The organism is Bradyrhizobium sp. LMG 9283 (genome assembly GCF_045571415.1).
Lineage (GTDB): Bacteria > Pseudomonadota > Alphaproteobacteria > Rhizobiales > Xanthobacteraceae > Bradyrhizobium.
Genome location: NZ_CP120691.1, coordinates 7,206,049 through 7,263,719, shown reverse-complemented (window position 1 = coordinate 7,263,719; position 57,671 = coordinate 7,206,049). Strand labels below are relative to the sequence as shown.

Sequence of the window (57,671 nt, the reverse complement as noted above, 5' to 3'; positions counted from 1 at the left end):
CCCGTGATGATCTCGATGCGCTGCAGCGTGTCGGCGCCGTCTTCAAGGATAGACGTATGCCTATCCTTATCGCTATCCTTACGACTATCCTTGGACATTGTGACCTCGCGACAAACCATTCCGCGAGATATTCTTAGCCAACCAGATCAGCCCTCAGTGCGTGGTCCCTGGATGACGCTCACGTTGCAAACGCTTGTCGCGAGGACTCGCCGCCGCCACCTCGGCATCTTGCCAGCCGGTCGGGCCGGACTCCGATCCAACATTCATCCATGACGGCCCAATGATTCGGTGTCATGGACAGAATCACGCTAGATTCCGACTGGGCAAGCCCGCTCGAAGATGTGGGTAGTTGAAAGGGATAGCGGACGGGTACTCGACGACGCTTGTTCGCTCGTCCGACTGGCGCGGCGACATCATCTGCCGCAAGCCGAGGTTCCATCGACAGGCTATCTCTTAGACGCTCTTGTTTGAATGCTGACACGGCCAACGATGTTCCTCGCCAAAGTAGGTAGGGTCTTGATCGATTGTTAATGGTGTACCATCACCTAGTAAGTCATGGGATCGGCTATGACATCACGATGGGACAGTTGCAGCAAATGACAGGTGTAGCCAATCCGTTACAGATTTCTCGCTTTCTTCAAGTATATGATGCCGACGCTGCCAAAAAAGGTATCGAGCTTTCCATAGGATTCGATTTTCAAGCCTATGTCTCGATTACGCGCGTCACTCCAACAAAGGAGCCAACCTCTTCAAGTTTCCAGCCAGATCGATCGCCGATCAAATCAGGCGATGGATTTTGGATGATAGGCGTCGACAAGAACGAGGAAGTCGCGGTTGTACAGGCCGTTCGACTGTTTGATCTTTCGTGCAGCAACTTTGCAGAACATCTTGAATCCCTTAAGGTGTATTATGCTGACCCGACCAGACACGCACATCTTCACGGCGCTTATACCTGCACAGCGCCAAGCGCAAGGGAGATAACAGGGAGGGTCGCCTACCACGGGGATGCTTGGGTGCGCAGAGACTATAGAGGACAAGGCATGCCAAAGATCATGGCAGGAGTGGCGTTTGGTGTTTCTCTTGCCATGTGGGCTCCTGACTTCGTGTGTGCGCTTGTAGCGCGCTGGCTAGTAGATAAGGGCGTCGTTACGCAATATGGATATACGCATGATGAGGCCGGCGGGTTGCGGTTTGTAGAACAAAGCGTTCCGAGCGAGTATTCGCTTATTTGGATAACCGGCGAGGAGTTGAGGAGCCGTGTTGAGCGTCGCGAGAGAAGCGAACTGACTTCGGGCGGTACTCAACCTTTGTGCGGAGCCGTGCAGGAATTCGGCGCTCATGGGCGGGCTTTTGCCCCGCCTGCATGTTTGTGTCCCCGATAAGCGCGGCCTCGTCGAGCAGTTCATTACGATCGGGCGCGACTTCCACAAAACCACGGTCTTCAAAACAGAATGTGTTCGCCCCTCGTGAGCACGATTCTGCCTATGACAGGGCGATGTTTTGAGGTGGGCGGGCGACCATCGATCGCTTGCTAACTGACGAAAAGATCGCAGCGGGCGGAGGGCAACAGTGACGGCTCCGACGTGGGGATTCGACGATGCTACAGCCAAGCTGCTGGACCGTACGGGAGTCTTGAAGTACTACTTCGTGCGGCACGATCGGGAATCTCAAAGCGAAGCCTCTGGCGGGTTACGTTCTGTTCGGTTTAGGTTCGCTAATGAACCATTCCTCGAATCCAAATGCACAAAGAGTGTGGGCGGACGAAGAGTGCGGCACGTGGGTGAGCATTGTGGCTACAAGGGACATTGGCATGGATGAGGAGATAACGCATCGCTATGTCAATGTGTCCGCTTACCCTCATGGTGGGGAATTTATCGACTAATGTGAGAACTGATCTTCCTGCGAAAAAGCGGCCGGTTTAGACTGCTTTTTCGAGGAAGATCAGTTAGCGTACATCGAAGATGCTCAAGCGGGGTGGCGCGATATGTCCCGAATGCACGTGGGTCCTGCGCCAGAATGCCTGCGTGGAGGGCGCCGCGGGGTATTGAGCAGGCCGTCTTCGCCAGCTCGTCAGCGGCGACTGGATCGATCTCCATGAGAATTTGCTCCTGACCAGGACGAGCGGATGGGAAAAAGTTGGTTTGGTTAGCCTGTGTCCGCGGCCACAAGCCTGCCGCGACAATCGCTCGGTTCTCTATCATTGTGTCCCAAAATTGCGCGAAGCGTTGGCGCTCGCGCGCGGTGATGGAGTTGCGCCGGCTTGCTTAAAACCCTAGACCGCGCCCAGTTCCGTTTCTGGACGGTTCGGGATTGTCGGTGCTCACCCTTGCCGGGCGGCGCGATGTACTGGAAATCCTCGAGAACAGCCATGGCCACACTTCCACCATCGTTACCAGCCAGCTCCCGTGGCCACATGGCACGAAGGTATTGGAGATCCCATCTGGCCGACGCCATTGGCGACGCATCCAGGAGACGGAGCCATGACTGCGGATTCCGATCGATGTCGCCCAGGATTCCGAGATGATCTCGCCCACCATTCCGATTTGAAGTCGCCCACCCGTTCCGAGATGATGTCGCCCACCATTCCGGGATGATGTCGCCCGGGTGACGAGACCTCTTCTGGCTCCCATAGGGTCAACCTTTCGGCTTTGCGAAGGGGGACCCTGGATGCCGACGGAGAGGCTTGCGATGCGCCGTGTGCGCGATGTGATCAGGATGAAGGCGGCTGGGCTGCCGAGCCGCGAGATTGCGCGGCGGATGGGCGCGGCGCCCTCGACAGTGCGGCTGACCATCCGGCGGTTCGAGGCCGCAGGCCTGAGCTGGCCGTTGCCCGACGAACTCACGGACGCGGCCCTGGAGGCCCGCCTGTTCGCCAAGACCGGCAACGGTAACCGGCAGGGTCATCGCCGCATCGCCGAGCCCGACTGGGCGGCGGTGCACCGCGAGCTCAAGCGCAAGCACGTGACGCTGTCGATCCTGTGGGAGGAGTACATTGGCGCCGAGCCCGGCGGATACCGGTACTCGCGCTTCTGCGAGCTTTACCGCGCCTGGGAGGGACGCCTGTCGGTGACGATGCGCCAGGCGCACGCGGCCGGCGACAAGCTGTTCGTCGACTACGCGGGCGACGGCGTGCCGGTGGTGGTCGACCGCCTCACCGGCGAGCGGAGGACGGCGCAGATCTTCGTCGCCGTGCTCGGCGCCTCGAGCTTCACCTACGCGCAGGCGACGTGGACGCAGGGGCTCGCCGACTGGATCAGCGCCCATGTTGGCGCCTTCGCGGCGATTGGCGGCGTCCCGGCGCTCTTGGTGCCTGACAACACCAAAGTCGCAGTCATCAAGGCGAGCCTCTACGACCCGCAGATCAATCGCACCTATGCGGAGATGGCCGCGCATTACGGCACGGCCGTCTTGCCGGCGCGACCTCGCAAGCCGCGCGACAAGGCCAAGGTCGAGCAGGCCGTCCTCATCATCGAGCGCTGGCTGCTCGGCCGCCTGCGTCACCGCGTCTTCTACAGCCTTGCCGAGGTCAATGCAGCGATCGGCGAGTTGCTCACCAGGCTCAACGAGGAGCGGCCGATCCGGCGGCTCGGCGTGACGCGCCGCCGGCTGCTCGAGGAGATCGACCGGCCGGCGCTCAAGCCGTTGCTGGCGAGCCCCTACGTGCTCGCCGAGTGGCGGATCCGCCGCGTCAGCCTCGACTACCACGTCGAGGTGGAGAAGCATTATTACAGCGTTCCGCATCGCTTCGCGCGTGCTGAGGTCGAGGTGCGGTTCACCGCCCGCACCGTCGAGATCTTCCACAAGGGCGAGCGGATTGCCGCGCATCAGCGCATGAGTGGCAATCACAAGCACACCACCGTACCGGAGCACATGGCCTCCAGCCATCGGCGCTACGCCGGCTGGACTATCGGGCGTATCCGTCAGGACGCCGCCGCGATCGGGCCGGCAACCAGCGCATTGTGCGACCTCATTCTCGACGAGCGCTCGCACCCCGAACAAGGCTTCCGCGCCTGCCTCGGCATCCTCAGGCTCGCCGCATCCTACGGGCGCGAGCGCCTGGACGCGGCAGCTGCGCGGGCGATCGACATCGGCGCGCGCACCTATGGCTCGGTCAAATCGATCCTCGCCAACAACCTCGATCGGCGTCCTGCTCCCCAGCGTTCCGCGGACGACTTGCCGATCCTGCATTCCAACATCCGCGGACCGCGCTACTACAATTAGGAGATGATCCCTTGCTCACCCATCCGACCTTCGACCGGCTCAACGCGCTCGGCCTCCACGGCATGGCCAAGGCCTTCGCCGACATCGAAGCCGCCGGCGAGGCTGGCAGCCTCGGTCACGCCGAATGGCTTGCTCTGCTGCTCGAACGTGAAGCCTCGCTGCGGCACGACAAACGGCTCGCCACTCGCCTGCGCTACGCCAAGCTGCGCCAGCAGGCGTGCGTCGAGGACATTGACTACCGCACCCCGCGCGGCCTCGACCGCCCACTGTTTGCCAAGCTTGTCGAGGGACGCTGGATCGACGACCATGCCAACCTGCTGATCTGCGGCCCGGCCGGCGTCGGCAAGAGCTGGCTCGCCTCGGCGCTCGGCCACAAGGCCTGCCGTGATAATCGCTCCGTGCTCTATCAACGTGTTCCGCGGCTGTTCGATGACCTCGCTCTCGCGCGCGGCGACGGCCGCCATCCACGCCTATTGCGCGGCCTTGGCCGTGTCGATCTGCTGATCCTCAATGATTGGGGGCTCGAGCCGCTCGATGCCGGCGCCCGTCATGACCTCCTGGAGATCCTGGAGGATCGCTACGGCCGCCGCTCGACCCTCGTCACCAGCCAACTCCCGGTCGACCAGTGGCACGCGCTCATCGGCGATACCACCTACGCCGACGCCGTCCTCGATCGCCTCGTCCACAACGCCCATCGGCTCGATCTCTCCGGCGAAAGCTTGCGCCGAACCCGGCAATCCGCCCGAAAGTCCTGAGCCCGTGACGCTGTGGACATGCCGCTTCGCTTGGACAACGCCAAGGCGTTGCCCACATGCCCACAGCAACGGCAGCAGAACAAAAAGCAGATTCAAGCGGCGATTCCAGATTGACCACGAGGCTTGACCGATGCCAGAGAACCAACCGGCCAGAACGCCTCGCCCCGGGCGAGATCAAATCGGAGAGGTGGGCGACATCGTCTCGGAATCCCCGGGCGACTTCAAATCGGTACACCCGGGCGACTTCGGCGGAATCCGCAGGCATGACCAATCATCGGATCCCAAGTAATGTTCGCCGATCGATTCAGGCGCTTCAGTAGGATGCGTACTAGGGCTTGTCTACAGCCGGGATTCCCAGATTGGTAGAAAATCGATTCAAGGCTGAAATGGAGATCCTATGGTAGCGGATCACGTCGGAGCTGTCGGGTAAAGCGGGTGACCCTGGCAGCAGTGGACGTGACCACCGGACTCTTTGTCGAAGCCGTTCCTTAGAGTTCGGCGCACTGGCTCATCATGGCGCGATATGCCGGAAGCGTTCGGCAACAGATTCACCTTCCATAGGCGCTCTGGACACTGACGGAGTCTGGTGCGGCTTTTCAACGCGCACTGCGAGCATCCTGATTTCTGAATAGTCCTTATCGATGGCACGCTCGTCCGCGTCCACCAGCATGGCACCGGCGCAAAAAAGGGGGACTCAAAAGCAGCCCATAGGCCGCTCGCGTGGTGGCCTGACTAACAAATTCAATGGCCTGCTCGTCGCTCTGGGCAATCTAGGCTCACCTCCAGCGCTGCTCCTCAGTATCGTACGTGCCGGCAAGCGGATCGCGCACGGCCGTCAGCTCACGTTTGAGCACTTTATTGTTGGAGGTGGCTCTAGGGAGCACCGGAGTAAAGGCGATGTACCGGGGCACCTTGAACGCAGCAAGGCCGGCACGAGCATGTTCGAGGATGCGCTCCACGGGGAGGTCGCCTGGTATGAGACCTTCTTTCAGTTCCACGTAGATCTTGACCTCCTCGCCGCGCTCGGCATCGGGAACGGGCACGGCTGCCACATCCGCGATCTCGGGAATCTCGCGGATGACGGTCTCCACCTCACGTGCAGCGATGTTGTCGGCCGAGCGTCGGATCATATCCTTTGTACGTCCTATCAGCCAATGAAAGCCCAACTCGTCGCGCCGCAGCAGGTCCCCCGTCTTGAACCATTCGCCTTCGAATGAGGCAGCGTTCTCTTCCGGCCGATTCCAATAGCCCTTAAAGATTCCACGACCACTCACCCACAGCTCGCCAACTTCGCCGACCGGGGTGGGCGTCCCATCGTTATTCATCAGTCGCAGTTTCCGAAAGGGTGCGCAAATCCCCACCGAACCGGAGTCGGCCATCTCGTCAAAGTCGTTGGGCATTTGTGTGCCCAAGTAGATTTCAGTCATCCCATAAGCATCCTGGGTGCGCACTTGAAACCGCTTCCGGAGATTGCGTACGTTGTCAGGACTCCAGCCCCAATTCATGGTCTGCTTCAGGCATGTTGCGCCGTCCTCATTGGCCGCCTCGGCCTTTCGCGCTACCAGCTCGGGAAACACGCACCACTCGATGCGGTGCTGCCTTACCCAACCAATGAAACGCGTCGAGCTGAATGACGAAGCCAGGTAGAGCGTGCCGCCCTGTCGATACGACCTCAGAAAATATTGTTTAGCATCGCCGCCGGCGAACGATTGTGTAGAAAGATACCTCTGGTACGGCTGCCCGTCCCCGCATGCCCCCTGGTACGAGCTCACGCCCCAGTAGTCGTGCGTCAACATGCAGCCCTTCGGAAAGCCCGTTGTTCCCGAGGTATATTCAATGTTCAACAGGTCGTCGGGCCGGATATCCTCCTCCACCACAGAGTCGTCGGCGCCCTTGAGCAATTCATCGAGCGTAGTTGCGATCCCGTCCGAAGACTGTCCAACGAGAATTACTCGCTCTTTGGCGAGGTCTTGCGGCAAACGCTCCATCGCGGAGAACACTGACCATGCGGACTCGTCGACGACGGCGAAGTTGGCCTGTGTATCGCTGAGAACGTATTCGATCTCTCTTGGCGTGTAACGCATGTCGACCGGGACCATCACCGCACCGAGCTTGGCAATCGCGAACCATAGGATCGGGAATTCGATGCGATTGGATAGCAACACGCCGATGCGATCGCGCTTGCGTAAGCCGAATGAACGCAGCGCACGTGCACATTTGTTGGACGCTCGGTCCAACTCGGAGTACGTCGCGCGTTCGCCGCGCTCAAAGACATCGATTGCACTCGCTGAGCCGTGCGTTTGCGCCCGCATTGAAACCAGCTGTCCAACGGTGATGGTCTCATATGCGGATTCCAGCGCCTCGATTTTGCGCGACGCGTTTGCGACGCGCTCTTGCAGCTGGGTCTGCGCCAATATTGTAACGGGCATCATTGGAAGCCTCGGGGTCAGGGTAGAGAAAAACAAGTTCGTGAACGCAACCTTTCCCATTTGACGGGTCAGTGAGGTTGCCGATCAGCAGAGTAAGCATCCTGCGCGGCGGAGTTTCCAGATGGCGTGCAGTACGCCTGCCATTAGTGTACCTGTCGATCGTATGAGTTTCGATCGTATGAGCTTCGATCGTGATGAGTTGCGCCCTGCTCTACACGGCGGGCTAAGATCGAGGTACTACCTCCTCTGGTGGGGAATATCTGTAGTGTCGCTGCCAACTAGGAGGGTGCATTTTGCTATCGTCCGCCGAGCTGAATGAATCGAAAGGGATTCCCATATGTGGAACGACCCCGAGGTCAAGGGTCGCCGTCGCCTGAATGACCTTTGGGTTCGGTCCCCCCATATGTCCGGCCTGTAATTGTGCGAACAGAAGCCGTCGGCCTTGATGACGTTCGCGATAGTAGAGGCCAGTCAAATCAACGCGCTTGATGCGCTTGGGAGTCCGCGGCCTCACGCCCTATCGAGATGCCGTCCCGTTGGTCATCACGGTTAAACTGCGCCGTGCCCATGACCAACCGCGGAAGCCGGCTGGCCAATTCGTCGGGTGGGTCGTCGTGAGCTCATGCTGTGACCGACATAGCAGGCAGACCCGATTGTAGACGCCGCCCTTTGCGAGAAGGGCCTATGCGATCCGCGCCATCTTGCTGGCGAGGGCGATGGCCACAACCTTCGTCGGTCTCCGCTCGAGCAGCCGCCTCAGCCACATCGACATGGGGCGCGCCGTCGCGCATGCGTGATCACCGCGGTCGCGCCAGCAACCAGGAGCGAGCGCAACGAGGGGTTGCCCATCTTGGAAATCCTGCCGATCCGCTCCTTGCCGGCGCTCGAGTGGTGCGGCATTGATTCATCTCGCCTTCAACCAGGAGGCGCAGATGAATGTACGCTAGTATGTCGTGATAGCAAGTTCATTCGTTGTACTGGTTGCTCGCGTAGGTCGCGCAGGCCGATGAGTTCATCAGTTGCAGGAATGCGTCAGTATAAACGGCCTGCATTTTGCGCCCTTATGCAGTCGAAAATCTGCGTACGCACAAAAGGTCACTACCGCCTGACGAGCGCAGGTGGAGATTGGCTGGCGGGTGCGGCAGGTCATGAGTCCCAATGAGGCGCGCGAAAAGCTCGCGCTCGATTCATGCCTGAGAGATCAATGTTCATGTCTGAGAAGCATATTCGTCCGGTGAAGGCCGCCTTGCCGAGTGAGGCCTGTTGAGAACGGTCCTTATGGAACGTGATAGGCGCAGCAACAAAGTCGAACGGCTCGAAGTAGTGGGCGCAGGCCGGCGGCGGCGCTGGTCCGAGGATGAGCCAGCGGTTGTGTCCTTCTACTCGCCGGCCCGTGGCGGCGACTATCCGGAGCAGCGTCTGGCGGGCTATGCTGGACTGATGCAGGCCGACGCTTACGCCGGTTACGTTGCGTCGTAGATTATATTGCGCAGCCATGTAGTGGATGAGGATGATAAAATGTGGGTGTTGTTGACGCCACATAATCTTGAATGGCCTGCTTGACGCCTTCCGTCGGGAGGCTCGCTCCGCCATGTCCGAGGGCCTGCTGCGTACCCAAGCCGCCGATCATCGGCACTGCGATGCTCCGTTAGCTCCTGAGCGAGCCCGCTACCTCCAGCATTGCGCGGATCACGGAGCTACGCGCGCGACGCTGCGGATGAAGAGCACTGAGCTCCGGTGGGCAGCTCGCTTGCTTCTGCCAAATGCCTCGCAAGGCCTCGGCGCGGAGCAGTTGCTGGAGATGGTGCGGCAGCGCACGTCGATTAATAAGGGAAGTACGACCGGACGGAGACTGACCGACATTGCCCGGCCATGGCTCCGATATCTCGGATGGTGGCGCGAGCCGGTAATCGAGGTACGTTCCAGAGTGAGCTCGATCGTACGTCGCGTGGATGCGCGACGAGAGGGGCTTCAGCCCATCGACGATCCAGCAGTGGCAAGACCGGGCCCGAGCGTTCCTACAGTGGTGCTCGGCAACTAATCGATAGCTGTCCAACCTGAGACCAAGCGACCTCGACCACTACCTCATCAGTGCAGGAACTCCGCGTGGTCTCGCACCTCAGTATCCAGCAGCGCGGGAGCGTTGCGGATATTTCTCGAGGCGTGTGACCCGCGCCTGGCCGTGGCGATCCGCGGCCCTCGGATCAATCAGCAGGAGTCGCTGCCGTTCGCGTCGGCGTGGTCCGATGTGCAGAGGATGTGGGCGAACATTTTGCCAAACCGACCACGCGACGTGCGCGATCGCGCCATCCTGATATTGCTGGCGCTGTATGGAATGCGTTCCAACGAGGTTGCATCTTTGCGACTTGATCAGGTGGACTGGAGGCACCGCGTCGTCTGCCTATTTCGCCTGAAGCGTCGAGAACTGAAGCATACCCACTGATCCGGTCGGTGAAGCGCTCGCCTACATCGATACTGTCCGCCCCAATACACGGCACCAGGAGATCTTCATCGGCCTGCAGTCGCCCCGGCGATCACTGACCCCGGCGCAATTTAAGGCGTCGTCAGTCACAGATGGCTGGGCTCGGCGTTCAGATCGACCACCGCGGCCCCGCATGCCTTGGCGTCACGCCTGCGCCGCGCGTCTGATTGCCCTGTCCTTCAAGGAGATCGGCGAACACCTGGGTTACTGCAGCACATCCGCCACCAGCATATACGCGAAGGTCACCTCTCAGCCCATCCTGAAGTCGGTGACTTCGACTTGGGGGATCTGCGATGAAGCTGATCGTCGCCTATGTTTCCCCGCAATGGTCGCTCGGCATGCGCTTCGACTCGGCGGACCGGTTATTGCGGCAGTGTGCCCGCGCGACGGGAGATGTCTGCGTGGACGAGATCCAAGCGTAGCGCGTGGCGGAGTTCCTGCGGGGGCAGGCCCGCCAGTGCGACGTGGGTTATCAAGCGCAGGGTGTTAGTCTAGCCGCGGCTTTATCGGTTCGCGATCGCAAGGGGTGATGTCAATGCCTCCCCACGAGCGTGCCGAAGCTGCCACCGTAACGAACGCCGTATGTCTACTCGACCGACAAGCCGCGTCGACTAGTCGATGTCGCATCCGCTCTGCTCGTTGGCCACAGCCGCCTGCAGGCACCGATGTACCGGACCTTGATCGTTGTGCTGTATGGAAGCGGCCTGCGCATCGGTGAAGCTCTCGGGCTAATGCTGCGGGACGTCGACATCGTCGAGCGCGTCATCACGTGACGCAAGACCAAATTCTTAAAGACGCGGCTCGCCCCGATCGGACCCGAGCCCGCGCAGGAGTTGCCTGCCCAAATGGAGCCGTCGCCGGAAGCTGCCGATGCCGGCGGGCGAGCACTCGGCCCTGTTCACAACGCGCACGGGGAAGGCATAGCCTTACCAACATGTCGTCACGTTGTTTCAGCGCGTCCGCCGCGCCGCCTACTTCGGCTGTCCTGCCTGCGAGGCGCGGCCGCCACAGCCTGCACGATCTACCGCACAGCAGCAGTTCATTGCAGTGTAGCGTTGTACCGCACCGGCAAGGATGTTCAGCGCGTTTTGCCACAGTTCGCGACCTATCTGGGGATGCCAATATCAAATCGACCCAGCGCTAGCTTCGGATGACCCCCGATCTGCTCCAGGAGGCCAGCCAGCGCTTCGCGCGCTACTCAGGCGCGGTCAATTTGCCGGCGCGCTTTGAGGAATGCGTTCGCCGGTCGACCTTGCGTGTCGTACAGAGCTACGATTAATCTTGCAAGAAGACGACCCAAGCTCTGATCGGCTACTCGAGAAGACCGAGATCGATGCGCTCCTCAGGCAGCCCGATCGCGTGATGTACTGGGCGCCCGCGATCATGCGTTGCTGCTCTATCTATGCAACGGTGGATCCCGCGCTGCCGGACGGTTGAGCATCGGCGATCTGCGGCTCGACGACTCACCAGCGGGGCGCATCCTCGGTAAGGGCAACAAACTACGGATGTGTCCGTTGTGGCCTCTCTCTGCAGCATCGCTGATGCGCCTTGTGGCGGGCCGCGACCCGAATGACGCTATCTTCATTAGCCGCCAGAGCCAGCCGATACGGGGTTTGGCATACACCGCGTCGTAGCACACCACGCTGCGTTGGCCAGCAGATCCGTCCCGTCCTTTGGCAAGCGTGTGAGCCTACATACCATCCGCACACGACTGCGGTCCACCTGCTGCGTGCCGGCGGCGATATCAACATCGTTCGTGCGTGGGGACATGACGCATGTCTGCGCAGAGGTAGACATGGAGATGAAGGCCACGGCGCTGGCCAGCGGTCGAGCAGCTGCAGAAGGCGCTGACCAGCGCGCTGCGCGCGTATCGCAGATAGCGCTCCGAGCCGAGGGGGCGCTTACAGTGGTGAAGTCGATCGCAGACGTATGCGGGCGTGAAGCTGGTGCAGGTGGCCGGTTCCGAGCAGGCACGGCAGGCGATAGTTTAGCATACTGCGCCGCTTGCCGGCTCGAACGCCGCATCCGACGCCTTCCTGCGGCGGCTTGGCATCGCCAGCGTGAATTCAATGCCTGCCTTCATGGAGAAGCTGAAGCTTCTGCGCCCCTCGTAGTGCGGCTTCGAGGCGAGCGCCTCCGTCGACAGGCTGCTCGGGCGGCGACGCGGCGATCACGGCTAACAGCGCGGAAGGGCTCTTGGTCCATTTTCGTTGCCTGACCGACCAGCACCGCACGCGCGTCCAATCGAGGCTCGGGCCGCGTGTCGCGGTGGCCAATAACTACATCTGGAACAACGAGCCGGCGATGACCGAAGCCTTCACTGCCATGATGTCCGGTGGCTTCGATTTCAATATGCCGGTGATCGAATTTCCGCGTCCCGACCGTTGCTCAAATGCTGCCTCATATTGGACGATCTTGCGCGTCTTCGAAGCTGCGCTGAAGATCAATAAGCCGCAAGGCGTGACGATGTCTTAGCTACGAGAGAGCATGCATGAAGATTTCGCGCCCGAGTACGGTGCAAACCTCAAAGATGGCAATCCGGTCGGCTGCGCGACGCAGGATTTTCCGCGTCAGGGCAGGGACTTATATATCGAACGCATGGTGAGCGGTGCCGGCCGAACTGTCGTCGGACTTCACACGCGATCCGCTATCCGGTGTGGAGACGCTGGGTATTGGGTAATGGTGAGCTGCTGCGCGACAGTGTCACTCTCCTCCTGCCCGCAACGACATCGAAGCTGAACTGTGGGGCCTGAAGCTCTTTCCCCTCTCGATGGATATCGCGGCAGGCGACGTCGAGGCGGCGAACGGCGCCATCGCCGTATATCCGAATTCCGGCGCGAGCACGTCGGTGAGGCCGAGGAGCTGGAGTCAATCCGCTGATCGTGTGCGAACGGGCAAGGTCACGTAGATCGCCGATGCGCCGCTGGTACTTGGAAACAACAAAAGAGCAAACACCGTTGCGCCCGACGAAGACGGCATCTTTGAAGTCAGGCTGGACCGGCCGAAGGCCAATGCGATCGACGCCCCCATCTCGCGGGTGATGGGGCATGCTTTCAGGATGTTCGGCGATGACCCCGAGCTGCGCGTTAAATGGAGCACTGGACCTGGGACCGCGTTGATCCGGCCGGAAAAATCAAGCTGTCGGCGGATGGAGCCGCTTGTCAATCGCTGCGGGCGCGCGTTGTTCGTCCCACTATTACGTAGTTTTGAATGCCGGCCCCGACCTAACCGAGCGTACCTGGCGCAGCCAGCCATCTTTATCGCTCCAAAGCTCAACACGCGCCCACTCAGTTTGCAAACGACATAAATCCCCACTTTGTGGCAAGACGGCGCGGGATTCCTGCTTTCGAGGCGCACATTTAGTGAAATCCAGCGCTTGGAGCCGGATAATTTTTTCGTGAAAGTTAAAGCTAAACTTCTGCCGCCTCCAAGGTCGCAGAGTAAAACGTGGGAGGAGAAACAATGTGCCATTTGGTTGATGGTAGGCGCCTCATGGAGGCCTGTCCCGGCGGCGCAATTGTCGATCAGGAAGCTGCGATCCGACAAGAAAGAACATCAAGATCCGAAGGCCCGCAACGCCGGCTGTAGAGGATGAAGTGGAAGGACTGGCGAAAGGGCTACCCCGGACGCGAACAATGCCTTTGTGAAGTGTACCGACGTCACGAAGATGCGACGGCGAAGCGCTGGCCGCTTAAGAATCTCAATGTGGGCGTGTGGCGGAGTGAGTTCTGGCCATGCTCCATTATCTTGTTGATGACAGTAAAAAATAGGGGGGTCTGCTATGAGACGAAACAACCTGCTCGACAATCTTCGCTGCAATCTCTCCTCTGTCGATAACCACCTAATCGATGGCTACGTCGATGGTCGCGTGAGTCGACGCGATTTCGTGCGGCAAGGCAGTCTGCTTGGCTTGTCGCTGCCATTTCTTGGTCGGGTTGCATTGGCAGCTGGCTTTGGCGCTGCTCCTGCTGTAGCGCGGGCGAACATTATGCCGGGTGCCACCATTCGAGTTGCATGCCTATCGCCCGGAGCAAACCTCGATCCCGTTGTTGGGGGTGGCCCCGGTGCACTGCTAATGTACCAGCAGGTCGGCGAATTCCTCTGCATCGATGCGCAGGACCTTCTGCAGCCCTGCCTCGCTACAAGCTGGAAGCCCAACCAAGACGGCACTATCTGGACCTTCTCTTTGCGCAAGGGTGTCAGGTTCCATTCTGGCGTCGAGATGAAAGCTGACGATGTCGTTGCCACCATGGACCGGCTGGCTGATCCGAAAAACTCCTCAGACGCTCTCTCGGTCTTTAAGGGAGTCCTGCAAAAAGGCGGCACCAGAAGGGTAGACGACTACACCGTCGCGTTTCATCTCGATGGTCCGAACGGCAATTTTCCGTACTTGGTATCGTCCGGCAACTACAATGCAATTGTCCTGCCGGCGAGCTATTCCCGGGACTTCGAGAAGACCTGGGACGGAACCGGTCCTTTCAAGCTCGAGAAGTTCACCCAGAATGTCGGCGCGTCTTTCGTGCGCAATGACGACTATTGGGGACCAAAGGCACTGCCTGTGAAGACAGAGTTCATCTTCTTCGCGGACATCCAACCACAAATCTTGGCGCTGCAGGCTGGACAGGTCGACATCATAAATTCGCTTCCCGCGCTCGCCGGAGTGGCCTTGCTGAACGACCCAACTGTAGATGTCATCAGCATTAAATCGTCCGCCAATCTGCCGGTTCACATGAAGTGCGATGACGGCCCCTTCAAGGATCCGCGAGTTCGTCAGGCTGTAGCGCTGTGCCTCGATCGCGAGAAACTCGTTCAGGGCCTTATGAAGGGGCGCGCCACGGTTGGCAACGACAGTCCCTTCGCGCCGGTCTATCCCTCGACCGATCCGACAGTGCCGCAGCGCAAACAGGACATTCGCGCGGCAAGGGAGCTCATTAAGGCTGCGGGGTTGGAAAAGGGCCTTCAGGTCACACTGACCGCGCCACAACATCTGGAAATTCCTGCCTATGCGCAGCTAATTCAGAGTTGGGTGAAGGAAATTGGCATCGATCTAAAGCTTAACATGATGAGCCGAAGTTCGTTTTACGGCAATGCAGTCCCCGGCCAATCGCCTTGGCTCGACTCGGTTATAGGCTTTAGCGACTTCGGCCACCGCGGCGCGCCCAATGTTTTTTTGACGGCAATATTGATGAGCAATGGTCCTTGGAACGCTTCCCACTTTAAGAGTGCGGAATATGACACGCTAGCCAAAAGTTATATCTCTGCACTTGATCTCGAGGCACAGCGGGCGGTTGCAGGCAAGATCCAGCGGCTACTGCTTCAAGAAACGCCGGTGCTCTACGGCTATTTCTACGATAAACTTACCGCGGTGAAGAAGGGAATTGCCGGCGTTCAACCAACGGGCATGTTGCAGCTCTTCCTGCAAAATGCGGGTAAGTCGTGACGTGGGCTAGAGAAGGTGGTGCGAGCCAACCCCGGGTCAACCACTGCTCTCCTCGAATTGAGCAACCGATGGCCCGTTTCCTTTTCCGACGCATCGCATTGTCTTTGGTGACGCTCTTCATCCTGAGCCTGCTTGTTTTCTTTCTTGGGCAGGTCCTACCAGGCAATGTCGGTCTAATGATCCTAGGTCCTTTCGCGGATCGGCAGGCGATAGATGAACTGAATCACCTGCTTGGCGCTGATAGACCGCTTCTCGTGCAATATGGAACGTGGATCTGGCATTTTATCCAGGGCGACATGGGCCAATCCTACATTTATCGTGCCCCCGTCGTTGATTTCGTAATTCCCGCGCTCGGCCACTCGCTGAAGCTAGCGGCGGTGGCCTTTTTTATCGTCGTGGTGCTTGGGATCGTCGGTGGGGTGGTGGCTGCGTTGAATAAGAACCGCACAGTTGACCGCATTGTCAGCATTGGCGGTCTGTCAGCAGCCGCCATGCCGGAATTCGTGAGTGGGATAGTTGGGATCCTGATCTTTGGCGTATGGCTGCGGTGGCTGCCAATATCTGCAGCATGGCCCGATGGCGCCGGACCTCTAACGCAGCTTTACTACCTGATTTTGCCCGCGATGCCGCTAGTGTTCGTTCTATTCGGCTACATCGCCCGGATGGCACGTGCGGGCATGATCGAGGCGCTCGACTCTGACTATACCCGCACGGCCGTCTTGAAGGGACTCCGATGGCGCCAGGTCATTTGGCGGCACGTGCTCAGGAACGCGTTACTACCGACGATTACCGTCGTAGCCAGCCAGGCGGGCTACCTAATTGGCGGCCTTTTGGTAGTGGAGACATTATTCCGTTACCAAGGACTCGGATCGCTGATCTACAACGCGGCGAGCCGCAAGGATTTCCCGATGCTGCAAGCTTGCGTGCTAATCGTCGGAATGACCTACGCCGTGGCGACATTGGCTGCTGACTTGCTCTACTCCCGACTGAACCCGCGAATTCGGATGGGCAGCAGCCAATGATCAATGTCGGCATTTCTGCAGCCCGAAATCGGCGTCGCGGGTTTTTCCGAACGCTGTTGCGATCCGGCTCGTTTCTCATAGGAGTGTTGATTGTCCTTTTCTGGGTTTTCTGCAGCCTGTTCGGTCTCCAAATCGTGCCCTACGATCCGCTCGCCGAGGACGTCTTGAACGCACTGGGCCCGCCTTCGCCAGTACACTGGTTCGGGACTGACCAACTCGGGCGGGATATTTTTTCACGCGTCATCGTCGGTTCGCGCGACATTCTCACAGTCGCGCCTCTGGCGACGATCCTGGCGACTGTGGTGGGCACGGTGCTCGGGCTTTTAACCGGATATTTCAGAGGCATCGTAGATGAAATCGTCTCACGCTTAATTGAGGCGAAGATGGCGGTTCCGAGCGTCATCGTCGCGCTTCTGGCGATTGTCGCGCTCGGTACCTCCGAGATGACTGTTATCATCGTCATAGGTTTCTCTTTCGGTCCGGTGATCGCACGCACCATCCGCTCTGCGGTCCTATCGGAGCGGGAGCTGGACTATGTCGCTGCCGCCAAGCTCCGACGGGAAAATTCAGCTCACATCATGTTTATCGAAATCCTGCCTAACATACTGCCGCCCCTGCTTGTCGAATTCACAGTGCGCGTCGGTTATGCCATCTTCGCCGTTGCTACCCTGAGTTTTCTCGGCTTCGGCTTGCAGCCTCCCTCGCCAGATTGGGGCCTGTCGATCTCAACGAATTATTCGATGATCAGCGGCGGCTATTGGTGGACGGTCCTGTTCGATGCGACCGCCATCGCCAGCCTGGTGATTGGTGTAAATATGTTGGCCGAGGGGCTACAAGGGGTCCTCGATGAGTGAGCCAACACTGCGCCTAGACCGGCTCTCTGTCACTTATCGCGCCGGCGGGCGAGATCGCGCTGTTTTACGCGACGTAAGCTTCGAGATAGCACGTGGTGAGTCATACGGGCTGGTCGGCGAATCTGGCTGCGGCAAGTCCACTGTGGCGCTGACAGCGGTGCGCTATCTGCCGCGTAACGGCAACATCAGCGGCGGATCCGTTATCCTCGACGGGGCGGATGTGATTCGACTCGGGCCCGAAGCGCTAAGGCGACTCCGGGCAAAACAGCTCTCGATGGTCTATCAAGACCCCGGCAAAGCGCTAAACCCTTCAATATCGGTTGGCCGGCAGTTGGTGGAGGTATTCGAGATCGTGGGCGTCCGTCCGGCCGAGCGCGAAGATCGTGCCCTCGAGATGCTGAAAAAAGTGCGCATCGCTGATCCCGGCTCTGTGATGCAACGCTATCCGCATCAGCTTTCAGGCGGGATGCAGCAGCGGGTGGCGATCGCCATGGCGCTGGCGAATGATCCGAAGATGCTGATCCTAGACGAGCCCACCACCGGCCTTGACGCGACCGTGGAGGCCGAGGTCCTCGATCTCATCACTGATCTTGGGCGCGAGCTTGGCACCTCTATTCTATTCATCAGCCACAACCTCGCGGCGGTGGCGAAGATGTGCGACCGCGTTGGCGTCCTTTATGCGGGGATGCTGGTGGAGGAAGGGCAGACGCGGGAGATCTTGGGTTCGCCGCGCCATCCCTACACTGTGGCGCTTCTGCGATGCCTACCACAGGGCGGGCAGCGGAAGGCTCACATACGGCTCAATACTATTCCCGGTTTCCTGCCTACGCCTGGCGCGCTGATGCCCGGCTGCCCCTTCGCCGAGCGCTGCGCGCTCGCTGACGACCGCTGTCGAACAGAAACTCCCGAGCTGCGGGATGCTGGCGGTCGGCTCGTGCGTTGTCATTACCCTGATCGGGCGACAGACCTTCCTCGCAGCCTCCCGAGCGATGTGGCGCGACAGAAGCCTGCATCTGAGGCCGCGCCGGTGCTACGGGTCAGCAATCTCTCGAAAACTTACAGCCAGGGCGGTCATGCGATCCGTGTTGTGACCGAGGTTTCGTTCAGCTTGTTACCTGGGGAAACACTAGGCTTGGTCGGCGAGTCCGGCTCCGGCAAGACTACGCTAGCTCGAATGCTCCTTGGCTTGGTCGAGCCCGATCTTGGCGGAATCATCGAACTTGATGGCAAGTCCCTTGCCGCCAGCCTCGGACAGCGCCGGGATGAAGAGGTGAAGGCGGTACAGATTATCTTCCAGAACCCCGATTCTGCGCTAAACCGCTCTCATTCCGTCGCCCGCATCATCGGTCGCGCGTTGCGAAGGCTCGGCGGTTTTCGAAGCGCCGATTTGTCTAACCGTCTCGACGCTCTCGTGAAGGCAGTCCGTCTGGCGCCTCGCCATCTAGCCCTTCGCCCACGTCAGCTTTCCGGGGGGCTCAAGCAGCGCGTGGCGATAGCGCGCAGCTTCGCCGGCGACCCTCGCGTCGTAGTCTGCGACGAACCCACCTCGTCACTCGATGTCTCGGTTCAAGCTGCGATTCTGAATCTGCTTGCCGAGCTTCAGTTAGAGCGGGATGTCAGTTACGTATTCATCTCTCACGATCTCGGGGTCGTACGCTATCTTTCCGATCGAATTGCCGTTCTCTACCTAGGGCGGATCATGGAGATGGGACCATCGGAGCGCGTATTCGAAGGACCCAACCACCCCTACACCGAGGCGCTTCTTTCCGCGACCCTCAAGCTCGATGATACCCGAGATGCCCGCATTCGGCTCTCCGGGGAAATTCCATCCGCAGCCAATCCGCCTTTCGGGTGCGTCTTTCAAAACCGATGCCCACGCAAGCTTGGCGCAATCTGCGAGACATTGGAGCCACCACTGACCGAAGCGGAGCCCGGCCATGTCATCCGGTGCCACATCCGAGCGGTAGACCTTGAGCGTCTCCAGCGGCAATACAAAGCCAGCGTCCAGATTGTTGAGTCCCCACCGAACTAAGTCGGCCTGTACCAGATCGCCAACCTGGACTATAAAAATGAGATTGAGCGAATATGTTGATTATGATGCCACTGGTCTGGCCGGCCTAGTTGCCAGTGGCCAAATGACACCCTCTGAGTTGACGCGGCTCGCCCGCGAGGCTCACGACGCGGTCAATCCTCGCATTAACGCCGTCATCGAATTCTATGAAGATGCTGAGACTGTTGCGAGCGCGGACGGAGGACTCTTCCATGGGGTGCCATTCTTCCGCAAGGATGCTGGATACGCCGAAGCCGGCCGGCTCCAGGAATTCGGGAGTCGGCTATTCAAGGGGCATCGTCCCGATACGGAAAGTTATTTTTTTCGCCGGGCTCGAGACGCAGGTCTCCGACCGCTAGGAAGAACGACGACCCCTGAGATCTTTAACGGCTGCGGAATGAGCGAGTCCATTCTTAACGGCATCACCGGCAATCCGTGGAATCTGGAACGCTCCGCAGGCGGCTCGTCTTCTGGATCTGCCGCGGCGGTGGCCGCGGGTATAACGCCCATAGCTCATGGGAGTGATGGTGGCGGATCAATTCGTGCTCCTGCCGCTTGGTGTGGCCTTGTCGGATTGAACCCCTCGCGCGGGCGTATTTCGGGAGGGCCGAACTACCAGGATAAATCATTTGGCCTCACTCGTGAGTTCGTTCTATGTCGAACTGTGCGCGACATGGCGGCTGCACTGGATGTCTTCGCCGGTCCCCATCCTGGTGATCCATTTATTATCGTCCAGCCACACCGAACATACGTGGAGGAGCTATCGCAGCTGACCGGCAATCTCAGAGTAGGGGTTGCTCTCACCAATTGGGGAAGGGCCAAGGTCGATCCGGAAATCCGAGAGGCGGTTGAGACCACGGCTGCGCTTCTCGAGGAAATGGGGCATGCAGTGACGGAAATTCCATCGCCATACGAGTTTGCCGATTACTTTAAAGGATTTCGTGGCCGATCTAAGCTCAGCGCCGATTCCCTTGAAAAAGCGGCGCGGACCATGGGCCGGCCGGTCGATTCGAGCACCTTAGAGCCGATGAGCCTCAAAATTCATGAATGGGCTAAGGAGGCTGAGTCGACTTCGGTGGGGGACGCGATCGAAGCAATGCGGAATATGCGGTTCCGCGTCGGCGAGGCGATCGATCCCTTTGACATTCTCCTGACTCCGACGATGCCAACCCTGGCGCTGCAACATGACTGCATTTATCGCCCTACCAACCAGAGGCTCTCGGTAGAACAACACATAGAAGGGTTTGACGCGCTTTATCCATATCTGCTCCCCTTCAATGCCACTGGACATCCGTCGGTGTCGCTGCCACTGGCACAAAGTGCCAGCGGGCTACCGATCGGCCTTCACATCGTCGGCCGGTTTGGCGATGAGGCCACGTTGGTCCGTATAGCACGTGATCTGGAGGAAGCTAGACCTTGGAACCAGCGGCGACCAACGATGTGGCCAGGCGACAAATGACTAGGTTGAGTTGCACCTCGAGAGGGCTGAGTGTGTTGAGCGCGTGCACCCACCAATCTCCTGATTGTGTCACGAACGCGTCCGCATCGAACTGGGCGAATATCGTCTGTCGAATTATGAAGCTGCGCTACGCGGATCCGATGCGGATGCTGCCAAGCGAATGGCGATCTGGAAGAGCGAAAGACTCGCGCTTGTTAGTCCTCATTCCCTAAAGGCGACGCGTCCGCGCCTCGCCGTCCAAATCGAACGCCGGTCTTGCTCTTGCCGGGCTAGCTTGCTGCTAGGGAGGTAGCAATTGAATTCCCAACCGCTTCCGCTGCGCAAGATGCTCATTTCTGGCCAGTGGGTGTCTGCGAAATGCGGTGAGTCGATCGCAGTCGAGGATCCTGCACGTAGACACATCATCGCTAAAGTCCCAAGGGGACGTGTCGAGGACGTGGACACGGCAGTTGAGGCTGCATTTGCCGCATTCGACTCCTGGAAGCTCGTCCCCGCCCGCGAGCGTGGTCGTGCTCTCGACAGGATCGCCGACGATCTTGAATCTCGTTGTGAAGAAATTGCTCGCCTCATTGCGGAAGAAACGGGAAATGCACTTCGGACGCAAGCCCGGCCCGAGGTGAAGATATCGATCGAGATGTTTCGCTATTTCGGAGGCCTTGCCTCCGAGCTCAAAGGCGAGACGTTACCGCTTGCGCACGATCTTCTGAGCTACACGGTTCGAGAACCACTCGGCGTCGTCGCGGCCGTCATTCCGTGGAATGCGCCCTTCCTGCTCGCCTCGGTGAAGATCGCCCCGGCTCTGAGCGCCGGCAACACCATGGTAATGAAGACGGCAGAAGACGCGCCATTGGCAATCCTCACATTGGCCGAGATCTGTGCCAAGCACACGTCCGCGGGCGTTCTCAACGTTCTGACCGGGACCAGTATCGAATGCGGAGCTCCCCTGCTCAATCATCCAAAAGTATCCAAGCTAACATTCACCGGCTCGACAGCCGTGGGAAGGCTGGTGATGGAGGCTGCCGCCAAGCGAATCCTGCCCGTATCGATGGAGCTCCGCGGCAAGAGCCCATCCATCGTGTTTCCGGATGCAGTCGATGATTGGGTGATCGACGGCATCGTCGCCGCAATGCGCTTCACGCGACAAAGCCAATCGTGCACCGCGGGGTCCCGGCTCTTCGTGCACGAGCGCATTTACGATTCCGTTCTCGAACGGCTTTGTGCGGCTGCTTCCAAGCTGAAGTCGGTGACCCGCTGTCCGAAAGCTTCGACATCGGAGCAATTATCAACGGCCGCCAATTTGAAAAGTCTGCGGCTACATTCACAATGGAATCGAGCAGCCTGGCTCGACGCTTCTGACCGGAGGTCTGCGGGATCATCGCGACGACTCCGGTTACTTCCTCAGCCCCACCGTCTTCGGCCAAGCAGACAATAACTGGCGCCTGGCAAGGGAAGAGATTTTCGGCCCAGTCTTGGTCGCAATTCCCTGGCGCGACGAGGCAGACGTAATCCGGATGGCCAATGAGACGCACTACGGCCTCGCAGCATATATTTGGACCCACGATATCGGAAAAGCGCTACGAGCCGCCCGTGACATTGAAGCGGGTTGGCTTCAGGTGAACCAGGGCGGAGGACAGATGCCGGGGCACTCATACGGTGGATACAAGCAGAGCGGCCTCGGACGCGAATTTTCGCTCGGCGGGATGCTGGACAGCTTCACTCAACTCAAGAACGTGACGATAAACATGACCAGATGATCTGCTCCGCTATCGAATTTGGGCCGACCAACCGAACTCGGTGGAAATGGATTGATGATTGCACAGTAAGGTCTCGGCCCCGAATGGCGCAATGTCCGCCCCGCCATGCTCGGAGTTGAGAGGGAGGGATTGTGGAGTCTCGTTGGATGGTGAGCATAGGCAGGCTATTCTTTGTCGGAGTCCACCGCCAGGTCGAACTGTAGCGCAAGTTTCGGGCGGCGAAGGCATGTTTATCGCAACCGCGATATGCCGCTAGGCTAGAAACTGAAGGCTAAGTCCGCTTCCAAGCTGGAAATCGCGGCATTTTTTGTGGGCTATGGAAAGCCATTTCTATCGGCTCCGAATGGGCAAGCATGCCGAAGAGTTGGTTCGACGCAGCGAGGAGAACGAGCGGCAGACCCTCTGGTTGCAACTGAACTTGATCAAACTCGGGACGGTCCGAGCGTTGGCCTAGCGCAGCTGGCCGGCCAGTCCTCGACCCAAGAACTGCGCTAGAGACCCTGCCGCCGCATCACATGCAGACGCGGCGTGCTTGCCACAAATCTTGGCGTCATGTCTGCGGATTTCAGGAGCGTCGCACTGAGCTCTGGAGCTCTAGAACGTCGTCACCGCCAGCTGGGCACGAGCCGTTAAGCCCGATATCAAGCGAGAGTGTCATCAGGTAACCGGGGCAGAGCTTTTGACCTGTGCAATGGTCAGGCGCGACGCACGAAATAGGCTCCTCCGGCCGCATCGTTAAATGCATGTGCCGTACTGTACTCCAAGTATTCCGCTCGTACTCACGCCACGTTGTCGTCGCTCTGACATGCTCCACCTAATAGTTGGCATGGCAGACCGCGGCAGCGCGAAAAGGCATCGGATCACGTGTTCATGACCTCCTCTACGTTTGCGGCTGGCCGCTACGTTACCGTCGTCAGTGATCCCGCCGCCGAAGAATATTTAGCTTTAATAGGAAAACGCTTTCCGACGGTTCGCTTCTTGTGCGCCAAGGACGCGGCGTCGCTCAGCTGCCACATTGCGGAAGCAGATATTCTCTTCGCCGCCGGTTTTCCTATCGAGATCTTAGACAAGGCACGTCGGCTACGCTGGTTTCAATGCAGTATCGCGGGCGTTGACTCGCTATTGCCAATACGCGACCGCGTCGGCAATCTCATCGTGACCAACGCTCGGGTTATGCACGGCGAAATCATCGCCGATTTCGTTATGGCCGGCACGACCATGATGCATTGGGATGTTGCGCGTATTATGCGGGAGCAGGGGTGCAAGGAATGGCATCCGCGACAGGTCGCGCCGCTTGCTGAGCGCGACGCTTGGGGTGATCGGCCTCGGTTCTATTGGTAGCGCGATCGCCCGCCGCGCTAAGAACAGCGGGATGACGGTGGTCGGCTCTAAACGCAATGTAGCCGAGCCCGTCGCCGCCATCGACCGGCTCCTTCCATCGAATCGTCTGGACGAACTCCTAGAGGTCTCTGATTTCGTCGTTCTTGCAGTACTCCACGTCCCGGAGACAAATGGGCTAATCGGATGAGAGCAGCTTCGGCAGATGCGCCGAACCGCTTTCCTGGTCAATATCGCGCGGGGGCCGGTGGTTGTGGAAAGCGACCTGGTTCAGGCGCTCCGGGCAGGCACCATCTCCGGAGCTCTTCTCGATCTGTTCGAGCGCGAACCGCTGCCGACCGATAGTCCACTCTGGACGATGCCTAACGTTATCGTGCCCCCACGTTGCGGGTATTTGAGCTATTACACCAGCCGCGCGCTCGAACTCTTCGGCGACAACTTGCAGTGATTTCGGGAGAAGAAGCCGCTGCGAAATCTAGTCGACCTCAACCGCGGCTACTGACGGACCGTGAGAGAAGTGAACAGCGCGCTCCGGGGCCGGAGGTCTAGAGGACGAGCAGCCACAGCTCGTCGCTTTACTCGAACATCAGCAAAGGAACACGGCTATGCGTAGCACCGACAAAGTGCGCGAGACGTTCTCGGGATTGCCGCATTGGATTGCAACGAGTTTTTCCTGCGGATGAAAGTCTCTCAAGGATGGAAGGCTGCGCAAAATGGGGTTAGTCCAACGGTATTGTCGAGCGCCTATCTAATACACTAACCGTCGAAGCAGGCCATGTGCCGTTCTGACGTACTCTAGTCTTAAGTGGTCCTAGTTTCATAAATGAAATGAATGGGCGCGAAAGCATATGGATCATGTGGTTATGACTTCTGCCGCGTTTCCGGCTGAGGGTACCGTCACCGTCCTGTTCAGCGATCCTGATGCGGAAAAGCATTTGGCGACAATACGCAAGCGCTTCCCCAACGTGCGCTTCTTGGGTGCTGAGAATGCAGCCTCACTTAACAGCTACGCCGCGGAAGCTGACGTTCTTTTCGCCCCCAACTTTCCGGTGGAGATCTTCGACAAGGCACGTCGATTACGCTGGTTCCAGTGCAGTAGCGCGGGCGTCGATTCGCTCTTGCCGATCCGCGACCGAATCGGTGATCTCATCGTTACCAATGCGCGGGGCATGCATGCCGAAATCATCGCCGACTTCGTTATGGCGGGCGTGACAATGCTGCACTGGGATTTCCCGCGGTTTATGCGAGAGCAGTCGCGCAAAGAATGGTGTCCGCGAGGCGTGGCACCGCTTGCTGAGCGGACGCTAGGCGTGATTGGTTTGGGCTCAATTGGCACGGCAATCGCCCGACGCGGTAAGGGCATCGGCATGAGAGTGATAGGCTCAAAGCGCGATGTAACGGAGGTAGTCAGGGGTGTCGACAAGCTGTTTCCACCAAATGGCCTGGCCGAGCTTCTAGAGGCCTCCGACTTTCTCGTCCTAGCTGTGCCTCACGTTCCGGAGACCGCTGGGCTAATTGGTCGCGAGCAGCTTCGGCTGATGCGCCGCAGCAGCTTCTTAGTCAATATCGCTCGAGGGGCGGTCGTTGTGGAAAGAGAGCTTATCGATGCGCTCCGGGCGGGGACCATCGCCGGGGCTCTTCTGGATGTGTTTGAGCGGGAACCACTGGCTCCTGCCAGCCCCCTCTGGGCATTGCCTAATGTTATGATGACGCCGCACGTTGCAGGCAACCTAACCGATTACACCGTCCGGTCGCTCGAGATTTTCAGCGACAATCTGGAGCGTTTTCTCGAGAAGAAGCCTATGCGCAACTTAGTGGACCTCAAGCGAGGCTACTGAATCTAACACGGTTAGGCCCGCTACCCGGGAGATGGTCAACACCGTCCTTGGCTCCGTAGCAAGGCGGGTAATTGACCATTCCGCGCTGGCCCGCACCGAGGCAAAGTCCCACCATGATCGCAGTCGAACCAGGGGCCCGGCGTGCGTGGGTAACGCTCAAACGCCGGCTCGATCGCGTCAGCCCGGATTAGGCGATCTGACGGTCGAGGTGCATACCCGCGACGGCGGCTTCGTATCCCGTTGCGTACGGTAGGATGGCCGGGCACTAAATGTTCTTATGTTCAGCCCGGCGTGAGAGGTTCGTGCGTATCCTTCAGCTGCGATACACCCGCAATCCCGTTCAGCTTGACCTTGCCCCACGGGCTTAATCCAGTTTGAAGTTCGCTCTGGCCCACATAAGGACCAGAGCATGAAGCGCAGTCGCTTTACGGAAGAGCAGATCATCGGGATTTTGAAGGCACGATGAAGCATCAAGAAGCCCTGGTTCTCGGCGCTCTTGATTGGAACGAACCGCATATTGGGACGACTGACCGCTTCGCAGATCGCGGCCGCGTCAGCGGCGTCATTCTTGGCTCCCCTTCGTACGTAGGGTTTAACATAGGCTGGCGGGATCAATCTCACATCATGTCCACACTGCCGAATCTCCCGCGCCCAGTGGTGAGCAGTCGCACAGGCCTCAATGCCGACCAGGCAAGGTGCGAGCGAGGAGAAGAACGACACGATCTCGCCTCGCCGGAGGCGTTGGCGACCGGCCGCTTGGCCTTGGCCATCAACTGCATGGATGTGAAATACGTGCTTCGAAATGTCCAACCCAATTGTCGCGACTTCCATTGGTGAATTGCTCCTGTTACCGGGTTCGTCCATCGCCAGTATATCGCCGGCGCCGAGGAAGCGGGGCCGTCTTCCCCATCAATGGCCGGATGCGGGATGAATTGTTGAACCAGACGTTGTTCACCTCGCTGGCCCAGGCCCGCGTCGCGCTCGGATGCTGGCGCGCGGATTACAACGACACACGACCACACTCACGGCTCGGATGGAGGACGCCGTCCGAGTTCGCCATCACCTGCAACCCGCGACGGGATCTGGCGCTGCGCTATGCTGAGGGCTCCGCGCCAGCTCCCGTCGCCCACCGCCCAAATGGGCAAATCCAACGACCGGGGCGAACTCAGGAATGGATTCAAGCTGCACGAGCAATGACATCGCGCAGATTGCGTGCTGGGATCTCGTGCCGGTACGACGACCGGCGGCAGATGGCGTCAGCCCCCGGCGTCATCAATCGCAGCGACAAGCCAGTTGGAACCGCTAGATCGCCAACCGGCTGCAGACCGAGTCTGGGCGGCGGCTGGATCGATAGCGGATCATCTTCCAATCCCCGCCGAAGATAGAACAACGGTCGCGCGCCTCGCGTGTTGCTAAAAGGCGCACGACCAGCATGTGCTGCTTCAGATCGGATACCAATGGGCAGTGCACAAATTCTTCGCGTCCTCCCGATCAGTCGCACAATTTCGGCTGAGCGTGTCGCCAAATAGGAAATTTCGACATACAGGCAGGGTATTGTTTAGCCGTCCAGCCCGTGTCTTTCGCCCGAGAAGCCTCGAAGTTTCCTACGATGAGCCTGAACAATTCAACACCGAGCCAGTTGGCAGATCGCTTGGCTGATGGGCTGCGCGGCCTGGAGGCCCTGGAGTCGCCGTACGAAACCATCACCCTCGGGCAGCTCGTCGCAATGCAGGCGCAAAGGCACGGCTCCGCGATTGCGATCGACATTTTCGAGCGCGGCGAGCGCGCTACCTACTTAGAAATGGACCGCTGGTCGAACACCTATGCGCATGCGCTGCGTGCGTTTGGAGTACGCAAGGGCGACCGCATCGGCGTAGTTCTACCAAATCGCATCGAGTTTCAGATCCTGTGTTTCGCGATTGCAAAGCTGGGTGCAGTGCTGGTTCCGATCAATACGCGCTACACGGCGAGGGGGATCGAGTACGTCCTGAGTGATACTCAGGCAAAATTTGCTGTCGTCGACCACTCTGCATGGCCCTCGGAAATGAAGCCTTGGCCACAAAATCTCACTGAGGATCGGGTGATCGTTGTCGGGCACCCTACTAGGGGGACTGCTCTTGATGAGCTATTGAAGGGTGTCGACGACTCGCCCGTCGATGCGGATATTCAGCCAGACGACCTGCTCGTGATCGCGCACGCCGGCGGAACTACGGGATTTCCAAAGGGCTGCATGTTGACGCACGACTGGTTCGGTGTCAGCTCGTACGCATTTGCCTGCTCCGACTATGAGCCTTGTAAGAGATACCTGTGCTGGGCGCCATTTTTTTATGCTTACGGGCAAATGCAGGTTCTGAGAGCGTACCGACAGGGAGGCACGCTGTACCAGGCTCAGCAGCTCAGTTCGACGCGGTTCATCGATTGGATCAATAAGTTCCGAATCGAGTCGTGTCTGTTGCCGGAGCTTGTTGCACGTCAGGCCAAAGCGGACGCATTGAAAAGTCTGAGGCAGGTCGTGTATTCACTTGGGTGGAGTGCCGAGGCGATATCCCAGTTCCGCGAGCGTTTCGGCGTGCGTGGCCAGAACAACTACGGCATGGCAGAAATCGGAATGGGTACACAATTCGTCGGAGATATTCCGCAGATGGAGGATACCTGTTCGGTCGGCCATCGTGCGCTTTTTCGGGAGCTGCGGCTCGTCAACGAAGATGGCACGCTCGCGAAAACCGGAGAAGTCGGCGAGTTGTGGGTGAAGGGGCGGGCCATCTTCAAGGGATACTGGGGCAAACCGGAAGCGAACGCCAGCCAATTCGAGGGCGACTGGTTCAAAACCGGAGATCTGCTGCGCCGCGATGAACTCGGCTTTTATTGGTTCGAAGGTCGTAAGAAGGAAATGATACGACGTTCGAACGAAAATATCGCTGCTCGCGAGGTGGAGGCTATTATCCGCGAGATACCTGAAATCGCAGATGTGGCCGCCGTGCCGGTTCGCGATATGAGACGCGGCGAGGAAGTCAAGATCTATGTGGAATTGAACCAGGGCGTCAAGCCCGCCGACCTGCCGGTCGAACGCATTCTTGAACACGCTCGAGCGCGTCTCGCCATGTTCAAGGTGCCGCGGTATATCGCTTTCATTCCCGCCCTTCCGAGAGCCACATCTAGTGAGAAGGTGCTCAAACGTGAGCTGATGGACGTGAGCGATCCGCTTGTAAGCGTCTATGACAGCGAGGAAAAGCGTTGGCGCTGAACCCGCTGCCTGCGCGTAGGCGCGCAGCTTATCGTCGGACAGCATTCTGAGTTAGTGCCGGCGGCGATCCTTTCGTGGTCGGCGTCAGAGCGGTTGAAAAATGTACCCCTTGCATTTGGAGAAGAGAGTTGCTCGTGACTTCTAACACCCATAGGGAGAGGCAGCAGCGCATTGAGATTCTTGAAGAGTTGGTGAACGCTCGCTTCTCCTGCCGTGCTTTTCTGCCAGAACCGGTTGCGCGGTCAACGATCGAGCGGATCCTGGCAGCTGCGCAGAAAACTGCGTCCGGATGCAATAGCCAGCCGTGGCAGGTCGAGATCACCTTTGGAAAGGCGACCGAGCGATTTCGGGAAGCAATGTATGCCGCTGCCTCCAGCGGTAAGCCGCAAGTGAACGACTTTCCGCAGCCTCGCGAATATCGTGGCGTCCATCTTGAGCGCCGGCGCGAGAGCGGTTTTCAGCTCTACAACTCAGTCGGCATTCCCCGTGGCGACAAGGAGGGATACATTAAGCAGTCACTGCAGAATTACAAATTCTTCGGTGCACCTCATGTCGCAATTGTTCACACCGATGAGGCCCTAGGCATTTATGGCGCGGTCGATTGCGGTAGCTATCTCACCAGCTTTATACTCGCCGCGCAGGCGCTCGGAGTTGCAACCATTCCGCAAGGCGCATTTACATTGCATAGTGATGTGGTGCGCGCGCATTTTGGCTTGTCAAATGATCGTCGCGTGGTCTACGGCATTTCGTTCGGCTATCCTGACCGAACGCACAAGGTCAACAGCTTCCGCACAAGCCGCGCCCCGATCGATGATGCGGCGCGCTTCCATGACGAGTAGCGCCGCAGTTCCGAGCCGTGTATCCGTCGTTGAGATCGCTACCCAGCGGCCTCGAGCGGTGTGAAGGCCTGTTCCTTGGACAACATCAGCAAACCCGCCGAGGAGCTTACCGGCTGACGCGACCTGGATCCGTCCGCCGAAATGTCTGCTTATTTCGCAACGATAACACGTCCTTCCTCGATCGTGAATTCACCTAGCAAGCGCGGTGGATCGCGGAATCTCTGCGTCTCTAAGGGCGAGATCGAAGAAAACGGGCGCCCGCTACATATAAGATACACTGACACGTGAGCGATCAACAGCGGGGGGCAAGAGCAAGTGTGCGCTTGTCGCGGGTTCCACGCCTGCTCCTCGCGCGCAGCGTGCAGTGCAAAGGCGTGGCATCAGGATCGCCTCCTGCGTCTGGAACACGCAAAAGTGGGTAATGCTCAACGTACGATGCAGGCGGCTTTTACAACCCGACGCTCCTGCCTAAGAAAGCTCAATCCGCGCCCGTGGTGGAAGTGCCAGATATGCTAGCTCGCGCTAACCCTTGACGGTCAAGTTGGTCGGTCGAACTGATTAAATGGCTCCCTGAATTAACAAAGCCCGAATGAGTGAACGCAGTAGGATTACCAGAATGAACTTCGACATCGCCGCGCAGCGGGTCCCCACTCTTTTTTCAAGTACTTATCTGGAAGCACGCAGGAAATTTATGGAGGTCGCTCCGGCGTCACGTAGCTACAAGTGTAGCGCAACAGGACCATGCGGCGAGGATCTGTTCACGGACGTGACTTATTTCGGCCCCGCAAATGCCAAGCAACTCCTGATCCTCGTTTCCGCTACGCACGGCGTCGAAGGCTACTGCGGGTCCGCTGCACAACTTCTATTCTTGGAGGCGAAGCTCCATGAAGCGCTGCCGCCTTCGACAGCGGTGCTCATTATTCATGCCCTCAATTGCTACGGCTTTGCTTGGGATCGACGGGTAACGGCAGAGGGCGTCGACCTCAACCGGAACTTTGTCGATTTTGCCGAGCCCCTTCCGCAAAACCCCGGATACGAAGAGTTGGCAGAGCATTTTGTTCCTGCGGATGTCTCAGACGAAACTGTGCGCTGTGCAGAGGCTGCGCTTGCGGCCTATCAGAAAACGCACGGCGAGCTTGCCTTTCGAATCGCGTTGTCGAGTGGTCAATATACTCGCCCTGGCGGCATGTTTTACGGGGGAGCTGGGCCGACCGAAGCAAGGCGAACGCTTGAGCAGATCGTTGCTGACTTTGACGTCGCGACGCGCGAGCACGTCCTCATTCTCGATTACCACACGGGGTTGGGTCCTTACGGGTATGGAGAGTTGCAATGCGAACTGTCGTCGGGACCGGAGGGCTATGAGCGCGCCGCTAACATTTTTGGTGCCTCGGTGACCTCGCCAGTGCTGGGGACTTCCTCCGCAGTCTCGATCCCTGGCACCCAAGATGCGTTCTGGCAGCGAGTTCTGGGCGCTCGCCACACATATGTTGGACCGGAGTTTGGCACCTACGGCACTAGCAGGCTGGTGCAACGAAAGGACCTTTGGCTGTTCCAGCATCGACCCGATGCGATCGATGCTGAACTTGGACGTGAAATTCGCCAAGCGGTTAAACTGTACTATTACCCGCAAGCGTCAGATTGGAAGGAGATGGTGATCTGGAGATCCCACCAGGTGCATAGACAGGCTTTAGCAGGGCTAGCACCTGCACAATAGTGATTGTCCGTTCTGAGCATCAATGCGGTTATCGAACCAGCTCCGTGAGTGCCCCTTCAGCGAAGTAGCAACGAGGTATCATCTGACAGCCGGCCGATTCCTGTCACCGGCCACGTTGATTATTGCTACCAACCGCAGAGTGATGCTCTTGTACGGCGCCGATTTTCGGGCCCTTTCGACGTCGAAGGTGCCATCGACGGCCCGTGTGGGTGCGCAAATGGTCGGCCGCGCAAACTAGACTGCGAGCCGCTCGACGATCGTTGCGGCTGTGAATTCAATGGTAGCAGGGGCTGCAGCAATACCAAAACTCAGCATGTATGTGAGGTCGTGCGCCACGGCACCGATCTTCATGGTTTGCAAACGAGTGCCGCATTTCCCTTAATAACCGACTTCGAACGCCGTTTTTCGTCACGCCATAGCCGATAACATGACTCTATCGGTTTGCGCGGCGTCGGATTTGGAATCAGCTGCGGACGGGAGGAGATCGAAATGAATATCAAAGAAATTTCGAAAATGGACCGCAGAGCCGTGCTCCATCCGTTCACTCAGCTCCACAACCATGTAACGGGGGAAGGCGGAGACGTCACCATTATTGAGAAAACAAAGGGGATCCGCATTCGCGATGCCGAGGGCCGCGAATATATTGATGCGATGGCCGGCCTTTATTGTGTCAATATCGGCTACGGTCGCGGGGAAGTCGCCGAGGCGATCGCGCGTCAGGCCCACAAGCTTGCCTATTACCACACGTACGCAGGTCATACGACCGATGAGCTCGCCAAACTGTCCGACAGACTCATCGCCATCGCACCGTGTAATATGAGCAAAGTCTATTATGGCCTGTCCGGGTCGGATGCGAACGAAACCCAAGTCAAGCTGGTTTGGTATTACCACAACCTCTGCGGGCAGCCAAAAAAGAAGAAGATAATTGCTCGTCAGCGCGCATACCACGGTTCCACAATCGTCTCCGGTTCGATGACCGGGTTGAGCTTCTACCACGACCATATGGATCTTCCGGTTTCGGGAATTCTGCGGACAGGTGCCCCAACCTATTTTTGGGACGCACATCCAGGAGAGACGGAACTTGAGTTCTCCACTCGTCGTGCGCACGAGCTCGAATTGTTGATCCTTCAAGAAGGTCCAGAAACGGTGGGCGCCTTTATCGGAGAGCCCGTCCTTGGCTCGGGCGGAATGACCCCGCCACCAGAAGGCTACTGGGCGGCAATTCAGGCTGTGCTGAAGAAGTACGATGTCCTACTGATCGCCGACGAGGTGGTGACCGGCTTTGGGCGTACTGGTGAGATGTTTGGATCGCATAAGTACGACATCAAGCCGGATCTCATAACAGTCGCGAAGGGACTAACATCAGCATACGCGCCACTGTCAGCTTGCATGGTGGGGCAGCGAGTTTTTGAGGTGCTGGAAGCGGGAGCAGAGAAGGTTGGCGTTTTCTCGCACGGCTCCACATATTCGGGACATCCAATCGGCGTGGCCGCTGCAAATGCTGCTCTGGATATACTCCAGCGCGAGGATCTGACGGGCAACGCCGCGCGTGTTGGGAAATACTTCCAAAATGGATTGCGTGAGGCATTCAGCGATTGCCCAGTTGTGGGCGAAGTCCGTGGTATCGGCCTCATGGCAGCGGTTGAATTCGTCGCCGATCCGGTGAAGAAGGAACGCTTTGACCCAAGCCTGAAGATTGGTGCTCGCGTCTCCGAAGCAGCGCGAAAGCGTGGATTGATCGCGCGTGCGCTGCCGCACGGCGACATCATCGGATTTACACCGCCGCTCACGATGACCACGGCTGAGGCAGACGAAATTGTGGAGATTGCTCGCCAGGCTGTTTCACAGATAACTCAGGAGCTCGACCATTAGTTGGCTGACGCCTCATGTTGATTAGAGGAATAAAATGCCGTTGCCCGTTACATAGCATCTGCTCATCACCACCTTCATGATGATCGCCCCCTTTGAATCCATCAGCGATGTCGGCCGGGGCGCGCTCGAACGAGATGAGCGCCAGCATCGTCACATCGCTTCCAATCGCCTGGAGAGAGAGGATTGAAACGTCAACTTCTATTTCCCGCTCCAATCGTAGTCGGGCTGAACACCAAATTCGGACAAGATGAATCTTCGCGCCGAGGTCTTCGTCCTCAGGTGCGAGATTGTACAGGCAGACAAAAGTGACAGCATTAAGCTGACCGTCATTGTTTACTGCTCTGCCAGTGAGTTCTTGCGATAGGCGACACCCTGCGCGCAGTGACACGTTGTTTAAGCCCCAGAGTGCGATCCAGCAGCAGCGGTCCAAATCGCGGATGCTCACCTGAAGCAAAGACTGAGCGACTTGCATTTGATCCGACTCACCGCCGCACGACAGAGCTCAGTCGAGGTAACGATGCGCGAGCGATAAGCACTGCGCGGTTCATCTTGTTGAACGCAATGTCGAAACCTTCACCGCTATACCACTTCCCAAACTCCGTGCAGTAAGGAGGGTGAATTCTCCTTTCTCCATTTGGCGGCCGTCTCGGTCGAAGCGCCACAGCGCAAGATGTCAATAAGCTCTGAGCAGGCCACGAAGCTGCACGAGTCCAAGGTGTATCTTGCGGCAGGTGGCTTGTTTACGGGGGGGCGAGTGTGCGGGTCTGAAATGTGATCGCGGAAAAGTGCCATAAAGGCCTCCATTCAGATGGAAGTTCGATGACTTTCCAGATGAATTTGAAGAAATCCGTCAGGATGCTCGTATAGGGTCACACGCTAGGCGCCAATCGGAAAGAGGAACACCATCGGTTTGGATCGGCTGCGAAATGCGGAAAGCAAGCGGGGCGCGAGTACGGCACTAAACGTCGGCTGCGCGGCGACGCTGATGGCTCGGGCGCCAATCAAATAAGCGCTGTAGTCGTTTGTCGGCTCAACATTTCTTTGACTCCAACCACGAGGGTTTTGATGTCCAGAAAAGTTATTGTTACCTGCGCAATTACCGGCGGATCTACCAAGAATCTTGCAAAGCATCCTGGGGTGCCGAAGACTCCGACGGAGATTGCGCAGGCCTCGATCGATGCGGCGAAAGCCGGTGCGGCTGTTGTCCATATTCATGTACGCGATCCGGAAAGCGGCGAGCCGTCTAACAAGCTGGAGCTTTACGAGCAGGTCGTCAAGAAGCTGCGTGATTCGTCTATCGACGTCATCCTCAACCTGACCTGCGGAATGGACGGCATCATCGAGCTCGAATCCGTCGCGCCGCTCAAGATCAGCCCAAGGAGCACGCTCCGAGCGGCAACCGAACGGTGCCTTCATGCGGTCAAACTGCAGCCCGAGTTAGCCACGCTTGACTGCGGCCTGCTGCACCTCGGTGAAGCAATCTATGTCGCGCGTACTTCCGATCTTCGCGAGATGGCGAAGCTGATGCAGGACGCCGGCGTGAAGCCCGAGCTCGAGTGCTTCGACTTCGGCCACATCGAAATCGCTAAGCAGCTGGTCAAAGAAGGCACACTCAAGGGGCAGCCGCTGTTCCAGTTCTGCCTGAGTACGGGTTATGGTGCGCCCTTCACGCCGACAGTCTTGCAGGCAATGAAGGAGGTGCTGCCCCCGAGCTCTATCTGGGGCGGGTTCGGTTGCAGCATCGATGAAATGCCGACGGTCGCACAGATCGTGAATCTAGGCGGGCATATACGGGTGGGTCTGGAAGACAACATTTACCTGCGCAGAGGTGTACTCGCCTCCAATGCTGACCTCGTCGAGAACGCTGTTGGGATCATCGAGCGCATGGGCGCAAGCGTAGCCACGCCGGCGGAAGCCCGGGAAATGCTGGGCTTGGTAAAAAGAGGGTAATCGATTCCGGAAGGCGACAAACGCAAGCATGCCGGTGTTCTGATTTTCGCGTGGTCGGGTGTTGGAGCATTGGCGTATGGACCTTTTCACCGAGCTCCACGATTCCGATCGATGATCAAAAATCCCGAGCTAGCCGGCTGAAAGGCTTTTGCGAGCCGTGGGATTGCTAGCTGGAGGATCATTGGGGAGGGCTGGGCCGCGCGCCATCTCCCGAGCGGAGAGGACGTCGGCGTGCGTTCCCGCTTGCAGTGTTCACTCTGTGCAAGGTTATAGACAGAGCCCGACCAAGCAGACGGGAATGTCACTGCCCGCCGAGGATTTACTAATTGGTGAATACGTTCGAAGACGCGTTCGCGATGTAGAGCTGATTCCAGGAGATTGCGCCCGAGACATTGATCTGCTCGTCGATATTGCGCTTCATGCTTTCGGTGGTGCACGCAGGCGTGCAGCTTCTCGAGCGCCTGAGCATAGCGGCCGAGCCGCTGCGGCGCGCCGGGGATCTTCAGGTCGTTGGGAATGCTCTCGCTGGCGATGCGCAAAGAGGTCGAGGGTCATCGCAAACCGGCCGCAAGAGAAGCTGTGGCGCGCTTTGGCTCATCAAAGTGCCGCGCTCGACACATCGTGTCCCCTTTTCGACTCGCGTGAGAGGTTAACTTCAACCCGAACCACGCCGTCCCACGCGTGTGGCTCGGCCGACAGTACGAAAGAGGAGAATTATGGTGACGCCGAGCGCCTCGAATTCGAAGTCATGTGACACTCGGAGCGCCATTTAGATGAATCGCTGAGGCGGACGGTTGAAATCGTGGATCGTTGAAATGCAGCGATGAAAGCGCTACCGCCGCTGAATTTGATCGCCGGTGCGCTGCCGATTGCATGAATCGAACCTGATCGATTGCTTAAAATCAAGAATCAATAGTTCGTGAAGTTCATAGGCTGACCCTACCAAAATCCACCTCCTGAAAGACGGACCGCAGTATGACTACTCACGTACCCGCCGTCCCCGAAGCCCCTGACAGCCATAGAGCTGGAGCTTTTAGCAGAGTACCCGATACACGTCACATATCTCGGATCGGTATGGGGCGCTCCAATACACGGTCCTTCCTCAAGAACACGATTCTCGCCGGCATTTCTCTTCCAGAGCTTGCCGTGATAGGAGAATTCCTGGAGCCGTTCGTTTTGAAAGAACGCACGGTATTGCAGGAGCCGAAAAGGCGTCTTGATCACGTCTACTTTATCGAATCAGGGCTAGTTTCGCAGAGGATTGTAGCGGGCGGCAGCATTCTTGAAACTGCCGTAATAGGACATAGAGGTGCGGTCGGCGCTTCGTTCCTATTAGGAGGCCATCTCGCGACGCGTCAATCTGTTGTTCTCTTTCCCGGAAGCGCGCACCGGATTCGTGTCGAAGATTTGCGCCGCGTGATGCGCGAACGTCCGGAAATCCGAGACCATCTCCTTCGGTACGTCCAGGCACTGAACTTGCATTGCGCTCAGACGGGGCTGTGCGGCGTTCGACACGATTGCGAGAAGCGTCTCGCAAGCTGGCTCTGTCTGGCCAGCGATGCTCTTGATGCCGATGTGCTTCCAGTTACACATGACTATCTCTCTTCCGTATTAGGATTGCGTCGCGCCGGAGTAACGGAAACTCTCATCCGATTTGAAGAGCAAAGCTTGATTCGTAAAGCGCGCGGCGTCTTGCAGATTGAGGAACGCCTGGCTCTCGAGCACAAAGCATGTAGTTGTTACAGGCTTATTTCAGCGGCTTATGCCTCAACGGAGTCCGTTAATTCGATCGTCGAATTGACCGGCTAGAAAAAGGGGCGTCAGACAGTTGTTGCTGAACGGGCCTCTCGCATCGTTCTGTCGATTGGAGGGTCCATCCGACATGCCCGTCAGCAGGGATTTCGCGAGTTGAGGGCGGCGCTCACGTCAGGAAGAATGCGCCTGCCGGCTAACCCGCACCGTACAAGAGACGTGCCCCGTTTGATCCACTTACGCTGCGGAACGCTGTGCGAGCCGCAGAAAATTCATAAAAAGAGCTTGGCCTTGCTGCGTAAGTATGGATTCCGGGTGGAACTGCACGCCATATGTGGGTAGATGGCGATGCGCAACGCCCATGATCTCGCCCTCCTCAGAGCGGGCCGTGACCGTTAGGTGCGTGCTGGCTAGCGCATCAAATTCAACAATAAGAGAATGATAGCGCCCAACGCGGAGTGGGGAAGGCAGTCCGTAAAACAGCCCGTCGCCGCCATGGGTCACGTATGAGGACCGGCCATGCATTGGACGACGGGCACGTACCACGCGTCCCCCAAACACGCTTCCAATACACTGGTGCCCGAGACAAATGCGAAGAATTGGGATCCGACCTGAAAGTGCACGGACGAGGGTGGAAGATATTCCGGCCTCGGCTGGAGTACCGGGACCGGGTGATAGGACGAGCGCACTTGGTTTGAGGTCAACGACTTCGCCTACGCTGACGGCATCGTTTCGGATCACCTACATTGTTTCGCCGAGTTTGCGGAAGTAGCGCGCTATATTGAAAACGAACGAGTCGTAGTTATCGATAATAACAATCAAGCTGCACCGGCTGTTGAGGCGCGAAACGCCTCGAAGATAAGTCGCGCTTTCGCGAGTGTCTCCTCGTATTCCGCCTCTGGATCTGACATTGCTGTTATACCGCCGCCGGCATGAAACACGGCGATGCCCTCGTCGATCGCCACTGTGCGGATCGCAATGTTCGTGTCCATGTATCCGTTGAAGCCGATGAAACCGATCGCCCCGCATAAACCTGCCGCGCCACACGCTCGATCTCTGCGATAATCTCCATTGACCTCACTTTTGGAGCTCCTGTGATGGAGCCGCCGGGGAAACAAGCTTGGAGAAGGGCGACTGCGTCTTTATCTTCTGCAAGCTCACCCGTAATGACTGACACGAGGTGATGCACCGAGGCATAAGTTTCGAGACTGCAAAACGCTGGGACATCGACGGAATCGGCAGTGCAAACGCGGGACAAGTCATTGCGCAGAAGGTCGACTATCATGGTGTTCTCGGCCCGGTCCTTCTCGGAAGCAGCGAGCATTTCGGCTCGACGCTGGTCTTCCTCTGGGATCAGCAGACCGCGGAATCGTGCCTTTGATAGGTCGCGTTTCGACACGCCGCCCAGCAAGCTTTAAGAAGCGTTCAGGGGAGCTCGATGCGATGGTGAAATTGCCATAACGCAGAAGAGCCCCAAAGGGAGCCGGATTGAGGGTCCGCAGCTGGGAGTAGAAGTCGAACGGACAAAACGAGGCTGGTAACCTGGCGCTGAAACGCTGCGCGATATTGGCTTGGAAGACATCGCCGCCCAGGATGAACTCGATCACCCGGCGTACCGCTGCAATGTAGCCTTCCCGACTGAAGTTTGAATGCCACGCGCCTGCTTTGCCCGGGGGCTCTCGCGGTGTTTCTGGGCCGTCAAGCAGTCAACAAATTCGTCCGCTCGTCTGCATGCGCGCTCTATTCGACGTTCCGAATCCTGCTCCGGCCATCCAGAAGAAACAACCCAGCATCTTCCGTCGCGATGATCAAAGCTGAGTACCACGTCATAGAAATGCAGCATGGATTGCGGTGAACCCTGCGCCGGAATTGGCGGCAGCGGCAATCGCTCCAATGTCCTGTTCAGGTCGTAAGCAAAAAAAGCCCGGATCGTGTCCCTGAGCGTGGTGTAACTGGGGTGGGACACCGCGTTCGCCGGCAAGAGCCGGACTGGTCAGCTGGCGATAGCCGGGAGGCTGACGGTTGGATCATCGCTCAACGGCGCGATGGTTTCCAGCGTCATGTAGCGGGCGCGCTGGACGGCCCATTCGTCGTTCTGTTCGAGCAGGATCGCGCCGATGAGGCGGACGATGGCGTCTTCATTGGGGAAGATGCCGACGACCTCGGTGCGCCGTTTGATCTCGCCGTTGAGACGCTCGATCGGGTCGGTCGAGTGCAGTTTGGTTCGGTGCTGCGGCGGGAACGTCATATAGGCCAGCACATCGGTCTCGGCTTCGTCGAGGAAGCCGGCAAGCTTGGGCAGCTTGGGACGGAGCTGGTCGGCGACCTTCCGCCATTGCGCTCGTGCGGCCTCGGCATCATCCTGGGCAAACGCGGTGGCGATGAAGGCGGAGACGACGCGCCGCCCGCTCTTGCCGGCATGGGCCAGTGCGTTGCGCATGAAGTGGACGCGGGGGTCGTTGAAGAAGTGGCCAATAGATTTCGTGCGACGCAGCGACCGGCACCGCCATGGCCCTCGCGTCAAAACCCGCGCTACGGCGCGATCTGAAGCCGCGAACGCGCTTGAGGGACAATCCAAGGCAAAATAAACGCAAGGAGAGCGGCTGCCAGCCGCTTGAGGTTGATCGCAGCGGCCGTCAGGTAGGCCTGGATCTTCATGTTCGGTAGTCCGCGCCGTATGGCGCGCGCCAGTCCGTGCCAGGTCTTGGCTTCGCCGTGGAAGCCCTCTGAGCGCCAGCGATGGCGTTGATAGAGATGTCGATCCTGCTTACTCCATCGCTCGCGACGGCGGCGGGCGCGCAGCAGTGCCGGATAATGGTCACCGACAACGACCGCTTTGTTAACCCGCCCTTTGGATAGGCAATCGCCCTTGAGCGGGCACCGGGTGCAATCCTTCGCCTTCAAGTAAAAGAAACGGCCGTGCTTGATGGGCCGCGCGGGGCGCAAGATACGCCCTCGCGGGCACTTCAAGATGTCGTTCTTGGCATCGTACCGGAAGCGTCTGAGCGGTACGCGACTCTTGATTGGTTCGGCGGATGAGGGCATCAATGCCGCGCCGCTCGAGCGCGCCGTAGACTTTAGCGTAGGCATAGCCCGCATCGGCGGTGACCACCTTTATGTCGATGCCTGTAATCGCTTCAACCTCATCGACTTGCGGCTCGATCATCTCTCCTTCGTTCGTTTGTCCAGTCGTGACCGCGACATCCAGAATGACACCGACCTTGTCATCGACGGCCGTGTGCTGCTTGTAAGCGGGTTCCAGCCGCCGGTTTCGGGCATTCGTAGCCATTGTCGCATCGGGATCAGTCGTGCAGACCTTTTTGTACTTCCCGCTTTGCCGGCCCTTTCTCTCATCCTCGCTTTTATCTTCGCTTTGATTTTCGCTCAGCACATCCACCACATGTTGCTCGGTGAGGCTGTCCCAACTCACGTTGGCGCGGATTAGCGACGCATCGATGTGAACCACTTCGGCTGTTGCGATCTTGGCCTTCAGACAGGCCTGGACCGTGCGTTTAAAGATCCTACGGAATCGCTCTTCGCCCCAGCGCTGGCGGATGCGCGTCAGGCTGGAATGGTGCGGTAGCTGCTCGTGCAGGCCCTAACCAGCAAACCAGCGAATGGCGATGTTAACCTGAGCCTCCCGGATCAGCTTGCGATCGTGTACGATGCCGGTGAGCAGACCCGCGAGCATCAGGCGGACCGCGGCCTCCGGATCGATGCCTGGCCGACCATCGTTCGCGCAATAGCAGTCGGAGACCTCTTCCCTTAGCCAAGACACGTCGAGCACGCGATCGACCCGCGCCAGCACGTGCTCATCTGGGACGAGCTGTCTGAGCGTGCCAGTGATGAAGAGCTCCAACTGATCCCGCTCCTTGCGCCCCAGCATCTCGTTTGCTCCGCCGATCGCGAATCGCCGACGAGAACGGAATCAGGCAATTGCAGCTTTTTCAACGACCCCACGCGGCAACGCTGCCAGGAGGCGTTGAGCACCTTGCTGACGGTCGCCTTGATGCCCTCATGGGCGTCGGAGACGACCAGTTTGACGCCGCGCAGGCCGCGGCGGGCGAGCTTGCGCAGGAATGCCGTCCAGAATGTCTCAGCCTCCGAGGGGCCAATGTCCATGCCGAGAACTTCGCGCCGGCCATCACTGTTGACGCCGACCGCGACGATCACCGCGACCGACACGATGCGTCCCTGCTGGCGCACCTTCACATAGGTGGCATCGATCCACAGATACGGCCAGTCGCCCTCGATCGGACGAGCGAGGAACGCCTTCACCTTGTCGTCGATCTCCGCGCACAGCCGCGAGACCTGGCTCTTGGAGATGCCGCTCATCCCCATCGCCTGCACCAGATCGTCGACCGAGCGGGTCGAGACGCCCTGCACGTAGGCTTCTTGCACCACCGCGGTGAGCGCCTTCTCGGCCATCCGGCGCGGCTCCAAAAAGCCCGGGAAGTAGGAGCCCTTGCGCAGCTTGGGGATACGCAGCTCGACCGTGCCGGCGCGGGTCTCCCAGGTCCGGTCGCGGTAGCCGTTGCGCTGTGCCAGACGCTCGGGGTTCTTCTCGCCATAGGCCGCCCCGGTCTGGCCTTCCACTTCCAGCTCCATCAGGCGCTGGGCGGCAAAGCCGATCATCTCGCGCAGCAGATCCGCATCAGGGGTCTTCTCCACGAGCGTGCGGAGGTTCATCATCTCATCGGTCATCGGTGGTTCCTCGAATCAGGTTGGTGTCAGCAACCCGACCCTACCGGCGAACCGCCGGTGACCACCGCAAAGCCGCCCGCCCGCTACGGCGCTATGTGAGGGCGCGCGTGCGGGCGGCTTTGCTCTACCGAGCTACACCATCAATGGGGAGTACGTCATGCCAAGCTGATGATTGCTTGTGGGTGGAAGTCCCATCCGGCCAAAGCCGAAGCGGGCAAGCCGGGACCGAGTCTTGCGGGCGGCGCGGCAACGCGGGGTCCGAAGTGTAGACAGGAGCCATGCGGGGTGCGGGAATGAGCCTCGAAAGGTGGATGTTCGCGGAGGCCGAGTGTGTTCCCTAGTCACGAAGGCAGCATGAGCATCGTCGTTATGCGAGACGATGCCGCTCCGTCGGGGTCGATGGCCGGATCACGCATGGAAGGTAATCATCGGAACATGAGAGGCCCGACCAGGTCCATTGGATTGGTCTCCAGTGGGGGACAGCGGCAAGGCACTGCCAGAGCCGCGGTCCGAGCTGAGGTCGGGAGTCGGACTGATCCATAGTACCTGTGAAGTCGTCGAAGGTAACGAGACGCATGGAGGGAAGGGACCAGCCCGAGGGGAGCCTGCGCGAGGAGGCCAGGGGCCGGACACAGAGCCGGGTTGCCTTGCCGCCGAACCTCGAGCGGGTGAACGCGGCGGCCAAGCAGGCTGCCCAAACCCGGTTCACGGCCCTGCTGCACCACATCGACGAAGACGCTCTGCTTCGGGCGTTTCGACGACAAAAGCGGCAGGCCAGCGCGGGGGTCGATGGGATAACGGTGGCGAAGTACGAAGAAGGGCTCACGGATAACATCCGCGACCTCTGCGCACGGGTCCACACTGCTCGCTACCGGCCACAGCCGGTGCGGCGGGTCTACATTCCCAAAGCCGATGGCGGCAAGCGGCCTCTCGGTGTGCCGGCGCTCGAGGACAAGATCGTCCAAAGCGCGGTGGCCGAGGTGTTGAGCGCGGTCTACGAGGTCGACTTCCTCGGATTCTCCTACGGCTTCCGGCCGGGGCGGAATCCTCATATGGCGCTTGATGCCCTGCATACGGCGATCATGAGCCAGCGCGTGAACTGGGTGCTCGATGCCGACATTCGCAGCTTCTTCGACTCGGTCGACCACGAGTGGCTGCTGCGGATGGTGGCGCACAGGATCGCCGATCCTCGTATCCTACGGCTCATTGAGCTGTGGCTGCGAGCTGGCGTTCTTGAGAGCGGCGAGAAGCAAGAGACGGACAGGGGCACGCCGCAAGGGGCAGGCATCAGCCCGCTCCTTGCCAACATCTTCCTGCACTACATCCTCGATCTCTGGGCCCACCAATGGCGTCGTCGCCATGCACGCGGTCGCATTGTGACCGTGCGCTACGCGGACGACTTCGTCATGGGATTCGAGAGCAAGGCCGATGCGCAGGAAATGCTCTTGGCCCTCAAGGTGCGACTGGCCAGCTTCGGCCTGACGCTCCATGAGGACAAGACGCGGTTGATCGAGTTTGGCCGGTTCGCGGCCCTCTCGCGTCAGCGGCGCGGCGATCGGCGGCCAGAAACCTTCGCCTTCCTGGGCTTCACCCACTACTGCGGGCGGACCCGAGATGGCCGGTTCATCGTGAAGCACAAGACGGAAAGGAAACGCCTGACGCGCAAGCTGACGGCGCTGCGCCAGGACGCCTGGCGGCTCATGCACGCGCCACTGGCCAAGCAGCACGAGTGGTTCGCCGCCGTGCTGCGCGGGCACTATGGCTACTATGGCAGGCCGCACAACTATCCAGCGCTCAACGGCTTCTACCGCGAAGTGCGTCGAACCTGGCTGCGTTGTCTGAGACGGCGCAGCCAGAAAAGTCGGCGCATGGGCTGGCCGGAGTTCGAGACCCTGACGGCACGCTTCCGCCTGCCAACTCCACGCATCACTCGCACATGGGCGCAGGCGCGGATATGACGCGGGTTACTCTCGGGAAGAGCCGGGTGCGGGAAAGCCGCCCGCCCGGATCTGTGAGGGCAAAGCCAAATGGCCGAGCTACTCGACCACGACCAAAGCCCGCCGCACCTCCTTGGAATGGCGGGAGATCGTCGCGATGCTCTTGGTATACTTAGCGAGGAGGTCGCGAAGAGCTATCCATGGGTCTCCATCTAGAGCCGCTCCGTTGCAACTCGCTTGTCCTTCATCGACCCGATAGGTGCTGAAAGGGTCGCACGTCAGATACGAGTAGCGTCCGAGCAGCTCATGCCGTGCTGCGCTATCCAGGAAAGTCAGGTGTGGGCGATGCGCGAGACGTCGCATCGCCGTGACAGGCTCAATCCAGGGCAATTCGCGGATATGCATCTCTACCGGCCGACTACCCTAAGCCCATCAAATCGACCGATTAGAGGCTTCCCGCGATCTGCAGTTGCCGTAACTCGGTTTGTCAAATCCATTCAGGGCGACGCCGGTTCTGCTGACACATAGTAGTCGGCCGCGAGCCGTACCTCCCGGAGCGGTCGGACTCGCCTGATCGATTCCTCATACAATTCATGGGCTTTGTAGGCTGCGAGTTCCGCCTCGTTATCAAACTCAGCATAGACCACGACGTCGATTTCGTTTCCGAGCTGGTCGCTCTTCTGGTTGCGAGCAACCTCGATCTGGCGCGCATGTGGGATGGTGGCCAGAATCAACAGACCATCCATCATTCGATTGATGTGGGCCTTATCCTTGGCGGTAAACAAGACGAGGTAACGAATCATGGATGACGGTCGTATTCCCTTAGCTCGTCACTCAAATAACTTGGGATCGGCTCCACTGCAGTCACTTCTGCCGCCGTCAACGAAGCTCTCCGAGTGTTTGCAACCTGGGCAACACGATGGAGACGTCGCCATCAGTACTGCCCGCCACCGCGAACCGGCGGCGGCTCAAAGTTCAGGGGTCACTGAGCTGGCCGAGCTTGGCGATGGATTTCTGCGCAAAAGCAGGAAGGGTCGCAGAATGTGCGCGCGTCTGACGAGAGTTGGCGAGTTTTCCCCATTCCGAAAAGGGTAGAAGTCGCTTGTGGGCCGTGCCCGAGAATCTAGTCAATTGGAAACCGAGGTTATGGTTGCTGCTGTAGAAGACCAGCAGAACGGCAGCGATATCATCGCTCCGGCCCGCAGTGACTGGACGCGTGCCGAGGCCGAAGCGCTTTATGAGCTGCCATTTTCCGACTTGATGTATCAGGCGCAGAGCATTCATCGCGAGAACTTCGACCCAAATCACATCGAAGCGGCAAGCCTGCTCAGCATAAAGACAGGGGGCTGCCCAGAAGATTGCGGCTACTTCTCACAGAGCGCACATTACGACACGGGGGTGAAAGCCACCCGCCTGATGCATCCCGACGTCGTTGTCGCGGCCGCGCGACGCGCCAAGGACGCCGGCTCCACCCGCTTCTGCATGGCGGCGGCGTGGCGCAGTCCAAAGGATCGAGATCTCGATCAGGTCTGCGAGATGGTCAGCGCAGTCAAGGATCTCGGCATGGAGACATGCGTCACCCTTGGCATGGTGACGTCCACACAGGCTGCCCGGCTCGCCGGCGCCGGTCTCGATTTCTACAATCACAACATTGACACCTCGCCTGAGTTCTACAGCAAGATAGTAACTACCCGCACGTTGCAGGACCGCATCCACACCTTGGCGAGCGTTCGCGAAGCCGGAATCAAAGTCTGCTGCGGCGGCATTATCGGCATGGGCGAGCGCGTCGAAGACCGGCTCGGCATGCTGGTGCTACTCGCCAATCTGCCGAGCCATCCGGAAAGCGTTCCGATCAACCTGTGGAATGAAGTCTCGGGTGTGCCGGTCAATGACACGGCCGAGCGCCCCGACCCGATCGCCTTGGTTCGCCTGGTCGCGACCGCCCGGATCATGATGCCCAAGAGCGTCGTTCGGATGTCGGCCGGACGTCAACATATGACCGACGAATTGCAGGCCCTGTGTTTCCTGGCCGGAGCAAATTCTATCTTCATCGGTGATGTGCTGCTGACCACCAAGAACCCGCAGCGCGACCGCGACGCCAAGTTGCTGGTCCGACTCGGTATCAAGTCCAATCTCTCTTAAAAGCGGCTCTGCGACGGCGCTATGCGCAAAACGCCAGCTTAGGTGAAAAATGAACATCACATTGATGAAAGGCAAAATCCATCGTGCCTCGGTGACCGAGGCCGATCTGCACTATGAAGGCTCGATCTCCATTGATCGCGCCCTATCGGAGGCAGCAGGATTTCTGACGAACGAGCGTGTCGAAATCTATAACATCGACACTGGAGCGCGGTTTGCCACGTATGTGATCGAAGCGCCGCCGGGGTCAGGCATAATCGGCCTGAATGGTGCCGTCGCACGAATGGCAATGCCTGGAGACAAAATCATCATTGCTGCATATGCGTTGTTCGATGAGGCGGAAGCAAAGACGTTCAAACCACGCGTCGTGCTGGTCGATCGAGAAAACCGCGTTCTGTCAGGCTAGGCGGATCTATCAATTTTGTCCTTTTGCGGCCAGCAGGGCCGGCTCATAACTGTCCGGAGTCAGCAATGCACCCCGCCGATAAGGACGCCACTTACGTTAGGGCCTTGCATGCCCTCAACGATGATAACCGCTTGCGAACGTTGAAGCCCCGGGGTGGGATTGATTTCACTTCGAACGACTATTTGGGCCTCGCGAGTGCGCCTCGAATGAAGACAGCCCTCTTGGCTGCGCTCGAGGCGGGTACACCGATTGGAGCGGGCGGATCACGGCTTCTGCGCGGAAATTGCGTGGAACACGAACGTCTCGAACTGGAGGCTGCACGGTTCTTTGGCGCGCAGACGGCTCTTGTCTTTGGGAGCGGATACGTCGCAAACTTCGCGATCCTGACAACGCTGCCGCAGCGCGGCGATCTACTCGTTCTCGATTCTCTTGTGCACGCCAGTATCCATGAAGGCGCGCGGGCCGGCAGGGCGGAGTTTCGGATAAGCACTCAGAATGATCCCCAATCGGTCGAAAACACGATCCGTGACTGGCGGTCCCAAGGCGGAATTGGTCGCGTCTGGATTGTTGTCGAAAGTGTCTACAGCATGGACGGCGATTTCGCGCCGCTCAAGGACCTGGTCGGCATCGCGAGCAGGCATGACGCGTTCCTGATGGTGGACGAGGCGCATGCCACTGGGGTGTACGGAGAGCAGGGGCGAGGCTTGACCGGGCCCTATGAGAGAAACGATAATTTAGTGGTCGTCCATACCTGCGGTAAAGCGCTCGGCGCCGCCGGGGCCCTCGTAGTTGCCTCCACGGCGATCCGTGATTTCATGGTCAATCGCTGCCGTCCGTTTATCTTCGCGACCGCGCCATCGCCTTTGATGGCTGCTGGCATCCGAGAGGCGCTGTTGATCTTGCAGGAGGAACCCGAACGCCAGCAGCGCTTGGCAAACCTGGTCGCGTTCACACATCGCGAGATGAAGGCGCGGGGTCTGCGGTGTCCTTCGAATTCGCAGATTGTGCCGTATATCGTGGGCGACAACGCGCAAGCAATGCAACTCGCCTCGGCGATGCAGGCGCTTGGCTTCGATATTCGCGGAATTCGGCCGCCAACCGTGCCGGCAGGCACAGCGCGTTTACGAATATCATTGACGCTCAACGTCGGAGAGCAGGACGTGAGCGCGATGCTTGATGCGCTGATTCATGAAACCAGAGGCTTGTCGCGATGAGCCTGCGGATAGTAGTAACGGGCACAGGTACAGGCGTTGGCAAGACGGTGTTTTGCGCAGGTCTCGCCGACCTTATCGGAGCCGACTATTGGAAACCGATTCAGGCCGGGCTTGAGGATGAGACGGATAGCCAGCTTGTCGCAAAGCTGGGCGATCTCTCGCCTGATCGCATCGTCCCTGAGATATATCGCCTTCGAACCCCCGCTTCGCCCCATCTAGCCACCGAGCTTGATCGAATTCACATCGACGTGGGTTCGCTCAACGTTCCGGACGTCGGTGACCGACCGCTGGTGATCGAGGGCGCTGGCGGGCTGATGGTACCCCTGGATTGCGGCACGCTGTACGTAGACATCTTTGAGCGATGGCGACTTCCTGTCGTGCTTTGCGCGAGCACGACGCTAGGTACGATCAATCATTCCCTGTTGTCGATTGAAGCGCTTCGCCGCCGCCACATTCCTATCCTCGGGGTTGCGTTCATCGGCGATCAAAATGCCGAAACCGAGAACGCAATTTGCGACATCGGAGGCGTGCGCTGGTTGGGTCGATTGCCATTGCTGTCTCCGCTCACATCGACAACGCTAAGGGCTGCGTTCAAAAACGCATTCTCTCCACGACGATTTCAAACAGTGCCGCAAAGCAAAACCTCTCCGATCTGGCATCCATTTACTCAACATGCTCTCGAAGGCAAGATGAGCAAGGTGGTTCGTGGCGATGGCGCCTATCTCCACACCGCAGATGGTCGCCGTATCATCGATGCAATCTCGTCTTGGTGGGTCGTGACCCACGGCCATTGCCATCCAGCCATTGTGCGTGCCATTCAAGAACAGGCAGGCAAGCTCGACCAGGTTATTTTCGCCGGATACACGCACGATCCCGCTGAAGAAGTTGCAGAACGAATTCTGAGGCTCGCGCCGCGTGGTCTTGACTATGTATTCTTTTCGGACAGTGGCTCGGCCAGTGTGGAAGTCGCCATCAAGATGGCCCTAGGCTATTGGCATCATAACCGCAAAGAGCGAACCCGCATTGTTGTGATGCAACATTCCTATCACGGCGATACAATTGGCGCGATGTCGGTTGGTGCCCGCGGCGTCTTCAACGCAACGTATCGTCCATTGCTGTTCGACGTCGACACCATCCCGTTCCCCGCAAAAGGTCGAGAGCGGGAAACCCTAAATGCGCTCGCATCTGTATGCCGAACCCAACGTCCGGCCGCTTTTATCGTAGAGCCCCTGATACTCGGGGCAGGTGGAATGCTGATGTACCCAAGTTGGGTGCTCAGAGAGATGAAGCGGATCTGCGAGGCCGCCGAGGTCCTTTTCATTGCTGACGAAATCATGACAGGTTGGGGCCGCACGGGAAGCCTGTTTGCTTGCGAGCAAGCGAATGTTACGCCCGACATCGTCTGCTATTCCAAGGGAATCACGGGGGGAGCGGTCCCGCTCGCTGTGACACTTTGCCGTTCAGAAATTTTCGAGGCCCACTATTCGAATGATCGAACGCGTACGTTCTTTCATTCCAGTTCATACACTGCGAACCCAATGGCTTGTGCTGCTGCGAAAGCGAACTTGGAGCTCTGGGAGGATCCGGAGACTCGTCGCCGCCTCACGTCGGTAATAGGTATGCAAGAGAAGGCGCTTGAAGCATTCCGCAATGATGCGCGTTTTGAGAACGTCCGTCGGACCGGCACAGTCACAGCCCTTGATCTCAAAGTGAGTGATGCTGGGTATCTCGCTGGCGTAGGTCCAAAGCTCCATTCATTCTTTAAGGATCGAAATATTTTGTTACGACCACTGGGAAATACAATCTATGTGATGCCGCCCTATTGCGTGACAACGGCTGATATTGATGAGATCTACAGCGGCATACGAGAAGCTGCCGACGCCTTCGGAGACTCCGGTTCTGGGGCTTAGCATCCGGCACTCTGGCCATTCAGGCGGCTAACGTGTTGGTCTTCGGGGCGACGTCCGCTGATTGACCCTTTTGACGGAATGTTGCGTAAAATGCTCGAAATCGCTGAACTCCTGCGCCATTTTGGCGTGCTTCGCCGGTTCTCCAACTACAAGCGCGCTTAGATTCGTAAGCCGCAATGGACTTTTTCGGATCAAAAGTTGAAGGGCTGGTGCAACGATTCTGGAGCGTTGTCGGCTTCAGACTAGCCGGCATCCACTGAGACTGACCTCGTCGAAGCGTCCAACTTTCCTATCGCGAGGCATTGCCGTCAAGCGATTGCTAGAGTTCATGGCTCGTCTCGACGTTTGATATCCATAGAGCCATTGGGTTTCGGAATCGTTCGGCAACCTGAGTTCAGTCAAAGCGAAAGTGGATGATGCAGACTTCCGGCCTTGATTTTGTGGCGCCGCTCTTTGTTCCGGCAAACCGGCCTGAGCGGTTCAAGAAGGCTGCTGCTTCGGGCGCGGACGCGGTCATTCTGGACCTGGAGGATGCGGTCGCACCCGAAGCCAAACAAGAAGCGCGTAGATCCGTTCACCTTGGCCTCGGACTTTCGGAGCATCCTGTGCTCGTGCGTATCAACGGAATGGGTAGCGCATGGCATGGCGATGACGTGGCGCTTGTCTCCTCGCTTCCCGTCGACGGGATTATTCTCCCCAAGGCCGAAATAGGTAGATCGCTCTTGCGGTTAGCCGCTGATTTAAGGCGGCGCTTACCGATAATTGCCCTCATCGAGACAGCTCGTGGGCTTAGGGACGCCTTCGAAATTGCGGCTTTCCCTGGAATAGCGCGGTTAGCTTTCGGCTCCATCGATTTCTGCGCCGAAATGGGGTGCTCGCACACCCGCGAAGCCTTGCTTTCGGCGCGATCCAGCTTGGTGTTTGCCTCCCGACTTGCAGGAAAACTGCCTCCACTTGATGGCGTCACGACGTCGGTAGATGACCCAAACCTTGCAAGAGAAGACGCCCGCTATGCGCGCGATCTTGGGTTCGGCGGAAAGCTCGCGATCCATCCTCGCCAGATTGGGCCAATTTACGCTGGCTTTCGTCCTGACGAAGGAGAGGTCGCCTGGGCGCACCGAGTGCTCAGGGCGGGTGAGGGCGCAGTTGCTGTGGATGGCGCCATGGTAGATGCGCCAGTACGAACTCGTGCTCACTCAATCATTGCGAGAGCGCAAGCTGCGTTGCCCCGGTGAAGAGCGTAGGCCTTGATGGCGCGACAGTCGATCACATCATCGGGTCTCAGGTGGAGTCCGAGCGGATCTGGGTCCGCCTGCTCGCATCCGGCACATAGTGCCAGCTCCTCGTCGCAGTACTGAATGGATCGGAATATTGCATGAGCCACACGTCGGAGCCACCCGTGGAACGCGTCACGATTCCGGTTCTTCAGCGATGGAAACATGAGAGACGTCGCATCGTAATGACCACCGCTTACGATGCAGTTACGGCACGCATCGCCGAGGCTGTCGTGGACATCATCCTTGTCGGCGATAGCGTTGGAAACGTCTGTCTCGGATTCGAAGATACGTTGCCGGTCAGCATGGCCATGATGAAACATCATCTCGAGGCGGTCGCGCGCACAAAGCCTCGTGCCTTGCTCGTGGCCGATATGCCCTTTCTCAGCTTTCATCTTGGTGTCAAGGAGACGATCCGCAACGCGGGCGATTTCGTGCGGCGTGGCGCCGCGGCCGTGAAGCTAGAGGGGGGCGCCAATCGTGTCGAGATGGTCCGCGCTTTGGTCGACTGCGAAATTCCTGTTATGGGCCATCTTGGACTCACTCCGCAGAGCGTCAATGTTATGGGTGGATTCAAGGTGCAGGGCCAGAGAACCGAGGCCGCATTGCGTTTGCTTGACGACGCGCACAGCCTCCAGGAGGCTGGATGCTTCGCGCTGGTTTTGGAGGGCATCCCCGCCGAGCTCGGTGCACGAGCGACCGAATCTCTGACGATACCGACGATTGGGATCGGTGCAGGACCGGATTGCTCGGGCCAAGTCCTCGTCTTCCATGATGTTCTGGGACTGACAGAAGGTCGTCGTCCCAGATTCGTTCGGGCCTATGCGGAGGGTTTTAAGCTATTGCAGGAGACGCTGTCACGCTGGGCCGCAGACGTCCGCAATGGCACATTTCCGACACCACAAGAATCCTATCGACTTCCCAAAGGCCTGGAAGACCAACTCTCAAACTGGACACGTTCGAATAAAGCCTGACGTGGAACTCGACATGGAAACAGTCACAACCGTCGCCGGGCTTCGCATGGCTCTCGCAAAAACTCGCAAGAGTGGCAAGCGCGTCGGATTCGTCCCGACAATGGGCTACCTGCATAAGGGGCATGTGGCGTTGATCGAGGCAAGCCGCGCCCAGAGCGACGCTACGGTCGTAAGCATCTTTGTAAATCCGACTCAGTTTGGGCCGAATGAGGATCTCAACACCTATCCGCGCGACTTTCTTCGCGATGAAAGGCAGTGCCGAGATGCGGGTGTTTCGATCCTCTTCGCACCGGATGCGCGGGAGGTGTATCCGGGAGGCTTCGAGACCCTTGTCGAACCAAGCGAACTTACAAAATCGTTGTGTGGAGCATTCAGGCCGGGGCATTTTCGCGGTGTGGCGACGGTCGTGTGCAAGCTGTTCAACATGGTACAGCCAGACGTCGCGTTCTTCGGACAGAAAGACTTTCAGCAATGCGCTGTCGTGCGTCGTATGGCGATCGATCTCGATCTTTCGGTTGAAATCGTGACGGTGCAAACTGTTCGGGAACCGGACGGGCTCGCGATGAGCAGTCGCAATCGATTTCTAAATGAGGAACAGCGCCAGCGCGCCCTCGCGATCAGTCGCGCTCTGTTCGCCGCAGAAGCCGAGTTCAAAGCAGGCGAGCGGGAAGTCGACGCGCTCCTAGAGATCGCCAAGCGCCAGTTGGAGCGAGTCGATCTGCTGCAGTACGCGGAGCTTGTCGAGGTCGATACTCTGAAGCCTGCCGAGAGTCCCCTTAGGCGTCCCGCGGTCTTTTGCGTGGCGGCCTATGTCGGGGGCACCCGGCTCATAGATAATGTGATCCTTAATTAGCAAGCGAAAGCGAAGGCGGAGCTGAAGGCCCTAGCGGAGGGACTTGGCCGGAGCGAGCACGGATGGCAGGGAGGCGAGGGGCATCGGGGGCACTCCCGCTTGGTAAACGCGGTCGGGTCGAACGGCCCGGTGTGATTACGATCAAGGCGTCCTCGGAGGTACCAAGATGAGCAAACCATCGATGAATCTACGACGCGGTTTGGCAGCACTCATCAGAGCGACCATACGTAGGAACGTATGCAACAGGCAAAGACCTTCCTCTCAACGACGGTCCAAGACATCTGCCGAATGAAACAGGCGCCGAACTGTGATCGTCCTATGAGTGCTGTGGGCAGACCACTGGAAAAGGTGCGGCGCCCGGTTTTCGACGAGGATAGCCGGTGCTAAAATTCTTGATGCAGTACGAGTCTTGCCTTTTCCGCCTTTTAGGGAACCTGGTAACGCGATCCTCGGAGGTCACTCCGGGTCGTATTTCCTCAATCTGCATGCTTTCGCGGTGTGATTTTGAGCGAGTGCCGGACTGAAGAGCAACCGGCAACGAGTAGTCTAATCGCATATTTCATGTGCTCCTCCTGCGGGGCGAAAGATTGGTTGCAGACAGTGATATCCGCAGAAGTACCGGCCGAGGCGAGCTCTCAGCTAAAGTGGGAGCGAGATCGCTCATAACGCGGGATTCAAGCAGCCTAAATCGGCGAGTCATTCTCGTCCGTTCTTCAAATGGCTTGGTCGTATCCTGTCCAACCGACGGGCCGAGCAAAATGGCGGCTCGTGGATTGCCTGAGTCCATCGCAGGCTATGCACTGCCGCCAAATCCTCGCGCGTCGATTAACTCGAACTCTTTGATGGAATCCTGCAGTAGATAATGAATTTAGCCGCATGTGAGCGCGCGAGCCCTAAGCGTTGGGCGACTTTCTTCGTCAATCCATCATAATTATTGTTTGTAGACAGCCTGCGGCAAGCGGCGGGGACGAAGGAGTCGAGCCCAAATGAGCGCGCGAACCAATAGCTTCTTGTCGGATGCCGGGTGCGAGGCGATAAGTGGGCTGCGCCAGGTCATGCTTCAAGAGAGACGGCTCTTGGACGCATTTGTGGACAAACCGGGAGCAACGCCGAGGCAAACTGCAGCCTTTGGGGTTATTGGCGCCAGGCCTTGTCAATGCGGCCGCTATTCGATACCGATCGCAGAACTTCCAGCCCAAGGCGCTCACCGCAGAGAAATCGATTCCCCCTGCCGCTGAGGCATTACGACGATTCCAGCCGAATAGTCGGGACCACGCATCGGCTTCAGCTACGGCTCTTAAGCTCCTCCATTAGGTCAGCCATTCATGAACAAGGTCTATCCCAACGCCAAGTCGGCGCTCGACGGCATTCTCAAAGACAACATGATGATCATGTCGGGCGGCTTCGGCCTCTGCGGCATTGCCGAGGAGCTGTCGGACGCGATCCGGGACTCCGGTGTCAAGGGCCTGACGGTGGTCTCCAACAATGCCGGTGTCGACGGGATCGGCCTCAGCCGTCTTCTCGAAACCCGCCAGATCAAGAAGATGATCTCGTCCTATGTCGGCGAGAACAAGCTGTTTGCCCAGCAATTCCTCGCCGGCGAGCTGGAACTCGAATTCAATCCGCAGGGCACGCTGGCCGAGCGCATTCGCGCGGGCGGCGCCGGTATCCCGGCCTTCTACACCAAGACCGGCGTCGGCACGCTGATCGCCGAAGGCAAGGAAGTGAAGGAGTTCGACGGCGAGAAGTATCTGATGGAGCGCGGCCTGTTCGCCGACCTCGCCATCGTGCACGCCTGGAAGGGCGACACCGCCGGCAACCTCATCTACCGCAAGACCGCGCGCAATTTTAACCCGATGATGGCGACCGCCGCGAAGATCACGGTGGCCGAGGTCGAGCATCTGGTTCCGGCCGGTGAACTCAATCCCGACCACATCCACACCCCGGCATTTTCGTGAAGCGCATCGTCGAGGTCGGTACGGCCAAGAAGCGCATCGAATTCCGCAACACCCGCCCGCGCACCAGCGCATGATCCGGACCCGAAGGGCCGCGTTAGCGCAAAGTGGAAGCCGGTTTTCCGATCAGATCATGCGCCACTAAAGAATCGACAGGAGCACAACGATGGCCTGGACCCGTGAACAGATGGCCGCGCGCGCCGCGAAGGAGTTGCGTGACGGCTATTACGTCAATCTCGGCATCGGCATCCCGACGCTGGTCTCGAATTACATCCCTGATGGCATGGACGTCAGCCTGCAGAGCGAGAACGGCATGCTCGGCATGGGCCCGTTCCCGTATGAAGACGAGGTGGACGCGGACCTGATCAACGCCGGCAAGCAGACCGTGAGCGAGCTGCCCTCGACCTCGTATTTCTCGAGCGCGGATTCCTTTGGCATGATTCGCGGCGGCCACATGGATCTGTCGATCCTCGGCGCCATGCAGGTGGCCCAGAACGGCGATCTCGCCAACTGGATGATCCCCGGCAAGACGGTCAAGGGTATGGGCGGCGCGATGGACCTCGTCGCCGGCGTCAAGCGCGTCGTCGTGGTGATGGAGCATTCGGCCAAGGACGGCCCGAAGTTGCTCAAGAAGTGCAATTTGCCGTTGACCGGCGAGCGGGTCGTCGACATGGTCGTCACCGATCTCGCAGTTTTCACCATCGACAAGCACGGCGACGGCGGCATGGCGCTGATCGAGCTCGCCGACGGCGTCAGGCTCGACGAGGTCAAGGCCAAGACCGAAGCCGAATTCCGCGTCGCGCTGAAAAACACCTGAGGTCTTCGAGAATGGGGCGCGCACGATGATACGGTCTGCGCGTTCCTGATTGCCTCGCCAAAAACATCTAGTCCTCGACCGCATCCGTGGATCGCGGCCTGTTCGATATCACTGGGCGGGCTTGTAGCACTTTGAAGCGAAATTGCGCAGATGACGGTCGAGATGAGCCAGCCCATTGCTGGCATTGAGCAGGCAGACGGGACTACCCTCCACCGAATCCAGCGAACAGAGCAAAGGCGCACCGGGAGCGAGCTGACTTGTGCGCTCCCGATCCCTTGGGGGTCCGTTTGCGTCGACCAATCCGGGTCAAACGCAGGATTACAGCGCCAAAGTCCAAATCATTGCATTAAGCAGTTTTGAAATATCGATACAGTAAGCCATCAAGATCCGGCTTGCGAAGCACGTGATTGGACGTTCCGCCTCGCCTAGCAGACGCATATCGCTCAAGTGTTGCGCCCGGATCTGTTCATGCACCGAGACTCGACATGCCGACGCCTCATCTGGCGTGCGGATGTGCTGCGCTAAAAGAACGGGAAATCATAACCACGTAACATCTGGAGGTTCGTATGCGTAACAGCTTCAGTAATGTCAGCCACACCACGGTGAAGTGCTGCGGCGTTTGCGGCGGAAAGTTCGGGCTAATCCGCCATTACTCTTGGCGGACTGCTCTTTGTTCCAAAAAAAGCGTAGACCGATTCGCTGCTCGCCGTGAGGCCGACCACAAATGGTTCGCTTGTCGCGCATGGTCCAGTGCAACGTACCAGGTATCAGAGAGACTTTGAGCGAGAAGAAGCTCACGCGAATGAAACTCAACATCGGATCACACGCCCGGCGTTAGAGCGCAGTCGCGAAAATGCCAGCATAATACCTGTGCGTCGCCCATCGGATCCTCCGGAGAGAGCGAACCTGAAGACACTGACGAGCTAGCGCAATGCAATTCATTCTCGTGAATCATAGGTCCCCGTGTGGCCATAGGACCTGCACCGGATGTGGTCGGTTTTTAGGAACGGGTTATCTGCGAGATGTGAGATCACGGAGACATTATTGCAATCACGATTGCTACCGACGCAGTCATTTCAGGGGTGTCCTCTTGCCCTACCTTACGGCAAGCGCCCATGTGGATGTCGTTCCTCTTGGCTTCCGGGCCTTAATGACCGCAACGTCCTGCTGGTTTCAGCTCGGGGCGGCCTCGGTCTGGTGGCTCAGCACAGCAACTCGTGCCGGCGAGCAGCCTAGGATTGACTGAAAACCCGCAGGTCAAATCCCGACCATAGGTTGTCTACGGACGACCGGACGGCCCTCTCCGAGTTCACTGCTGTCTCTGCGTCCGACGCGGCCAGGACGACATTTGTTGCGGTATAATGCGTCAGAGGGAAACTGTGCGCTTGAGATGACCCAACTTGGGAGGCGCAGTCAGATGCGCCGGTGGTGGGTCACATGCACACAATGCGTGCAGGCACAGTCGGAGAGTGGAGTTACGCTTGGCCTGGATCATGAAATCGATCACACGCCTATGAGATACGTTTCATCTCGATCTTTTCGTGTGACGACGACGCTAGTAGTGCCGCGTAGCGCAGGCTGAGCAATTGCAAGCTCCCTCGCAAATCGCTCAGCTGCACGAAACGCCTGCAGCTCGTTCTCGAATGCCAGTCCAAAGGGGTCGTCGACATTTTGCTGCCCAGCAAGACTGAAATAAAAGCGAAGCATTGGCTCGCCGACCTCATTGATACGAGGGACAACCGTTATTGGTAGAAAAGATGCGGTCTTATCGCCAGCATTCGCGTGTGCCTCCGTGAATAACGAGCCCACGAGGGCCCAAGCTCGTTGCTTGTTGGCACTACCACAGAGCACCACGGGCCACACACATGGCACGATCTGCAGAAGGTTTCTCGGTTAGGTCCCGACCGACTGCGGACGGAGTTAGGAGGATGAGCAATTCTGGCAGCATCGTAAGCAGCGCTCCATCATTGGTTGCTCCACTTACTTCAACTTGAAGAGACGAACAATCTCGCACATAGGAAAAAAATCAGATAGTTGGTACGTTTCGGGCTGATTGCTCCTTTACACCGACGATAAGGAAACAACTCGGACGTGACCTATCAGATTAAGGGTCTGAAGCTTTCACCAGAAGCCCAATAGAAGCCAGAGCGTTGGTGCGCGCACCTTTCCCGACTTCAGAGTTGGATGAGCATTCTCGCGGTGTAAAGGCTGCCGCGAGCCGCGGAAGGCTGCTCCAAAGTGCCGGCGGATGTGCGGATGTGAACGCCGAGGGCGAGGGTCTTTACGACTCCCGGGCCGCTATCAACCGGGCTTTCTCTAGACGATGCTTTAGCGCGGTGAGCTTCTCAGCAAAATCGGTCAACTCACGAATCGCGAGGTCACCAAAAACAAACTGATCGAGTGCCTCCTCTTGTGCGGCCACACTCGCAAGATGCTCGTAAGTCTTGCGTGTTAGTGACATCTCGACAATTCGGG

43 protein-coding genes and 9 pseudogenes (2 of these 52 only partly in view) are annotated in these 57,671 nt (G+C 58.6%); 36 read left to right on the top strand and 16 right to left on the bottom strand.

The features are described 5' to 3' along the window. Nucleotides 1-98 carry the start of an IS66-like element accessory protein TnpA gene (tnpA, locus tag P6U29_RS33925; protein WP_407114555.1) on the bottom strand. Its footprint begins 352 nt before the window's first position, so 98 of the gene's 450 nt are visible here — the first part of the coding sequence; its start codon is at nucleotides 96-98; its stop codon lies off the left edge, out of view. A 480-nt stretch (nucleotides 99-578) separates the two neighbouring features. On the opposite strand from tnpA, the gene P6U29_RS33920 reads away from it, so the two are divergent. The 4 genes from P6U29_RS33920 (at nucleotide 579) to istB (ending at nucleotide 4,976) form a co-directional block, all read left to right on the top strand. After that, a complete protein-coding gene (locus P6U29_RS33920; RefSeq protein ID WP_407114608.1) occupies nucleotides 579-1,382 on the top strand; it encodes a hypothetical protein in 804 nt (267 codons plus the stop codon). Between the two features lie 335 nt (nucleotides 1,383-1,717). Further along, complete coding sequence (locus P6U29_RS33915; RefSeq protein WP_407114607.1) at nucleotides 1,718-1,882, top strand: SET domain-containing protein; 165 nt, start codon at nucleotides 1,718-1,720, stop codon at nucleotides 1,880-1,882. Nucleotides 1,883-2,688: 806 nt separating this feature from the next. Beyond that, nucleotides 2,689-4,221 carry an IS21 family transposase gene (gene istA / locus P6U29_RS33910; protein WP_407119487.1) on the top strand — a complete coding sequence of 511 codons (1,533 nt, stop codon included), beginning with the start codon at nucleotides 2,689-2,691 and terminating at the stop codon, nucleotides 4,219-4,221. Between the two features lie 11 nt (nucleotides 4,222-4,232). Continuing rightward, nucleotides 4,233-4,976: an IS21-like element helper ATPase IstB gene (istB, locus tag P6U29_RS33905; protein WP_407114606.1), complete on the top strand. Its 744-nt coding sequence runs from the start codon at nucleotides 4,233-4,235 to the stop codon at nucleotides 4,974-4,976. 776 nt (nucleotides 4,977-5,752) lie between these two features. Here the strand turns inward: istB and P6U29_RS33900 are convergent. Then, complete coding sequence (locus tag P6U29_RS33900; RefSeq protein WP_407114605.1) at nucleotides 5,753-7,408, bottom strand: class I adenylate-forming enzyme family protein; 1,656 nt, start codon at nucleotides 7,406-7,408, stop codon at nucleotides 5,753-5,755. A 753-nt stretch (nucleotides 7,409-8,161) separates the two neighbouring features. Further along, nucleotides 8,162-8,254, bottom strand: a complete 93-nt coding sequence (locus P6U29_RS33895) for a hypothetical protein (RefSeq protein WP_407119486.1) — start codon at nucleotides 8,252-8,254, stop codon at nucleotides 8,162-8,164. Between the two features lie 429 nt (nucleotides 8,255-8,683). Here P6U29_RS33895 and P6U29_RS33890 point away from each other — a divergent pair. From P6U29_RS33890 to P6U29_RS33825, 14 genes and pseudogenes are all read left to right on the top strand, one after another. Continuing rightward, nucleotides 8,684-8,872: pseudogene (locus tag P6U29_RS33890) on the top strand (transposase); the annotation flags it as partial. A gap of 790 nt (nucleotides 8,873-9,662) precedes the next feature. Continuing rightward, a complete protein-coding gene (locus P6U29_RS33885; RefSeq protein WP_407119485.1) occupies nucleotides 9,663-9,848 on the top strand; it encodes a tyrosine-type recombinase/integrase in 186 nt (61 codons plus the stop codon). Nucleotides 9,849-10,180: 332 nt separating this feature from the next. Next, complete coding sequence (locus tag P6U29_RS33880; protein WP_407114604.1) at nucleotides 10,181-10,309, top strand: hypothetical protein; 129 nt, start codon at nucleotides 10,181-10,183, stop codon at nucleotides 10,307-10,309. 1,882 nt (nucleotides 10,310-12,191) lie between these two features. Then, on the top strand, nucleotides 12,192-12,362 hold the full coding sequence (locus P6U29_RS33875) for a hypothetical protein (protein WP_407114603.1): 171 nt from the start codon (nucleotides 12,192-12,194) through the stop codon (nucleotides 12,360-12,362). 1,306 nt (nucleotides 12,363-13,668) lie between these two features. Beyond that, a complete protein-coding gene (locus P6U29_RS33870) occupies nucleotides 13,669-15,327 on the top strand; it encodes an ABC transporter substrate-binding protein (RefSeq protein ID WP_407114602.1) in 1,659 nt (552 codons plus the stop codon). A 68-nt stretch (nucleotides 15,328-15,395) separates the two neighbouring features. After that, nucleotides 15,396-16,349 (top strand): ABC transporter permease, encoded by a 954-nt coding sequence (locus P6U29_RS33865; RefSeq protein ID WP_407114601.1) that lies wholly within the window; start codon nucleotides 15,396-15,398, stop codon nucleotides 16,347-16,349. Continuing rightward, the gene (locus P6U29_RS33860; protein WP_407114600.1) at nucleotides 16,346-17,203 is read left to right on the top strand and encodes an ABC transporter permease; all 858 of its coding nucleotides are present in this window, start codon (nucleotides 16,346-16,348) and stop codon (nucleotides 17,201-17,203) included. The genes P6U29_RS33865 and P6U29_RS33860 overlap by 4 nt, the downstream gene beginning before the upstream one ends. After that, entirely contained in the window at nucleotides 17,196-19,235 is a 2,040-nt protein-coding gene (locus P6U29_RS33855) for an ABC transporter ATP-binding protein (protein ID WP_407114599.1), read from the top strand. The genes P6U29_RS33860 and P6U29_RS33855 overlap by 8 nt, the downstream gene beginning before the upstream one ends. Before the next feature lie 37 nt (nucleotides 19,236-19,272). After that, the gene (locus P6U29_RS33850) at nucleotides 19,273-20,712 is read left to right on the top strand and encodes an amidase (RefSeq protein ID WP_407114598.1); all 1,440 of its coding nucleotides are present in this window, start codon (nucleotides 19,273-19,275) and stop codon (nucleotides 20,710-20,712) included. A gap of 295 nt (nucleotides 20,713-21,007) precedes the next feature. Then, nucleotides 21,008-22,144 (top strand): aldehyde dehydrogenase family protein, encoded by a 1,137-nt coding sequence (locus P6U29_RS33845; protein ID WP_407114597.1) that lies wholly within the window; start codon nucleotides 21,008-21,010, stop codon nucleotides 22,142-22,144. Then, entirely contained in the window at nucleotides 22,029-22,466 is a 438-nt protein-coding gene (locus P6U29_RS33840) for an aldehyde dehydrogenase family protein (RefSeq protein ID WP_407119484.1), read from the top strand. The genes P6U29_RS33845 and P6U29_RS33840 overlap by 116 nt, the downstream gene beginning before the upstream one ends. Before the next feature lie 870 nt (nucleotides 22,467-23,336). Beyond that, entirely contained in the window at nucleotides 23,337-23,807 is a 471-nt protein-coding gene (locus P6U29_RS33835; protein WP_407114596.1) for a hypothetical protein, read from the top strand. Then, nucleotides 23,698-24,252, top strand: a pseudogene (locus P6U29_RS33830) (NAD(P)-dependent oxidoreductase). Before P6U29_RS33835 ends, P6U29_RS33830 begins: the two are co-directional and overlap by 110 nt. Nucleotides 24,253-24,652: 400 nt before the next feature. Continuing rightward, a complete protein-coding gene (locus P6U29_RS33825) occupies nucleotides 24,653-25,642 on the top strand; it encodes a D-2-hydroxyacid dehydrogenase (RefSeq protein WP_407114595.1) in 990 nt (329 codons plus the stop codon). Nucleotides 25,643-26,101: 459 nt separating this feature from the next. Here the strand turns inward: P6U29_RS33825 and P6U29_RS33820 are convergent. Beyond that, nucleotides 26,102-26,473 (bottom strand): annotated as a pseudogene (locus P6U29_RS33820) (transposase); the annotation flags it as partial. Nucleotides 26,474-26,553: 80 nt separating this feature from the next. On the opposite strand from P6U29_RS33820, the pseudogene P6U29_RS33815 reads away from it, so the two are divergent. From P6U29_RS33815 to P6U29_RS33785, 7 genes and pseudogenes are all read left to right on the top strand, one after another. Continuing rightward, nucleotides 26,554-26,839, top strand: a pseudogene (locus P6U29_RS33815) (transposase); the annotation flags it as partial. Between the two features lie 412 nt (nucleotides 26,840-27,251). Next, the gene (locus P6U29_RS33810; RefSeq protein WP_407114594.1) at nucleotides 27,252-28,886 is read left to right on the top strand and encodes a class I adenylate-forming enzyme family protein; all 1,635 of its coding nucleotides are present in this window, start codon (nucleotides 27,252-27,254) and stop codon (nucleotides 28,884-28,886) included. Between the two features lie 191 nt (nucleotides 28,887-29,077). After that, a complete protein-coding gene (locus P6U29_RS33805) occupies nucleotides 29,078-29,725 on the top strand; it encodes a nitroreductase (RefSeq protein ID WP_407119483.1) in 648 nt (215 codons plus the stop codon). 616 nt (nucleotides 29,726-30,341) lie between these two features. Next, complete coding sequence (locus tag P6U29_RS33800) at nucleotides 30,342-31,439, top strand: DUF2817 domain-containing protein (RefSeq protein ID WP_407114593.1); 1,098 nt, start codon at nucleotides 30,342-30,344, stop codon at nucleotides 31,437-31,439. A 489-nt stretch (nucleotides 31,440-31,928) separates the two neighbouring features. Then, nucleotides 31,929-33,311: an aminotransferase gene (locus tag P6U29_RS33795; protein ID WP_407114592.1), complete on the top strand. Its 1,383-nt coding sequence runs from the start codon at nucleotides 31,929-31,931 to the stop codon at nucleotides 33,309-33,311. 1,065 nt (nucleotides 33,312-34,376) lie between these two features. Next, entirely contained in the window at nucleotides 34,377-35,261 is an 885-nt protein-coding gene (locus P6U29_RS33790) for a 3-keto-5-aminohexanoate cleavage protein (protein WP_407114591.1), read from the top strand. A gap of 1,074 nt (nucleotides 35,262-36,335) precedes the next feature. Further along, on the top strand, nucleotides 36,336-37,070 hold the full coding sequence (locus P6U29_RS33785) for a Crp/Fnr family transcriptional regulator (RefSeq protein ID WP_407114590.1): 735 nt from the start codon (nucleotides 36,336-36,338) through the stop codon (nucleotides 37,068-37,070). Nucleotides 37,071-37,250: 180 nt separating this feature from the next. Here P6U29_RS33785 and P6U29_RS33780 read toward each other — a convergent pair whose 3' ends face one another. The 8 genes and pseudogenes from P6U29_RS33780 to P6U29_RS33745 form a co-directional block, all read right to left on the bottom strand. Beyond that, a complete protein-coding gene (locus P6U29_RS33780; protein WP_407114589.1) occupies nucleotides 37,251-37,754 on the bottom strand; it encodes an anthranilate synthase component II in 504 nt (167 codons plus the stop codon). Nucleotides 37,755-37,831: 77 nt separating this feature from the next. Then, nucleotides 37,832-38,005 carry a chorismate-binding protein gene (locus P6U29_RS33775; RefSeq protein WP_407114588.1) on the bottom strand — a complete coding sequence of 58 codons (174 nt, stop codon included), beginning with the start codon at nucleotides 38,003-38,005 and terminating at the stop codon, nucleotides 37,832-37,834. Next, entirely contained in the window at nucleotides 37,930-38,337 is a 408-nt protein-coding gene (locus tag P6U29_RS33770; RefSeq protein WP_407114587.1) for a chorismate-binding protein, read from the bottom strand. Before P6U29_RS33770 ends, P6U29_RS33775 begins: the two co-directional genes overlap by 76 nt. Then, nucleotides 38,273-38,620 (bottom strand): chorismate-binding protein, encoded by a 348-nt coding sequence (locus P6U29_RS33765; RefSeq protein ID WP_407114586.1) that lies wholly within the window; start codon nucleotides 38,618-38,620, stop codon nucleotides 38,273-38,275. Before P6U29_RS33765 ends, P6U29_RS33770 begins: the two co-directional genes overlap by 65 nt. After that, a complete protein-coding gene (locus P6U29_RS33760; RefSeq protein ID WP_407114585.1) occupies nucleotides 38,617-38,979 on the bottom strand; it encodes a hypothetical protein in 363 nt (120 codons plus the stop codon). The genes P6U29_RS33765 and P6U29_RS33760 overlap by 4 nt, the downstream gene beginning before the upstream one ends. Nucleotides 38,980-39,006: 27 nt before the next feature. Next, nucleotides 39,007-39,465 (bottom strand): annotated as a pseudogene (locus tag P6U29_RS33755) (transposase); the annotation flags it as partial. A gap of 128 nt (nucleotides 39,466-39,593) precedes the next feature. Continuing rightward, nucleotides 39,594-40,899, bottom strand: a pseudogene (locus tag P6U29_RS33750) (transposase); the annotation flags it as partial. Between the two features lie 71 nt (nucleotides 40,900-40,970). Beyond that, a pseudogene (locus P6U29_RS33745) lies at nucleotides 40,971-41,717 on the bottom strand (IS256 family transposase); the annotation flags it as partial. A gap of 575 nt (nucleotides 41,718-42,292) precedes the next feature. On the opposite strand from P6U29_RS33745, the gene ltrA reads away from it, so the two are divergent. Beyond that, nucleotides 42,293-43,675, top strand: a complete 1,383-nt coding sequence (gene ltrA / locus P6U29_RS33740) for a group II intron reverse transcriptase/maturase (RefSeq protein ID WP_407114584.1) — start codon at nucleotides 42,293-42,295, stop codon at nucleotides 43,673-43,675. A gap of 78 nt (nucleotides 43,676-43,753) precedes the next feature. On the opposite strand, the gene P6U29_RS33735 is transcribed toward ltrA, so the two are convergent. Further along, complete coding sequence (locus P6U29_RS33735) at nucleotides 43,754-44,017, bottom strand: hypothetical protein (RefSeq protein ID WP_407119482.1); 264 nt, start codon at nucleotides 44,015-44,017, stop codon at nucleotides 43,754-43,756. 134 nt (nucleotides 44,018-44,151) lie between these two features. After that, a complete protein-coding gene (locus P6U29_RS33730; protein WP_407114583.1) occupies nucleotides 44,152-44,457 on the bottom strand; it encodes a Dabb family protein in 306 nt (101 codons plus the stop codon). 343 nt (nucleotides 44,458-44,800) lie between these two features. Here P6U29_RS33730 and bioB point away from each other — a divergent pair, with 343 nt between their 5' ends. The 10 genes and pseudogenes from bioB to P6U29_RS33680 all read left to right on the top strand — a co-directional run bounded on the left by bioB (nucleotide 44,801) and on the right by P6U29_RS33680 (nucleotide 55,196). Then, on the top strand, nucleotides 44,801-45,796 hold the full coding sequence (gene bioB / locus P6U29_RS33725; RefSeq protein WP_407119481.1) for a biotin synthase BioB: 996 nt from the start codon (nucleotides 44,801-44,803) through the stop codon (nucleotides 45,794-45,796). 49 nt (nucleotides 45,797-45,845) lie between these two features. After that, nucleotides 45,846-46,199 (top strand): aspartate 1-decarboxylase, encoded by a 354-nt coding sequence (panD, locus tag P6U29_RS33720; protein ID WP_407114582.1) that lies wholly within the window; start codon nucleotides 45,846-45,848, stop codon nucleotides 46,197-46,199. A 65-nt stretch (nucleotides 46,200-46,264) separates the two neighbouring features. Continuing rightward, a complete protein-coding gene (locus P6U29_RS33715; protein WP_407114581.1) occupies nucleotides 46,265-47,413 on the top strand; it encodes an 8-amino-7-oxononanoate synthase in 1,149 nt (382 codons plus the stop codon). Continuing rightward, nucleotides 47,410-47,925 (top strand): annotated as a pseudogene (bioD, locus tag P6U29_RS33710) (dethiobiotin synthase); the annotation flags it as partial. The gene P6U29_RS33715 and the pseudogene bioD, both read left to right, overlap by 4 nt. Before the next feature lie 114 nt (nucleotides 47,926-48,039). Beyond that, nucleotides 48,040-49,323, top strand: coding sequence for an adenosylmethionine--8-amino-7-oxononanoate transaminase (locus tag P6U29_RS33705; RefSeq protein WP_407119480.1), 1,284 nt, complete (start codon nucleotides 48,040-48,042; stop codon nucleotides 49,321-49,323). Between the two features lie 413 nt (nucleotides 49,324-49,736). Further along, nucleotides 49,737-50,558, top strand: coding sequence for an HpcH/HpaI aldolase/citrate lyase family protein (locus tag P6U29_RS33700; RefSeq protein WP_407114580.1), 822 nt, complete (start codon nucleotides 49,737-49,739; stop codon nucleotides 50,556-50,558). Nucleotides 50,559-50,698: 140 nt separating this feature from the next. Further along, the gene (gene panB / locus P6U29_RS33695; protein ID WP_407114579.1) at nucleotides 50,699-51,571 is read left to right on the top strand and encodes a 3-methyl-2-oxobutanoate hydroxymethyltransferase; all 873 of its coding nucleotides are present in this window, start codon (nucleotides 50,699-50,701) and stop codon (nucleotides 51,569-51,571) included. Nucleotides 51,572-51,584: 13 nt separating this feature from the next. Next, on the top strand, nucleotides 51,585-52,424 hold the full coding sequence (gene panC, locus P6U29_RS33690) for a pantoate--beta-alanine ligase (protein ID WP_407114578.1): 840 nt from the start codon (nucleotides 51,585-51,587) through the stop codon (nucleotides 52,422-52,424). Between the two features lie 1,325 nt (nucleotides 52,425-53,749). Continuing rightward, nucleotides 53,750-54,456, top strand: a pseudogene (locus P6U29_RS33685) (CoA transferase subunit A). Between the two features lie 89 nt (nucleotides 54,457-54,545). Further along, nucleotides 54,546-55,196 (top strand): 3-oxoacid CoA-transferase subunit B, encoded by a 651-nt coding sequence (locus P6U29_RS33680; RefSeq protein ID WP_407114577.1) that lies wholly within the window; start codon nucleotides 54,546-54,548, stop codon nucleotides 55,194-55,196. Nucleotides 55,197-56,699: 1,503 nt separating this feature from the next. Here P6U29_RS33680 and P6U29_RS33675 read toward each other — a convergent pair. Further along, complete coding sequence (locus P6U29_RS33675; protein ID WP_407114576.1) at nucleotides 56,700-56,903, bottom strand: DUF6894 family protein; 204 nt, start codon at nucleotides 56,901-56,903, stop codon at nucleotides 56,700-56,702. Nucleotides 56,904-57,477: 574 nt separating this feature from the next. Then, on the bottom strand, nucleotides 57,478-57,671 hold the 3' portion of the coding sequence (locus tag P6U29_RS33670; RefSeq protein WP_407114575.1) for a hypothetical protein. It continues 151 nt past the right edge of the window; 194 of the gene's 345 nt are visible here — the last part of the coding sequence; its start codon lies beyond the right edge, outside the window; its stop codon occupies nucleotides 57,478-57,480.

Coding starts and splice junctions, on each gene's coding strand:
- P6U29_RS33920 (WP_407114608.1), top strand. CDS start 579: ATGGGACAGTTGCAGCAAATGACAGGTGTAGCCAATCCGTTACAGATT.
- P6U29_RS33915 (WP_407114607.1), top strand. CDS start 1,718: ATGAACCATTCCTCGAATCCAAATGCACAAAGAGTGTGGGCGGACGAA.
- istA (WP_407119487.1), top strand. CDS start 2,689: ATGCGCCGTGTGCGCGATGTGATCAGGATGAAGGCGGCTGGGCTGCCG.
- P6U29_RS33900 (WP_407114605.1), bottom strand. CDS start 7,408: ATGATGCCCGTTACAATATTGGCGCAGACCCAGCTGCAAGAGCGCGTC.
- P6U29_RS33895 (WP_407119486.1), bottom strand. CDS start 8,254: ATGGGCAACCCCTCGTTGCGCTCGCTCCTGGTTGCTGGCGCGACCGCG.
- P6U29_RS33885 (WP_407119485.1), top strand. CDS start 9,663: ATGTGGGCGAACATTTTGCCAAACCGACCACGCGACGTGCGCGATCGC.
- P6U29_RS33880 (WP_407114604.1), top strand. CDS start 10,181: ATGAAGCTGATCGTCGCCTATGTTTCCCCGCAATGGTCGCTCGGCATG.
- P6U29_RS33875 (WP_407114603.1), top strand. CDS start 12,192: ATGACCGAAGCCTTCACTGCCATGATGTCCGGTGGCTTCGATTTCAAT.
- P6U29_RS33870 (WP_407114602.1), top strand. CDS start 13,669: ATGAGACGAAACAACCTGCTCGACAATCTTCGCTGCAATCTCTCCTCT.
- P6U29_RS33865 (WP_407114601.1), top strand. CDS start 15,396: ATGGCCCGTTTCCTTTTCCGACGCATCGCATTGTCTTTGGTGACGCTC.
- P6U29_RS33860 (WP_407114600.1), top strand. CDS start 16,346: ATGATCAATGTCGGCATTTCTGCAGCCCGAAATCGGCGTCGCGGGTTT.
- P6U29_RS33855 (WP_407114599.1), top strand. CDS start 17,196: ATGAGTGAGCCAACACTGCGCCTAGACCGGCTCTCTGTCACTTATCGC.
- P6U29_RS33850 (WP_407114598.1), top strand. CDS start 19,273: ATGAGATTGAGCGAATATGTTGATTATGATGCCACTGGTCTGGCCGGC.
- P6U29_RS33835 (WP_407114596.1), top strand. CDS start 23,337: ATGACCTCCTCTACGTTTGCGGCTGGCCGCTACGTTACCGTCGTCAGT.
- P6U29_RS33825 (WP_407114595.1), top strand. CDS start 24,653: ATGGATCATGTGGTTATGACTTCTGCCGCGTTTCCGGCTGAGGGTACC.
- P6U29_RS33810 (WP_407114594.1), top strand. CDS start 27,252: ATGAGCCTGAACAATTCAACACCGAGCCAGTTGGCAGATCGCTTGGCT.
- P6U29_RS33800 (WP_407114593.1), top strand. CDS start 30,342: ATGAACTTCGACATCGCCGCGCAGCGGGTCCCCACTCTTTTTTCAAGT.
- P6U29_RS33795 (WP_407114592.1), top strand. CDS start 31,929: ATGAATATCAAAGAAATTTCGAAAATGGACCGCAGAGCCGTGCTCCAT.
- P6U29_RS33790 (WP_407114591.1), top strand. CDS start 34,377: ATGTCCAGAAAAGTTATTGTTACCTGCGCAATTACCGGCGGATCTACC.
- P6U29_RS33785 (WP_407114590.1), top strand. CDS start 36,336: ATGGGGCGCTCCAATACACGGTCCTTCCTCAAGAACACGATTCTCGCC.
- P6U29_RS33775 (WP_407114588.1), bottom strand. CDS start 38,005: ATGGACACGAACATTGCGATCCGCACAGTGGCGATCGACGAGGGCATC.
- P6U29_RS33770 (WP_407114587.1), bottom strand. CDS start 38,337: ATGCTCGCTGCTTCCGAGAAGGACCGGGCCGAGAACACCATGATAGTC.
- ltrA (WP_407114584.1), top strand. CDS start 42,293: ATGGAGGGAAGGGACCAGCCCGAGGGGAGCCTGCGCGAGGAGGCCAGG.
- P6U29_RS33735 (WP_407119482.1), bottom strand. CDS start 44,017: ATGCGACGTCTCGCGCATCGCCCACACCTGACTTTCCTGGATAGCGCA.
- P6U29_RS33730 (WP_407114583.1), bottom strand. CDS start 44,457: ATGATTCGTTACCTCGTCTTGTTTACCGCCAAGGATAAGGCCCACATC.
- bioB (WP_407119481.1), top strand. CDS start 44,801: ATGGTTGCTGCTGTAGAAGACCAGCAGAACGGCAGCGATATCATCGCT.
- panD (WP_407114582.1), top strand. CDS start 45,846: ATGAACATCACATTGATGAAAGGCAAAATCCATCGTGCCTCGGTGACC.
- P6U29_RS33715 (WP_407114581.1), top strand. CDS start 46,265: ATGCACCCCGCCGATAAGGACGCCACTTACGTTAGGGCCTTGCATGCC.
- P6U29_RS33700 (WP_407114580.1), top strand. CDS start 49,737: ATGATGCAGACTTCCGGCCTTGATTTTGTGGCGCCGCTCTTTGTTCCG.
- panB (WP_407114579.1), top strand. CDS start 50,699: ATGAGCCACACGTCGGAGCCACCCGTGGAACGCGTCACGATTCCGGTT.
- panC (WP_407114578.1), top strand. CDS start 51,585: ATGGAAACAGTCACAACCGTCGCCGGGCTTCGCATGGCTCTCGCAAAA.
- P6U29_RS33680 (WP_407114577.1), top strand. CDS start 54,546: ATGGCCTGGACCCGTGAACAGATGGCCGCGCGCGCCGCGAAGGAGTTG.
- P6U29_RS33675 (WP_407114576.1), bottom strand. CDS start 56,903: ATGCTTCGCTTTTATTTCAGTCTTGCTGGGCAGCAAAATGTCGACGAC.